General features: G+C 58.3%; 45 protein-coding genes and 1 pseudogene (2 of these 46 only partly in view). 29 read left to right on the forward strand and 17 right to left on the reverse strand.

What is annotated here, in order from left to right; translation table 11 throughout:
- The 10 genes from kdsA to rpoS form a co-directional block, all read left to right on the forward strand.
- Positions 1–424 carry the 3' portion of a 3-deoxy-8-phosphooctulonate synthase gene (gene kdsA, locus ACH6CX_RS15845; protein ID WP_233005753.1) on the forward strand. 422 nt of this gene lie to the left of the window's left edge, so 424 of the gene's 846 nt are visible here — the last part of the coding sequence; its start codon lies off the left edge, out of view; the stop codon is at positions 422–424.
- Between the two features lie 84 nt (positions 425–508).
- A complete protein-coding gene (eno, locus tag ACH6CX_RS15850) occupies positions 509–1795 on the forward strand; it encodes a phosphopyruvate hydratase (protein WP_233005752.1) in 1287 nt (428 codons plus the stop codon).
- A gap of 118 nt (positions 1796–1913) precedes the next feature.
- Positions 1914–2204, forward strand: coding sequence for a septum formation initiator family protein (locus ACH6CX_RS15855; protein WP_233005751.1), 291 nt, complete (start codon positions 1914–1916; stop codon positions 2202–2204).
- Positions 2201–2920: a 2-C-methyl-D-erythritol 4-phosphate cytidylyltransferase gene (ispD, locus tag ACH6CX_RS15860; protein WP_233005750.1), complete on the forward strand. Its 720-nt coding sequence runs from the start codon at positions 2201–2203 to the stop codon at positions 2918–2920. Before ACH6CX_RS15855 ends, ispD begins: the two co-directional genes overlap by 4 nt.
- A gap of 55 nt (positions 2921–2975) precedes the next feature.
- On the forward strand, positions 2976–3455 hold the full coding sequence (gene ispF / locus ACH6CX_RS15865; RefSeq protein ID WP_233006668.1) for a 2-C-methyl-D-erythritol 2,4-cyclodiphosphate synthase: 480 nt from the start codon (positions 2976–2978) through the stop codon (positions 3453–3455).
- Complete coding sequence (gene truD / locus ACH6CX_RS15870; RefSeq protein WP_237064303.1) at positions 3448–4416, forward strand: tRNA pseudouridine(13) synthase TruD; 969 nt, start codon at positions 3448–3450, stop codon at positions 4414–4416. Before ispF ends, truD begins: the two co-directional genes overlap by 8 nt.
- An 80-nt stretch (positions 4417–4496) precedes the next feature.
- Positions 4497–5168, forward strand: coding sequence for a protein-L-isoaspartate(D-aspartate) O-methyltransferase (locus ACH6CX_RS15875; RefSeq protein ID WP_233005748.1), 672 nt, complete (start codon positions 4497–4499; stop codon positions 5166–5168).
- Complete coding sequence (locus ACH6CX_RS15880) at positions 5168–6112, forward strand: DUF368 domain-containing protein (protein ID WP_237064299.1); 945 nt, start codon at positions 5168–5170, stop codon at positions 6110–6112. Before ACH6CX_RS15875 ends, ACH6CX_RS15880 begins: the two co-directional genes overlap by 1 nt.
- A gap of 224 nt (positions 6113–6336) precedes the next feature.
- Positions 6337–7173 carry a peptidoglycan DD-metalloendopeptidase family protein gene (locus ACH6CX_RS15885; RefSeq protein ID WP_233005746.1) on the forward strand — a complete coding sequence of 279 codons (837 nt, stop codon included), beginning with the start codon at positions 6337–6339 and terminating at the stop codon, positions 7171–7173.
- 238 nt (positions 7174–7411) lie between these two features.
- A complete protein-coding gene (gene rpoS, locus ACH6CX_RS15890; RefSeq protein ID WP_233005745.1) occupies positions 7412–8470 on the forward strand; it encodes an RNA polymerase sigma factor RpoS in 1059 nt (352 codons plus the stop codon).
- A gap of 93 nt (positions 8471–8563) precedes the next feature.
- Here rpoS and ACH6CX_RS15895 read toward each other — a convergent pair whose 3' ends face one another.
- From ACH6CX_RS15895 to ACH6CX_RS15905, 3 genes are all read right to left on the reverse strand, one after another.
- The gene (locus tag ACH6CX_RS15895) at positions 8564–8890 is read right to left on the reverse strand and encodes a YdbL family protein (protein WP_233005744.1); all 327 of its coding nucleotides are present in this window, start codon (positions 8888–8890) and stop codon (positions 8564–8566) included.
- Between the two features lie 11 nt (positions 8891–8901).
- A complete protein-coding gene (locus ACH6CX_RS15900) occupies positions 8902–9096 on the reverse strand; it encodes a YnbE family lipoprotein (protein ID WP_237064297.1) in 195 nt (64 codons plus the stop codon).
- 89 nt (positions 9097–9185) lie between these two features.
- Complete coding sequence (locus tag ACH6CX_RS15905) at positions 9186–12212, reverse strand: YdbH domain-containing protein (RefSeq protein WP_396675871.1); 3027 nt, start codon at positions 12210–12212, stop codon at positions 9186–9188.
- 259 nt (positions 12213–12471) lie between these two features.
- Here ACH6CX_RS15905 and pepN point away from each other — a divergent pair, with 259 nt between their 5' ends.
- Positions 12472–15141 carry an aminopeptidase N gene (gene pepN / locus ACH6CX_RS15910; RefSeq protein WP_233005742.1) on the forward strand — a complete coding sequence of 890 codons (2670 nt, stop codon included), beginning with the start codon at positions 12472–12474 and terminating at the stop codon, positions 15139–15141.
- A gap of 50 nt (positions 15142–15191) precedes the next feature.
- On the opposite strand, the gene ACH6CX_RS15915 is transcribed toward pepN, so the two are convergent.
- Together ACH6CX_RS15915 and ACH6CX_RS15920 are read right to left on the reverse strand one after the other, a co-directional pair.
- On the reverse strand, positions 15192–15740 hold the full coding sequence (locus ACH6CX_RS15915; protein ID WP_233005741.1) for a histidine phosphatase family protein: 549 nt from the start codon (positions 15738–15740) through the stop codon (positions 15192–15194).
- A gap of 54 nt (positions 15741–15794) precedes the next feature.
- Positions 15795–17369 (reverse strand): carboxylesterase/lipase family protein, encoded by a 1575-nt coding sequence (locus ACH6CX_RS15920; RefSeq protein WP_396675874.1) that lies wholly within the window; start codon positions 17367–17369, stop codon positions 15795–15797.
- 263 nt (positions 17370–17632) lie between these two features.
- Between ACH6CX_RS15920 and ACH6CX_RS15925 the strand changes: the two genes are divergently transcribed.
- The 8 genes from ACH6CX_RS15925 to ACH6CX_RS15960 all read left to right on the forward strand — a co-directional run bounded on the left by ACH6CX_RS15925 (position 17633) and on the right by ACH6CX_RS15960 (position 31843).
- Positions 17633–20779: a BapA prefix-like domain-containing protein gene (locus ACH6CX_RS15925; protein WP_396675876.1), complete on the forward strand. Its 3147-nt coding sequence runs from the start codon at positions 17633–17635 to the stop codon at positions 20777–20779.
- Between the two features lie 347 nt (positions 20780–21126).
- Positions 21127–22353: a TolC family outer membrane protein gene (locus ACH6CX_RS15930; protein ID WP_233005738.1), complete on the forward strand. Its 1227-nt coding sequence runs from the start codon at positions 21127–21129 to the stop codon at positions 22351–22353.
- Positions 22350–24545 (forward strand): type I secretion system permease/ATPase, encoded by a 2196-nt coding sequence (locus ACH6CX_RS15935; RefSeq protein WP_233005737.1) that lies wholly within the window; start codon positions 22350–22352, stop codon positions 24543–24545. Before ACH6CX_RS15930 ends, ACH6CX_RS15935 begins: the two co-directional genes overlap by 4 nt.
- Positions 24545–25807 carry an HlyD family type I secretion periplasmic adaptor subunit gene (locus ACH6CX_RS15940; protein WP_233005736.1) on the forward strand — a complete coding sequence of 421 codons (1263 nt, stop codon included), beginning with the start codon at positions 24545–24547 and terminating at the stop codon, positions 25805–25807. The genes ACH6CX_RS15935 and ACH6CX_RS15940 overlap by 1 nt, the downstream gene beginning before the upstream one ends.
- A gap of 53 nt (positions 25808–25860) precedes the next feature.
- A complete protein-coding gene (locus ACH6CX_RS15945; protein WP_233005735.1) occupies positions 25861–26769 on the forward strand; it encodes a transglutaminase family protein in 909 nt (302 codons plus the stop codon).
- Between the two features lie 18 nt (positions 26770–26787).
- On the forward strand, positions 26788–28761 hold the full coding sequence (locus tag ACH6CX_RS15950; RefSeq protein ID WP_237064291.1) for an acylphosphatase: 1974 nt from the start codon (positions 26788–26790) through the stop codon (positions 28759–28761).
- A 392-nt stretch (positions 28762–29153) separates the two neighbouring features.
- Entirely contained in the window at positions 29154–31133 is a 1980-nt protein-coding gene (locus tag ACH6CX_RS15955; RefSeq protein WP_237064289.1) for an acylphosphatase, read from the forward strand.
- Positions 31134–31162: 29 nt separating this feature from the next.
- The gene (locus ACH6CX_RS15960; RefSeq protein WP_237064287.1) at positions 31163–31843 is read left to right on the forward strand and encodes a TIGR02466 family protein; all 681 of its coding nucleotides are present in this window, start codon (positions 31163–31165) and stop codon (positions 31841–31843) included.
- 31 nt (positions 31844–31874) lie between these two features.
- Here the strand turns inward: ACH6CX_RS15960 and ACH6CX_RS15965 are convergent, their stop codons facing one another.
- Positions 31875–36629, reverse strand: coding sequence for a CapA family protein (locus ACH6CX_RS15965; RefSeq protein WP_396675880.1), 4755 nt, complete (start codon positions 36627–36629; stop codon positions 31875–31877).
- Between the two features lie 703 nt (positions 36630–37332).
- Between ACH6CX_RS15965 and ACH6CX_RS15970 the strand changes: the two genes are divergently transcribed.
- Positions 37333–38589: an MFS transporter gene (locus tag ACH6CX_RS15970; protein ID WP_237064282.1), complete on the forward strand. Its 1257-nt coding sequence runs from the start codon at positions 37333–37335 to the stop codon at positions 38587–38589.
- A gap of 90 nt (positions 38590–38679) precedes the next feature.
- On the opposite strand, the gene ACH6CX_RS15975 is transcribed toward ACH6CX_RS15970, so the two are convergent.
- Both ACH6CX_RS15975 and ACH6CX_RS15980 read right to left on the reverse strand, forming a co-directional pair.
- A complete protein-coding gene (locus ACH6CX_RS15975; RefSeq protein WP_237064280.1) occupies positions 38680–40710 on the reverse strand; it encodes an NADPH-dependent 2,4-dienoyl-CoA reductase in 2031 nt (676 codons plus the stop codon).
- Positions 40711–40919: 209 nt separating this feature from the next.
- On the reverse strand, positions 40920–41813 hold the full coding sequence (locus ACH6CX_RS15980; RefSeq protein ID WP_237064278.1) for a LysR family transcriptional regulator: 894 nt from the start codon (positions 41811–41813) through the stop codon (positions 40920–40922).
- Positions 41814–41938: 125 nt separating this feature from the next.
- On the opposite strand from ACH6CX_RS15980, the gene ACH6CX_RS15985 reads away from it, so the two are divergent.
- The 8 genes from ACH6CX_RS15985 (at position 41939) to ACH6CX_RS16020 (ending at position 49103) form a co-directional block, all read left to right on the forward strand.
- Positions 41939–42610, forward strand: a complete 672-nt coding sequence (locus ACH6CX_RS15985) for a histidine phosphatase family protein (protein ID WP_233005727.1) — start codon at positions 41939–41941, stop codon at positions 42608–42610.
- Between the two features lie 40 nt (positions 42611–42650).
- The gene (locus ACH6CX_RS15990) at positions 42651–43865 is read left to right on the forward strand and encodes an acyl-CoA dehydrogenase family protein (protein ID WP_237064276.1); all 1215 of its coding nucleotides are present in this window, start codon (positions 42651–42653) and stop codon (positions 43863–43865) included.
- 61 nt (positions 43866–43926) lie between these two features.
- Positions 43927–44985 (forward strand): phosphotransferase, encoded by a 1059-nt coding sequence (locus tag ACH6CX_RS15995; RefSeq protein ID WP_233005725.1) that lies wholly within the window; start codon positions 43927–43929, stop codon positions 44983–44985.
- 24 nt (positions 44986–45009) lie between these two features.
- Entirely contained in the window at positions 45010–45786 is a 777-nt protein-coding gene (locus tag ACH6CX_RS16000) for an SDR family oxidoreductase (RefSeq protein WP_233005724.1), read from the forward strand.
- A gap of 1 nt (position 45787) precedes the next feature.
- Positions 45788–46573: an SDR family NAD(P)-dependent oxidoreductase gene (locus tag ACH6CX_RS16005; RefSeq protein ID WP_233005723.1), complete on the forward strand. Its 786-nt coding sequence runs from the start codon at positions 45788–45790 to the stop codon at positions 46571–46573.
- 73 nt (positions 46574–46646) lie between these two features.
- Complete coding sequence (locus ACH6CX_RS16010; RefSeq protein WP_233005722.1) at positions 46647–47111, forward strand: MaoC family dehydratase; 465 nt, start codon at positions 46647–46649, stop codon at positions 47109–47111.
- A gap of 14 nt (positions 47112–47125) precedes the next feature.
- Positions 47126–48049: an SDR family NAD(P)-dependent oxidoreductase gene (locus tag ACH6CX_RS16015; RefSeq protein WP_237064274.1), complete on the forward strand. Its 924-nt coding sequence runs from the start codon at positions 47126–47128 to the stop codon at positions 48047–48049.
- Between the two features lie 76 nt (positions 48050–48125).
- Complete coding sequence (locus ACH6CX_RS16020; protein WP_233005720.1) at positions 48126–49103, forward strand: NADPH:quinone oxidoreductase family protein; 978 nt, start codon at positions 48126–48128, stop codon at positions 49101–49103.
- A 43-nt stretch (positions 49104–49146) separates the two neighbouring features.
- Here the strand turns inward: ACH6CX_RS16020 and ACH6CX_RS16025 are convergent, their stop codons facing one another.
- From ACH6CX_RS16025 to dinB, 4 genes are all read right to left on the reverse strand, one after another.
- A complete protein-coding gene (locus tag ACH6CX_RS16025) occupies positions 49147–49593 on the reverse strand; it encodes a hypothetical protein (RefSeq protein ID WP_233005719.1) in 447 nt (148 codons plus the stop codon).
- Entirely contained in the window at positions 49590–50126 is a 537-nt protein-coding gene (locus tag ACH6CX_RS16030; RefSeq protein WP_233005718.1) for an RNA polymerase sigma factor, read from the reverse strand. The genes ACH6CX_RS16025 and ACH6CX_RS16030 overlap by 4 nt, the downstream gene beginning before the upstream one ends.
- A gap of 90 nt (positions 50127–50216) precedes the next feature.
- Complete coding sequence (locus ACH6CX_RS16035; protein ID WP_233005717.1) at positions 50217–50513, reverse strand: DUF6116 family protein; 297 nt, start codon at positions 50511–50513, stop codon at positions 50217–50219.
- A gap of 121 nt (positions 50514–50634) precedes the next feature.
- Positions 50635–51723: a DNA polymerase IV gene (dinB, locus tag ACH6CX_RS16040; protein WP_233005716.1), complete on the reverse strand. Its 1089-nt coding sequence runs from the start codon at positions 51721–51723 to the stop codon at positions 50635–50637.
- Positions 51724–51809: 86 nt separating this feature from the next.
- Between dinB and ACH6CX_RS16045 the strand changes: the two genes are divergently transcribed.
- On the forward strand, positions 51810–52334 hold the full coding sequence (locus ACH6CX_RS16045; RefSeq protein ID WP_233005715.1) for a peroxidase-related enzyme: 525 nt from the start codon (positions 51810–51812) through the stop codon (positions 52332–52334).
- A gap of 105 nt (positions 52335–52439) precedes the next feature.
- Here the strand turns inward: ACH6CX_RS16045 and ACH6CX_RS16050 are convergent, their stop codons facing one another.
- From ACH6CX_RS16050 to mutS, 5 genes and pseudogenes are all read right to left on the reverse strand, one after another.
- On the reverse strand, positions 52440–54515 hold the full coding sequence (locus tag ACH6CX_RS16050; protein WP_237064270.1) for a hypothetical protein: 2076 nt from the start codon (positions 54513–54515) through the stop codon (positions 52440–52442).
- A gap of 51 nt (positions 54516–54566) precedes the next feature.
- Positions 54567–54878 (reverse strand): annotated as a pseudogene (locus ACH6CX_RS16055) (hypothetical protein); the annotation flags it as partial.
- A gap of 413 nt (positions 54879–55291) precedes the next feature.
- Entirely contained in the window at positions 55292–55459 is a 168-nt protein-coding gene (locus ACH6CX_RS16060; RefSeq protein WP_233005713.1) for a DUF1328 family protein, read from the reverse strand.
- Positions 55460–55722: 263 nt separating this feature from the next.
- Positions 55723–56046 (reverse strand): ferredoxin FdxA, encoded by a 324-nt coding sequence (gene fdxA, locus ACH6CX_RS16065; RefSeq protein ID WP_233005712.1) that lies wholly within the window; start codon positions 56044–56046, stop codon positions 55723–55725.
- Positions 56047–56169: 123 nt separating this feature from the next.
- Positions 56170–57671, reverse strand: partial view of a DNA mismatch repair protein MutS gene (mutS, locus tag ACH6CX_RS16070; RefSeq protein ID WP_237064268.1) — the 3' portion only. Its footprint extends 1141 nt past the window's final position; the window shows 1502 of its 2643 coding nt (coding positions 1142–2643); its start codon lies off the right edge, out of view; it ends in the stop codon at positions 56170–56172.

Here is a 57671-nt window from a genome sequence, read left to right on the forward strand (position 1 = left end):
GAGCCCGCCGCAGGTTAAAAACGTGGTGGAAAAATTTGCCGAGGCAGGTAACGAAAAAGTCATCCTGTGTGAGCGCGGTGCCTGCTTCGGATACGACAACCTGGTGGTGGATATGCTGGGTTTCCGTACCATGATCGATGCTTCCGGCGGCGCACCATTGATTTTTGACGTGACCCATGCGCTGCAGATGCGGGATCCGTCCGGGGCTGCGTCCGGTGGCCGTCGTGCGCAGGTAACCGAGCTGGGACGTGCCGGCCTGGCGGTGGGTATCGCCGGCCTGTTCCTGGAAGCGCACCCGAATCCGGACAAGGCCCTCTGTGACGGGCCGAGTGCCCTGCCGCTGGAAAAGCTGGAGCCTTTCCTGGCCCAGATGAAAGCAGTGGACGACCTGGTGAAGGGCTTCGAGCCGCTGGATACCAAGTAGCGCCGGAACAGAACAAACAGTTGGGGCGACTGCCCCTGTGAGCAAACAGATTCAATTCAATAACTTTCAACATGGAGCCTGTTAATGAGCAAGATCGTTGCTGTCAAAGCCTTTGAAGTGCTGGATTCCCGTGGTAACCCCACCGTCGAGGCGGACGTTGTCCTGGAGGACGGTTCCGTCGGTTCCGCCTGTGCACCCTCCGGTGCATCCACGGGCTCCCGCGAGGCGCTGGAGCTTCGCGACGGTGACAAGGGTCGCTACCTGGGCAAGGGTGTGCTGAAGGCGGTTGAAAACATCAACACAACGATCGCCGACCTGCTCAAGGGTATGGACGCCACCGACCAGCGTGCGCTGGACAAGGCAATGATCGATGCTGACGGCACCGAGAACAAATCCACGCTGGGCGCCAATGCAATCCTGGCGGTTTCCCTGGCGGCGGCCAAGGCCGCGGCGGCTTCCAAGAATGTTCCGCTTTACCAGCACATTGCGGAAGTTAACGGCACGGCCGGTGAATACACCATGCCGGTGCCGATGATGAATATCCTCAATGGCGGTGAACATGCCGACAACAATGTGGATATCCAGGAATTTATGATCCAGCCGGTTAAGGCTGCTTCCTTCTCTGAAGCCCTGCGCCAGGGCGCTGAGATTTTCCATTCCCTGAAGAAAGTGCTGTCCGCCCAGGGCCTCAATACTGCCGTCGGTGACGAGGGTGGTTTTGCCCCGAACCTGCCGTCCAACGAAGCGGCCCTGAAGGTAATTGCCGAAGCAGTGGACAAGGCCGGCTACAAGCTGGGTGAAGATATTACCCTGGCCCTGGACTGTGCCTCCTCCGAGTTTTACAAGGATGGCAAGTACGACCTGTCTGGTGAGGGCAAGCAGTTCGACAGCGCCGGTTTTGCCGATTACCTGGCGGACCTTTCCGCTAACTATCCCATCCTGTCCATCGAGGATGGCATGGATGAAGGCGACTGGGATGGCTGGAAGATCCTGACCGACAAGATCGGTGACAAGGTGCAGCTGGTAGGTGACGACCTGTTCGTTACCAACACCAAAATCCTGAAAGAGGGCATCGACAAGGGCGTGGGCAATTCCATCCTCATCAAGTTCAACCAGATTGGCTCCCTGAGCGAGACCCTGGACGCGATCAAGATGGCCAAGGATGCGGGTTACACCGCGGTTATCTCCCATCGCTCCGGCGAGACTGAAGACACCACCATCGCCGACCTGGCGGTGGCCACAGCTGCCGGCCAGATCAAGACCGGCTCCCTGTGCCGCTCCGACCGCGTGGCGAAGTACAACCGCCTGCTGCGTATCGAGGCAGAACTGGATGGCAAGGCCCCGTATCGCGGTCGCGCCGAATTTAAATAAGATCCGGCGCATGAAAGGGAGAGCCCGGCGTTCGCCCTGATCGATGGTTTGCACCGGGTGGGGCGGGCTGGAGGTTCGCCCCTGCTGGTATCGATTATTGAAACTGCGTAGATTCTCTATGAAATGGCTGCTGGCTTTCCTCCTCGTCACCCTGCTTGTCATGCAGTATCGCCTGTGGGTGGGCGAGGGCAGTCTGGCGGAAGTTTCACGTCTCCAGCGCCAGCTGGATGAGCAACGACAGAAGAACGCGGCGCTGTTGCGTGAAAACCGACAGTTGTTGCGTGAGGTGCGCAGTGTCAAGGAAGGCACCGAGGGCGTGGAAGCCAAGGCGCGTTACGACCTCGGCCTGATCAAGGAGGGAGAAACACTGTTTATCTTTCTCGAGCCGGGGGAGGGCAAGAACCAGTGATCTCCGACTTCTGGGTAGTAGTTCCCGCTGCGGGCGCAGGCCGGCGCATGGGTGCTGACCGGCCCAAGCAATACCTGCCGCTGCTGGGCAGGCCGCTTCTTTCCCTTACATTGCGCAACATCCTGACCTGGCCGGGGCTGGCCGGGGTTGTGGTGGCAGTGTCCGACGATGACCCCTACTACGAGCATATCCCCGAATCCTTGGATCCCCGCGTTCACCGGGTGACCGGCGGTGCGGAGCGCGCACATTCCGTGCTCGAGGGGCTCAACTTCCTGGCCGGCAGGGTCGCGCCGGAAACCCAGGTGCTGGTACACGATGCGGCCCGCCCCTGTATCTCCCTGGATGATATCCATGCGCTGCTCGATGATGAGGGTGAGCCGATGGCACTGCTGGCGCAGAAGGCCAGTGACACCCTGAAGCTGGGCGTGTCGGAGGGGGACTGCGAGCGGGTGGCCGAGACCCTGGACCGGACGCATATCTGGCAGGCGCAGACACCCCAGCGCGCACCACTGGGAGAATTGCAGCGCTGCCTGCGCAGGGGCCTGGAGCGGGGCGAGGGGATTACCGACGAGGCCAGCGCGCTGGAGCTGGAGGGCCATCGCCCCCGCCTGGTGGAGGGCCGCAGGGACAATATCAAGGTAACGTTGCCCGCGGATATCCCGCTGGTCGAGGCGGTCCTGCGGTTGCGTTATGCAGCGACGGAAACCAGTCGTTGAGCAAACTGCCGGGTTGGTTTCGGGTAAGCAACAGAGAGAAGAATCGCGAGTGAGTATTCGAATTGGCCAGGGCTTCGACGTACATGCCTTCGGAGAAGGGGACCATGTCATTCTTGGCGGTGTCAGGATTCCCCATAGCCGCGGGCTTGTTGCCCACAGCGATGGTGATGTATTGCTCCATGCGCTGGCCGATGCTCTCCTGGGGGCGCTGGCCCTGGGGGATATTGGCCATCACTTTCCCGATACCGACAGTCGGTTTGCCGGCGCGGACAGTCGCGAGCTGCTGCGACACGTGGTTGGGGAACTACACCAGCGCGGTTACCGGCTGGGCAATGCCGATTGCACCCTGATAGCCCAGAAACCGAAAATGGCACCCCATATCGCGGAGATGCGGGCCAATATTGCCGCTGACTGCGCTGTCGGCACCGCCGACGTGAGCGTAAAGGCGACTACCAGTGAGCGCCTGGGTTTTACCGGTCGGGGTGAGGGCATCGCCGCCATGGCCTCGGTGCTACTGGAGCGCGCACATGACTGAGCAGTGGGACCTGGATTGGCCGCGCGCACTGGGCGGCCCGGTGATCCACGCCGAATTCCGGCGCGAACCCGCGGACTTTGTCGTGGAGGAGCTGGCTGCCCCGACCCTCGCCGAGTCGGGTGAGCACGTCTACCTGCAGGTTCGCAAGCGTGGCGCCAACACCGGCTGGGTTGCGCAGCAGCTTGCGCGGGTGGCCGGCGTGGCACCCCGGGACGTGAGCTACTTCGGTCTCAAGGATCGCCATGCGGTTACCACGCAGTGGTTCAGCGTCTGGCTGGCACAGAAACCCGAACCCGACTGGAGCGGTGTGGTCAATGAAGAGATTGAGCTGCTCCAGCACGGACGCGGCGCGCGCAAATTGCGTCGCGGCGAGCACGCGGGCAACCGCTTCCGGATCCGGCTGCGTGATGTGCGTGGCGATCGCGATGCAGCGGACAGGCTGATCGGTCGTCTCGCTGCCGGGGTCCCGAATTATTTTGGCGAGCAGCGCTTCGGGCGCGAGGGCGGCAACCTGTCTCTGGCACGGCGGCTGGCAGAGGAGGGCGGGCGCAGTCGCAAGAGTGAGCGGGCTTTTGCCATGTCGGCGGCCCGCAGCTGGCTTTTTAACCAGGTGGTGGCGCGTCGGGTGCGTGAGGACAGCTGGCGGCAGTTGATGGACGGGGAGCCCGAGAGTATCCCCACCGGCCCCCTGTGGGGGCGCGGCAGGAATCCGGCCGGCGCTGATCTGGCCGAGCTCGAGGCTGCTGCGATCGAACCCTGGCAGTCCTGGTGCGACTGGCTGGAGCACTGTGGCCTGAAGCAGGAACGGCGGCCCCTGGTGCTGGTTCCGGAGGGACTGCAGCACGAGTGGCTGGGGGACGACCTGGAGTTAACGTTTGCACTGCCGGTCGGTGCTTTCGCCACCGCGGTTCTGCGGGAGCTGGCAGAACTGGCCAACGTTGCGGATGCCGCCATAAAATAGACGACAACAAAGAATCATAACCGGCGACAGGCCGGCACGCCGACGGGCCCCGGGGCCCGTCGCCAGTTGAAAGGGACACTATGGACCGCTTGAAACGCGAAGGGCTGGGGATGACGTCCCAGCGCACCCGCAATCGCCTGATACAGCGCCTGCGGGAAGGGGGAATCCAGAACGACGACGTGCTGGAGGTGATGGCATCCACCCCGCGTCACCTGTTTCTCGATGAGGCCCTTGCCATCAGGGCTTACGAGGATACCTCGCTCCCCATCGGCTACGGCCAGACTATCTCCCAACCCTACATTGTCGCGCGCATGACAGAGTTGCTGTTGAGCCGGGCAAAATCCCTGCACCGGGTGCTCGAAGTCGGTACCGGTTCCGGTTACCAGACAGCTATTCTCGCCCGGCTGGTGGACCAGCTGTATTCCGTGGAACGTATTGCGCCCCTGCTGGGGCAGGCACGCCGCCGGTTGCGGGAGCTGGATATTTACAATGTGGAGACACGGGTAAGCACTGAGGGTTTCGGCTGGCCCGAGAAAGGTCCCTACGATGCGATCCTAACAGCTGCCGCCCCGTCCACCGTGCCAATGGAACTGAAAGAGCAACTGGCGCCGGATGGGGTGCTGGTGATCCCGGTAGGTACCGAGCGCCAGTTCCTGACCCTGGTGACCAGGCGTGAGGATAGCGACCGGTTTGAGGTGGAGCGGCTGGAGCCGGTCCGCTTCGTGCCGCTGTTATCGGGAGTCATCCGCTGATGCCGGGCCAGTCACTGAAGAGCCGCTACTGGGGCGTGGTACTGCGGGGCATGGGTATGGGCGCCGCGGATGTAGTGCCAGGTGTTTCCGGTGGCACCATTGCGTTTATCACCGGCATTTACGGCGAACTTCTCGACAGCCTGAGCCGGATCGGCCCGCACTGCCTGACAGTGCTCAGGCGCCATGGCCCGTTGGTGGCCTGGCAGTACATCAATGGCAACTTCCTGCTGGCACTGTTCTGCGGCGTACTGCTGAGTGTCTTCAGCCTTGCCGGCTTGATCGGCTACCTGCTGGATCACTACCCGATTGTTGTCTGGGCTTTCTTTTTCGGCCTGATCCTCGCTTCCACGGTCCCTATCATGCGCCAGGTGCCACGCTGGAGCTGGTCGGTGGTGGTCTGCCTGGCGCTGGGTATACTGCTGGCGGTGGGCGTGAGCGAGCTCCGCCCCGGGCAGGTGTCTGCAACCCCCCTGAACCTGTTCCTCTCCGGAGCGCTGGCAATCTGCGCCATGATACTGCCCGGTATATCGGGTTCCTTTATCCTGCTGCTGATCGGGATCTACCCGCGGGTACTTGAGGCTGTGCATGAATTACAGGTCGCAAGCCTGTTGTATTTCGCCGCCGGTGCGGTAACCGGACTGATGTTGTTCAGCCGGCTGTTATCCTGGTTGATGCATCATTTCCCGGCCCGCACACTGGCATTTCTCGCTGGTGTTCTGATGGGAAGCCTGAAAATCGTCTGGCCCTGGAAGCTCCCGGACGAGGCGGTGGCGACGGGGGACAAGTTGACCCCGCTGTTGTCCAACGCGCTGCCCGGGCGTTTTGCGGGGGAAACCGGCGCCGAGCCTCTGGTGTTGCAGGCCATGGTGGCGGCCCTGGTCGCGGTCCTGCTGGTACTGGCAGTGGACCATTTGGGCAAGGCAGTGGATTCGACGCACAAATAAGGGGCGGAAAAAGGCACTTTATTTGGCTGTGACCTGTTTCAGGTCGGACAGGCAGCGTTTTCTATGGGTTTCGGGCACAATTTCGGGACATTTTTTTATACACTTTTTCCATAAATGTCCCGGGTTGATGTAAAAAGAGAATAATGGAATGTCACTTGATTCAACATTTTAAACACTGCGAGTGGCGCGACAATGGTTGTGATTTTGGTCACAAATTTCATTGTGTGTTTAAAATATTAACCTTAGTCATGCTGGCGGCAGTAATACCCGGCTGTGCCAGTCCTGCGGCTCCGACCAGCTCCCTGGCCCAGCCCCCCAGTATCCGCATCGGCCACCACATCGTGAGCAAGGGCGAGACACTCTATTCCATCGCCTGGCGCTATGGCCGTGATTACCGGGAGCTGGCAGCGCTGAACGGGATCAGTGCTCCCTACAGTATTTATCCCGGCCAACGACTCAAGCTGCAGGGCAAGCCAGTGCAAACGGTGTCCCGCCCGCAGTCGCGCACCCGGCCCCGTCCACAGCCGCACCCGCAACCCCGGCCGGAGCCCAGGGATCTGTCGAAGCCCGTGGTCACTACCATTGCCAGCGCCCCGGTCAGCAAGGCGGAACAGGAAAAGCCTAAGGCGCCAGTTCGCTCAAAATCCTTGACACCCAAGCCGGTTAAAAAACCGGCGGCGACGCGGACTGCCGGACAGATCCGCTGGCAGTGGCCTGTCCGGGGCAAGCTGATCAGTCGATTTACTTCCGGGGATCCCCTGCGCAAGGGAGTTGATATTGCCGGGGAAAAGGGGGACTCTGTCCATGCAGCAGCCGATGGCACTGTGATCTACGCGGGAAGTGCGCTGAGAGGTTACGGCAACCTGCTGATCGTCAAGCACAGCGAGGAGTTCCTCAGTGCTTATGCCCACAATCACAAGCTTCTTGTGAAAGAGGGCAGCGCGGTGAGAGCGGGGCAGAGGATCGCGGAACTGGGTTCAAGTGGTACCAGCCGCAACAAGCTCCACTTTGAGATCCGTCGCAACGGTCAGCCTGTTGACCCCATGACCTACCTGCCATAGCCCAACTGGACCGAAGGCTCTGCAAATAAAAATGGATTTTTGTTTGTACCACTTGAGGTAGTCACCGGAGTAGTGACGGCTGCAAGGTCGGCATCGAGATGGTCCTTCCTTGTAAGCGTACCCGCGCCCTCCCCAGCGGTCGTCCCGACCCGGTGACTGTCGCGCCGAAAGTAATCGGGCCCCGGCTCCGCTTGCTCCAGGTGCGGCTGATAATGGCATAGTACAAGGAGTTGGGGAAATGGATGCACAACGGCAACACCAGTCTGTGACTGGCGACGCAGATCTTCCTCCAGAGTTGGCAGCAGATCAGTCAGGCCAGAAAGTTCAAGATAAATCTTCCACAGAAGCGAAACCGAAAAGCGGGCGCCGTCCCGCAAAAAAAACGGCAAAAAAGAGTTCTGAACCTACCCCCCTCAAGCCTCGAGCGCGCAGGACTGAAACCGATACCCACCTGCAGAAAAATCTCGATGCGACACAGCTTTACCTGAATGAAATTGGCTTTTCCCCGCTGCTGACGGCGGAAGAGGAAGTGTATTATGCGCGCAAGGCCCTCCGCGGTGATGCCGCAGCGCGCAAGCGAATGATCGAGAGTAACCTGCGACTTGTGGTCAAGATAGCAAGGCGCTATGTCAGTCGCGGGCTGGCCCTCCTGGACCTGATCGAAGAGGGCAACCTGGGCCTGATCCGCGCAGTGGAAAAATTCGACCCTGAGCGGGGTTTCCGCTTCTCCACTTACGCCACCTGGTGGATCCGCCAGACTATCGAGCGGGCGATCATGAACCAGACCCGCACCATCCGCCTGCCGATCCATGTGGTCAAGGAGCTCAATGTGTACCTGCGTGCTTCGCGGGAACTGGCTCAGAAGCTCGACCACGAACCCTCGGCTGAAGAAATAGCCACGCTGCTGGAAAAACCGGTTGAGGATGTGGAGCGCATGCTCGGCCTGAATGAGCGGGTTACCTCGGTGGATACACCCATCGGCCCGTCTTCGGAGAAGACGCTGGTCGACACCATTCCCGACCAGCACGAATCGGATCCGGCCGAGTTACTTCAGGACACCGACCTGTTCGATAGTATCAACCGCTGGTTGGGTGAGCTCCCGGACAAGCAATGCGAAGTGGTTTCCCGTCGGTTCGGCTTGCGCGGTTATGAGGCCAGCACCCTGGAAGAGGTGGGTCGTGAGATCGGCCTCACGCGAGAGCGTGTACGGCAGATCCAGGTCGACGCCCTCAAGCGCTTGCGGGAAGTGATGGAAAAGCAGGGGCTGGATGGTATGTCCCTATTCGGCAATCTCTGAACTGAAAGCCGCCCGGCCGGCAGCAATGTCACCGGATCGAGAGCCCGCATCACGGCAACGGATGCGGGCTTTTTTATGTGTGGGCAGGCCGGATTACTTCTGTACCCAGCGGCCGCGGTTATCCTGGTAATAAGCTCCCGGGGGCAGGCGTGCCTCCAGTTTTTCGGCAGCGCGGGCGGCCACCTGGGCAATGGAAATGCCATTGCGCTTGGCAATCGCCGCGTATTCCCGCTTGCGCTTGGCATTGACCTCGTCGACCAGCTTTTCCAGTTCTGCAGAACTCTGGTCCACCACGGCGATATAACCGCTGTTTGCTTCGCCCACCAGCCCCTGGCTGCGGGCGGCGTCCAGCGTAATGGCGACGGCAGGTAGCGCCACCGCGAAAGCCAGGACCATCAGGATGTGCTTCAGTGTTTTCATCATAGGGCTCCTCAGAAAATACCTTCTTCGTCCTCGAACAGGTTTTCCAGCTCCCGGTCCACCTTGACGCGGATCTCGTGCTCGATCTTCACGTTCAGGTTGACGGTAATTGGCTCGCTGGGCGCCTGTACTGCGACGGTCGGCGTACAGCCGGCTGCAATCAGGGCGGCCGCGAACAGCATGGGTAGCAGTCGGCGGTGGGTCATCTGGCACTCCTCGGGTTGATCGCCATGATAGTTTATGGGTGCTAGCTTAACGCAAACTGAACCTGAATCGCCTGCCTTTTCCGCTCCGGTCAATTGGCGCCGATCTGTTTTTCCAGCGCATCGGCCAGGTCGCGGCTGGCCTGCAGGGATCGGAGCATAGCCGGGATATTGTTTTCCAGGTTGAGGTTGATGATGAGGTCGCGGTCCTTGTCCACGGAGGCACTGCGCCCCACCAGTTTCAGCTGCATCTGCATATCGCCACTGGGAGGATACTCGAGCGTGCCACTCAGCGACCGGTAGTCGTAATCCTCCAGCGCCCCGGCGAGCATTTTTAATTGCGGGTTACTGGACAGCATTTCCGGGGAGAAGGCGCCATAGTAGCGAAGGCGGCCACCAGGCGGGCGGGCCTTAACGGTGCCGCGCTCAACCGTGATGCCGCCGGCATCTGTAACCAGGGGAATGGTCGTGTCCAGTACGCCGCTGGCGGCGAAGTTACCGGCCTCCATTTCGTTGCTCAGTGCCTTGAGGGACAGGCCGGTTATGGACACCTGGCTGCGCCGTGCCTTTCCGTCCAGGTTCCAGGTGATGGAATCCGATTGGACATTGCCCTCCAGCAATTCCGCGTTGAATCCGTTCAACACCAGGTCATTGTCTGCTTCCAGCGACAGGGCAAAGCGGACGTTCTCGATCGGCACACCCACGTCGATACTCTCGACAGCGATGTCCTGGGGCTCCGGCGTAGCCCACTGGCCGTCCTCTCGTTGCAGGGCAATATTTCCGGTAATTCCCACCGCGAAGGACTTGTCGTAGACAGCGGCGATATCACTGAGCTGGGCAGACAGGGTATCGGAGTCGCCGGCCGGCCAGGACAGCCTGCCCTGTACCACCATTTGGCCGGAGACCAGCTCCACGGGTAGGCCTGACACCACATTGCTCAGTGGCCGGTTCTTACTGAACTCCGCATCCGGGAGGGAAAACGTGGCCGAACCGCCATCGCTTGCCAGGTTGTGCATCCACTCCCCGTTGGCGGCGACATGCCCCAGCCTGGCCCGGGTATCACCCCGCAGGACCCGGTCGCGAAGAGAGAAGTGGCCCCGGGCTTCGGAAAATACCTGGTACTGGTCGTTGAATTTCGCGCTCCAGTCATCGGTGCTGTAATCACTCGACAACTGCAGCTTGTCCGGCTGGTACACGAAATCCAGCTGTTTTAGCGCAAGCGAGCCGCCACCTTCCATTTTCCCGGCGCGAAGCCAGGGCAGGGTCACCAGCAGCGCACCGCTGCAGCGGAAAACCTGTTGCGAGTCCCGCATACACGAAAACTTGCCGGACTTCACTGTGGCATTTTCAGCTTCCACTTCGCCGGCCTGCAGTGCGCCAGCGTTAAGCTGTAACTGGCTGCTGTCCAGCTTGCCACGGCCATTTTCCAGGGAGAGAGCTCCCTGCACGGAAAAGCGGCTGTCTTTGATGGACCCGCCGTCCTCACCAGGCAGGTGTATTTCCGGAGCTTCTGCTACCAGTGAAAGTGTGCAGTGCGTAGCCGTATCGAGCTGGCATGCCAGTGACTCCGCTGTTGCCGAGAATCGCCGGGTACCGGAACCATCAGTCAGCGCCATGCTGACGGCCTCGCCGTTCACCGCCATAGGTCCGGGCCAGTGGTCAGCGCTGAACGAAACAGCTTTTGCAAGGTTCAGCGAAATTACGCCCCGTTCCATAGCCAGTGCCGTAAAAACCTGTTGCAGGCTTTCCGGGGTGGTGTCGGTGCGGGAAATTTCTGCTGCTGGCTGGCTGTCCGGCTGGAGCTGCAGATGCAGGTTGGTGATACCACCTGCACCTGCCACCTGCCCGACCGGAGGCAGGGTTGCAGAGGCCTCGAACGGCAATTGCCCGCGTAACTGCCGGATGCCCATCTCCTGCAGCCGGGTAATTAGATCATGGTCGGTGGCCCCCAGCAGGGATGTCGCGGTGGTGAGATCCAGGGAGCCGCTGGCCGAGAGCTGGCTGGCGCCGGCCGTGCTGTGGGCCTGGAGGTTGCCGGATAACAGCTCGTCACCGGAATCGCCGATTGGCGTCAGGCGCACATTGGCAGATCCTGCTGCCTGTTTAACCTGGAGCGGTTGGAGGGTGGTGATGTCCAGCCGGATCGGCTCTTCGGTTGCCAGGGCCATCGCCAGCGGCAGCGGCTTTTGCATCCGGTCCAGGCGGGCTGTTACCTCAATCGTGTCGATCAGCACCAGGATATTCCCGTACTGTTCCAGTGCCACAAGGTTGTCCGGGATATTGCCGCTGAGGCGTGCCTGCATCTCCCCTCGCGGGTCGCCACTGGCCAGGGCAAGGTAGGCCGGACCGAGCTTCTGGGTAAGGGGGGCTGGCAGGGACAGGGCGGTGATGGCGCGCTCCAGGCTCTCCAGGTCGATTGCCAGGGTTAATTCAGTACGCCACTGAGTGGGTGTCGTGTCTGTAAGCGTGGGGCTCGGGTCCGGCGCCAGTGTCCCGCTGAGAGCAACAGCCCGTGAACCCTGCGCGTCGCCCAGGGAGGCCTCCAGCTGCAGAGGTGTTGTCTGTGGGCGCCCCGGATCCAGGTTTGCCATTACCAGCTGGCCGGTCACCCCCTCGCCGGTAATCCGCAGCCTGACCCGCTGATCATCCCCGGTCCGATCAAGCTGTATGCGAAGGGGGTGGTCCGGCGCCCCTGCGGGGACCAGGTGCCGGACGTCCAGGCTGAGTGGCAAGGCCCGCCGCACGATAGCCAGTAGGTCACTGAGGCGGATGTTTTCCGCCAGATTACGGGGCGCAGCAGACCTGGGCGCATTCCCCAGCCTCATGGACTCGACGGCGATCTCGCTGCGCGCGGCCCCCCGCCACAGCTGCCATGGGTGGGACACGGTAATGCCCCGCAGTTCCACCGGTGTGCCACCGGACAGCGTCAGTGATACTTGGTCGATGGCCAGGGTGGCGGGGGAAAGCTGCAGGCCCTCTATGTGGTTGATCCGGGTGTCACCGGCAAGCCAGCTGGCCACCGCGGTTGCCAGCCGGTCCCGTTCGACCCACGCCCAGGCCAGCGCCACTGCCAGCAGGCAACAGATCACTAGCGGCAATGTCAGGCGAGTCCTGGGCACATTCGACCTCTGGTTACAGACGCAGCACAAAGTTGCTGGAAGTTGCCGATGCCGCGCACCGGCAGGTGACAGTGTAACTGTCCGTGAAGGAAATAATAATGCGTGCGGCGCCACAGGGGTTGCCCGGCGACGCCGTCACCCGCCGCTGCAGGGCGACTGGCACCCCCGGGGCGGCGGAGGTTATAGTCTCGGCCTGATACCTGCCGCTCCGCCGCGTGCGGCGACCTGAAGTACCTCTGCAAGTCAAGGGAAGCACTCCATGAAAGATGCCCAGCCGCGCACTGTTTACCTCCGCGACTACCGTGTGCCCGATTACCTGGTGGACGAGACCCGTTTGCACTTCGAACTGCAGCCCCGGGGTACCCTGGTGCGGTCCCGGCTGTCTGTTCGCCGGAACCCGGAAGCCGTAACCCGGGAGATGGGGATGCAGGGAACAGTGGCTCAGGGCGGAGCCCTGCCACCGCTGGAGCTGGAGGGCGTTGAGCTGGAGCTGCTGTCGCTCGCCATTGACGGCGAACCCGTCACCTCAGACCGGTACCGGGCCTCGCCCGAGGGACTGTCGGTTGATATCGACCGTCCGGAGTTCGTGGTGGAGATCAGTAACCGCATCAACCCCGAGGACAATACCTCCCTGGAAGGGCTGTATCTCTCCAATGGCATGTACTGCACCCAGTGTGAGGCGGAGGGCTTCCGCAAAATCACCTATTATCCGGACCGTCCCGATGTTATGTCGCGATTCACCACCACAATCGTGGCGTCGCGCGATTACCCGGTGCTGCTCTCCAATGGCAATGAAGTCGAGCGGGGGATGCTGGAAGATGGCCGGCACTTTGTCACCTGGGAGGACCCGTTCGCGAAGCCGTCCTACCTCTTTGCCCTGGTAGCGGGCGACCTGCAACATGTTGAGGACACCTTTACCACTGCCAGCGGCCGTAAAGTCAAGCTGCAGATCTTTACCGAGGCGAAGAATATCGGCAAGTGCGACCACGCCATGCGCTCGCTCAAGAAGGCTATGCGCTGGGATGAAGAGGTCTACGGACGTGAATATGACCTGGACATTTTCATGGTCGTGGCGGTGGACCACTTCAACATGGGGGCGATGGAAAACAAGGGCCTCAATATTTTCAATTCCGCATGTGTTTTGGCGAGCCCGGAAACCGCTACCGACGCCGCCTTCCAGCGCATTGAATCGATCGTTGCCCACGAGTATTTCCACAACTGGTCCGGCAACCGGGTAACCTGTCGTGACTGGTTCCAGCTGAGCCTGAAGGAAGGTTTTACGGTATTCCGCGATGCGGAATTTTCAGCCGACATGAACTCCCGCGCGGTGAAGCGGATCGAGGATGTTTCCATGCTGCGTACGGCCCAGTTCGCCGAGGACGATGGGCCCATGGCGCATCCGGTGCGGCCGGATTCCTATATGGAGATCTCCAATTTCTACACCCTGACCGTCTATGAAAAAGGCGCTGAGGTCGTGCGCATGATCCATACCCTGCTGGGGCCGGATGCTTTCCGTCGTGGCAGCGATCTGTACTTTGAACGTCACGACGGCCAGGCGGTGACATGCGAGGACTTTGTCCGGGCCATGGAGGATGCCAATGGCGTCGACCTGCAGCAGTTCCGTCGCTGGTACAGCCAGGGTGGGACGCCGGTGCTGGAGGTCTCTGATGCTTACGATCCCGGCACAGGTGATTATGCCCTGACGGTACGCCAGTCCTGCCCCGCCACACCTGGCCAGCCGAACAAGAAACCGTTCCATATTCCATTGAAAGTGGCCCTGCTTGACGGCGAGGGTAACGATATGCCCCTGGACCAGGCTGGCAACTCCGAACTGGTGCTGCAGGTCAGTGAGGCTGAACAGACCTTCCGCTTCAGTGGCCTGGCAGAAAAGCCTTTGCCGTCTTTGCTGCGCGGGTTCTCTGCACCGGTAAAACTCCGTTACGGCTACACCGCGGAGCAATTACTGTTCCTGATGCGTTGTGAATCGGATGAGTTCAACCGCTGGGACGCGGGCCAGCGCCTTGCTTTTTCTGCGCTGGAGTCACTGCAGGAAGATTATCGTGCCGGGCGTGAGATGGAGCTCTCTCCGGAGCTGGTATCGGCTTATCGCAGTGTGTTGGAGAACCGGGAGCTGGATCCTGCGCTGGTGGCAGAGATGCTGTCCCTGCCCAGCGCACAGGTCCTGGCGGAGCAGGCAGAGGAGATTGATGCCGAGGCCATTATTGTCGCCCGGGAATTTACCGAGGTTGCATTGGGAGACGCCCTGCACCAGGAACTGCTGGCAACCTATCACGCATTTACCCGGCAGGGACCTTACCGCCCGGAAGCGGAGGACATTGCCGCGCGGCGGCTGAAGAATACCTGCCTCGCCTTCCTGGCTGCCACTGGCAAGGCCGAATACCTGGCGCTGGCCCAGGACCAGTTTGAGGGCGCCGGTAATATGACCGACAGCGCGGCGGCCCTGGCGGCCCTCGTCAATCGCGGATCTGATGAGCAGATGAATGAGGCGCTGGAGAGTTTCTACCAGCGGTGGCAGGAGGATACCCAGGTAGTGGAGTTGTGGTTCGCGCTGCAGAGCAGCAGTGCGAGGTATGGCACCCTGGAGAATGTCGAGGAGCTCATGCAACATCCTGCATTTGAGTTCAAAAACCCCAACAAGGTGCGTTCGGTGTTAGGCGGTTTTGCCAATCGAAATTTCACCCAGTTCCACAAGGCTGACGGCAGTGGCTTTGCATTCCTTGCCGACCAGGTCATTGCCATGGACAAGCTCAACCCGCAGATCTCTGCCCGGTTGGTGACGCCGCTGACCCGCTGGAAAAAATATCGTAAGGATATTGGCAGCCAGATGCATACGGCCCTCAAGTCAGTGATGGAAAGTGGCCAATTGTCAGCGGACCTCTACGAGGTGGTCAGCAAGAGCCTGGCCTGAGGCGGAACGGAATGAACCGGGGCTGTGAGAGAGGCCCCGGCCCGAGTTGCTCACAGCATCCGACTGTCCCGTTCACGACCCAGCCGCACCAGTTCCAGCCGGCCATTGGCAGCTACGAGCTCGGTAACCGATGTGTAATCAGGACGGAACTGGCAGATTTCGGGCGCATCGCGGGTGTATGCGACCACTGAATTGATGACCATGAAGTGGCAGAACACCGCGGTGTCCCGGTCGAGGCCCTGCAGGTAGCTGATAATCTCCTCGCGCCAGTGCAGCTGGTGCTGTTCCAGCTGTTGCCACTTTGCATCGAGCAGTGAGCGGATCCAGGGGCCACGCTCGGCCAGCGGCAGGTCGCGGGGAGAGGGGATTTCATTGACCGCCGGTTCAATAACGATGTCCCGTTCCAACCTGCGGGCCAGTGGTTCAGCGGTCTGCCGGGCGCGACTTTTGGGACTGCTGACCAGTGCCATGGCTGGATCCCAGTCCATGGCCCCCGCCAGCTCCGCAGCCTGGCGGTGTCCCAATTCTGTCAGCGCCGGGTCCCTTACTCCGGCGACCTTGGCGGCTTCCCCGTGCCTTATCAGCAGAATCCTTGTCACTGTACTCCCCCTTGCTACTGCATGATTGCCGGCGGCACCTGAAGACCGGGCTGGTCAGAGGTAGCGCCCGATCAGGTCGTCACCGATATCCTGCCATATCTGCGTCAGGGTTTCCCGGTCGAGGGCATGGCCCGCCGGGTGATATCCCAGGCGCCGGCTGTAACCCTCCTCGAAAGCGGGCCAGTCGGGGCCGGGGCTGCCGCTTTCCGCGAAGCTTAGCCAGGCTTCGCGGACAACACGGCTGAGCGCGTCGGCGTTCTGCTCACCACCGTAAAGTTCGCGCAGGCTGTCCTCCCCGTGGGTGCCGAATACATACCCCAGCTCCGCTGCGTGGCAGGCTCCCAGCAAGGGCTGCGCCGCCAGTGGCTGGGCAAAGTGGTAGTGATAACGCCGGCCACCGTGTGCGTCCAGCAGCCGCAGCCCCGGCAAGGTGAATACCATATCGGTCAGCATCAGGTTCCAGGTACGGCTCCATTCCGGCCAGGGGCTGCCTGTCAACGAGCGGGCGCGGCCGTGGTAGTGGTCCAGCAGGGCATTCAGTTCCGCTTCCGGCAGTAACCACTCGAGATGCCGGAAAACCTGGTTCCGGTCGAGAGTGAAACTGGCTGGGTTGGTGACACTGAACAGGTTCCATTCCTCGACATTACTGCCCACCAGCAGGGGAATTTCTGTGGCGTGGCCCTGGCGTAAGGCGTCCATGGGCGATATCGATATCAACTCTCCGTCCAGGACCGGTTTGAATGGCAATTGGCCCCATTCCCGCTCAATACGCGGGTTTGCCAGAATATCCTTTTGGGCTCGCAACAGGTCCGTGGTGCTGGCCTGCGCAGGAGATATGCCGCCGTTGCCACGCAGCACCTCCACAAATGCCTCACCCAGCGAATTTGCTCGTGCGCGGGTCTGGAAGACAGAAGGGCTGCCGCTCTGGATTACTGCCCGCTGGAACAGCCCTTTAGCTGAAGGGATGGCCATCAGCGCGGCGATACTCATGGCGCCGGCGGACTCACCGAACAGTGTCATATTGTCGGCATCGCCGCCGAATGCGGCGATGTTGTGCTTTACCCAACGGATGGCGGCTAGTTGGTCCAGTAGGCCCTCGTTGCCGGTGGCATCGACATCGCAGAATTCTGCCAGGCGCAGAAAGCCAAGTGCGCCCAGACGGTAATTCAGTGTCACCACAATGGCACGGCCACTACCTGCCAGGTGGCAGCCGTCATATATCCGCTGGCAGCCGGACCCCATATAGAAGGAGCCGCCGTGGATCCAGATCATCACGGGAAGCTTGCTATTCGCTGATGCCGGCGGGGCAAAGATATTCAGGTAGAGGCAGTCCTCGCTTTCCGGCAACTCCCCATTCGGCCCGCGAATTTCCATCAATACTGAAGGATTCTGTGCCGAGGGCATTCCAAAACTGAACGCTTTCAGCGGCGATTTCCACCTGGGAATTGGTTCCGGTGGTTGCCATCTCAGGTTGCCAACTGGAGGGCGGGCATAGGGGATGCCAAGGAAGCGTCTCACGCCAGTGGTTTCGTAAATCTTTCCCAGAATGGGCCCCGCTGGCGCATCGATTATTGGCGTGTCCCTTAAACCGCCAATCACGGTTCCGCGGGGGTGCTGCTCCGCTGTCATCAAATTTTCCCTCTTCCCTGATTGCCCCGCCATACGGGCTCTTCCGAGTATAGCCGGCGCCTGAATTGCTCTTGAAATGTGACGGCGTACTGTCCATAAACAAAGGACTGCTCAAAATTTATTCGAGTTGGGTGGTTTTTGGGCGATTTGATTTTTCAGGGATTAGGCACCCGCCAGGACTGATAAAACAGCTAAATGCAGCAGGGCGTCACTCCGCTGTTCGTGTGGAAGGGATTCACGATGGTAAGTAGTCAGGTGACAGCATGATTGGAAAAATTTACGACAGGGAAACCGGGTCGGTCAGGGAGGCGCCACTCAATGATCTGGCGCTATCTTCGATTGGGATTGTCAGCCTGCCATTTGGCGCTGACGAGATTGTTTCATACGCCAGGGACGGCAGTGACCTGATCATTATCCTGGAGTCGGGTGAGCAGGTCGTTATCGCCAACTTCTACCAGGTCGATGAAGATGGTGAGCAGAGCCATCTGGTGCTGGAAGGTGGTGAAGAGCCGGTGATGTTGGCCATGCTCGGCGGATCCGGATATCCGATTGCCGCCGCAGCAGCACCGGCAGCTGCAACTGCGGGTGTCAGTTCCTGGCTGATCCCCGGCCTGGTGGGGCTCGGCGCGATCGCCATAGCCCTGGACGATGATGACGGCCGTGACGGTTTCAGCCAAACCGGTAATCTCACCCCGTCCGGCAGGCCCATCCCTCCATTCAGCCCTCCTGGCCCCCCACCGGATAGTGATGCTGATGCCGACTCTGATGCGGATGCTGATGCCGACACGGATGCCGATGCGGATGCTGACGCGGACACAGATGCCGACGCGGATGCCGATGCGGATGCCGATGCCGATGCGGATGCGGATGCGGATGCGGATGCGGATGCGGATGCGGATGCCGATGCGGATGCGGATGCGGATGCGGACGCGGATGCCGACGCCGATGCGGATGCCGATGCCGATGCGGATGCCGATGCCGATGCGGATGCCGATGCGGATGCGGATGCTGATGCCGACGCCGACGCCGACGCCGACGCCGACGCCGACGCGGATGCGGATGCGGATGCTGATGCAGATGCCGACGCGGATGCGGATGCCGATGCGGATGCCGATGCGGATGCTGATGCCGACGCCGATGCCGACGCCGACGCCGACGCCGACGCCGATGCGGATGCCGATGCCGATGCGGATGCCGATGCTGATGCCGACGCCGACGCCGACGCCGACGCCGACGCCGACGCCGACGCGGATGCGGATGCCGATGCCGACGCGGATGCCGATGCGGATGCCGATGCGGATGCTGATGCCGACGCCGACGCCGACGCCGACGCCGACGCCGACGCGGATGCCGATGCGGATGCCGACGCGGATGCCGATGCGGATGCCGATGCGGATGCTGATGCCGACGCCGACGCGGATGCCGACGCCGACGCCGACGCCGACGCCGACGCCGACGCCGATGCCGATGCCGACGCCGATGCCGATGCCGACGCCGACGCTGATGCGGATGCGGATGCGGATGCGGATGCAGATGCCGACGCGGATGCCGATGCCGATGCCGATGCCGATGCCGATGCGGATGCCGACGCGGATGCCGACGCCGACGCCGATGCGGATGCGGATGCCGATGCTGATGCCGACGCGGATGCCGATGCCGACGCGGATGCCGATGCCGATTGCGATATCAACGTCAACATAGATATCGACATCGATTGCGACTGCGATGCCGACGCGGATTCAGACGCAGATGCGGACGCAGACTCTGATGCTGACGGCTACCGAGGCCTTGGAAACCTGGGCGAATTCTGTGACCCAGACTGTGACATTAAAGATGTCGATGTAGACGTTGATATTGAGAAGGACGGCTGTGACATCAATGTCAATATCGATATAGATATCGAGTGTGACGCAGACGCTGATTCGGATGCCGACGCGGACGCGGACGCGGACGCGGATGCGGATGCGGATGCGGATGCTGATGCCGACGCCGACGCCGACGCCGACGCCGACGCCGACGCCGACGGAGATGCGGACGGTGATGCCGACGGGGATGCCGACGGGGATGCCGACGGGGATGCCGACGGAGACGCCGATGGTGACGCCGACGGGGATGCCGATGGTGACGCCGACGGAGACGCCGATGGTGATGCCGACGGGGATGCCGACGGAGATGCCGACGGAGATGCCGACGGGGATGCCGACGGAGACGCCGATGGTGATGCCGATGGTGATGCCGACGGGGACGCCGATGGTGACGCCGACGGAGACGCCGATGGTGATGCCGACGGGGATGCCGACGGGGATGCCGATGGTGATGCCGATGGTGATGCCGATGGTGATGCCGACGGTGACGCCGACGGAGACGCCGACGGAGACGCCGATGGTGATGCCGATGGTGATGCCGATGGTGATGCCGATGGTGACGCCGACGGAGACGCCGACGGAGACGCCGATGGTGATGCCGACGGAGACGCCGATGGTGATGCCGATGGTGATGCCGACGGAGACGCCGATGGTGATGCCGACGGTGACGCCGACGGAGACGCCGACGGAGACGCCGATGGTGATGCCGATGGTGATGCCGATGGTGACGCCGACGGAGACGCCGACGGAGACGCCGATGGTGATGCCGACGGGGATGCCGACGGAGATGCCGACGGAGATGCCGATGGTGACGCCGACGGTGATGCCGATGGTGACGCCGACGGGGATGCCGACGGGGACGCCGACGGGGACGCCGACGGAGACGCCGATGGTGATGCCGATGGTGATGCCGATGGTGATGCCGATGGTGATGCCGATGGTGATGCCGACGGTGACGCCGACGGGGACGCCGACGGAGACGCCGATGGTGATGCCGATGGTGATGCCGATGGTGATGCCGACGGGGACGCCGATGGTGACGCCGACGGAGACGCCGATGGTGATGCCGACGGGGATGCCGATGGTGATGCCGATGGTGATGCCGATGGTGATGCCGACGGTGATGCCGACGGGGATGCCGACGGTGATGCCGACGGTGATGCCGACGGAGACGCCGACGGAGACGCCGATGGTGACGCCGATGGCGACCAGGACATTGAAGTAAGTCTCAGCGACGTCATCCCCATGGGGGACGATGAGGCTGCGATGAGCAGTGATCCTGGAGAGTCAAGCGAGAGTGGATCCGGAATGTCGCCTGACGATGAGATGGGATCCGGTCTTGACCTCGATGACCTCGTCAGCGACAGCGAATCCGGGGGAGACTCGCTCTTCTCGGGCGCTGATACCGATGATGACACTGCGGAAGGATCTGCTTCCTCGGGTAGTGGAGGTGGTCTCCAGGATGGAATGGATACCACGATGCATGCCCAGGACACTGATCCCATGCAGGACATGTGGCAACAGAACGGAGCAGACGACGTCTGATCCCAAGGAGGCTTAGCAACTGAGAAACACCGGGCCTACAGGCCCGGTGTTTCTTTTTTCGACTAGAATATTGGAAGGAAAAAATTCAACTAGTGGTCCCGGGTATAAAATGTCCGTACCGGATATCGCTAACGCCAGAGCAAGTGAATATAGTGGATTCAATGCAGCGACTATGGATAGTCACGCTGGCATCTCTCACCACCATGTGGGTGCAGCAAGCTCAATCCCAGTCCGGGGCTGACCCGGCTGACCGACCCGCCCGAATAAGTGAATCGGCTGTCCAGCAGGAAGTAGCCACTCCTCCGTCTGTGATCAGTCACTCCCAATACGCACCGCAACAATTGAGTATGACTGATGCAGTGCACCAGGCCATCGACTGGCATCCGGCCATTGCGGAGAGCGTGGGAGAACTATACCGGCGACAGGAAGGCATACGTGTCGCCCGTTCGGGATATTTCCCGCAGCTGAGTGCGGGCGTGGTGGCAGGCCAGGACAGTGAGAATGACGGCGATGGCAATGGCCACGCCTTACAGCTGTACGTCTCACAAGTGATTTATGACTTCGGCAAGATCTCCAGCGGTGTGGACCTGGCAAAAGCCGAAGTGAGTCGCTCCAGGGCAGAAGTACTCCAGGCAATTGACCAGGTTGCCCGGGATACTGCAAGCGCAGCGGTGGAAGTCCAGCGATACCAGGCTCTTCTGGAAATAGCAGACGAACAGATAGCCGGGGTATCGTCAATAGCCTCATTGGTGCGAATGCGAAGTGAGCGGGGCGCCAGCTCTCGTTCAGATGTTTTGCAGGCTCAGTCGCGTATTGAAGCCGCACGTGCATCGAAGCAGCAGGTCAGCGCTGACCTGGCCCGCTGGCGTAGTACACTGCAGAATCTCGTCAACGCCGGCGCACCTGTGCGAGTCACGATGGGCACGCCAGAAACCGTCAGGAATGCCTGTGAGGGTCCACCCGGAGAGGTGCTTGCGTCACCGAGAGTCCTGATCGCGGAGGCGTCACGTGCGGAGGCAATGGCCCGGCTTCAGGAATCCAAAGCTGACGTCTGGCCCACTCTATCCCTTGACGCGAGCTATAACCGCTACCTGGACCAGACTTATGTCGATACCAATGTACTCGACGAGAATGAGTCTGCGGTGTTCCTCAATCTTTCCATGCCCATATATCAAGGTGGGCGGCTGTCTGCAAGTAAAGAATCAGCATCCTATGCATTGAGCTCAGCTGACGCGGCAAAGGATGCTGCCCGTGAGTCTGTCACCCGGGAGTACCGGGCCGCACAGGCTCAGGCCAATGGGCTAGGACGCAGCCTGGGGATACTGGATGCGCGTGAGGATGCAATCAGCGAGACCAGGGATCTCTATAGAAAGCAGTACTCTTCTCTTGGAACCCGAACCTTACTTGAGCTACTAAATTCAGAGGAAGAGCTGCAGCAGGCGCGCCGGGATCGTGTTGAGACCCGCTTCGATCTCAAAGCGCTTGAGATCGAATGCCTCTATAACACGGGTGATATTCGCAGGGCGTTTGGGATTGAAGGGCGAGCGGTTCAGGGAGTGGAGGTGTTGCCTTGAACAACGAGACCATCCTGGAGCAGGGCCAGGCGGAGACTGGCGCTACCAATGCGGAGATGGACTATCAACCATGGCTGGAAGCCATTGTCGCCGTATCACGTCATTACCGGCTGGATTTTTCTGAGGAAAACATCCGGATAGCTTCTGACTGGGGGGTGGCAGAAAGTGTCGAGCTCGTCTTGAGGCAGATGGCACGGCAAGCAGGCCTTACAATCAAGTTTTCCCAGTTTGGTCAGTTCGAGCTTACTCCCTGGCGCTTGCCGGTCGTTGTCCAGCTGGTTGGTGGCCAGGTTGGCGTTATCGAGACAATGGGGAAAAACGGGAAACTGGGCATTCTATGGAGTGGTGACCAGGGGCTTGAAAGCAGCGTTAATATCAAAGAAATCGCCGAAAAAATCCGTCATCTGGTAATACTTCGTCCGCGGAAGACAATCAGTGATATTCGTGTCGACGATTATATCAAGCCGGACAACCGACACTGGTTCCGGAAAATCATATTGCGCGACCTGAGGCCCTATGGTCACGTAATGCTGGCGACTACGGTAGCCAATACGCTTACCTTGTCCGGGATACTCTTTGCCAAGCAGGTATATGACAGGGTTATCCCGGCAGAATCCATGTCGACCTTATATGTGCTCTTCAGCGGGGTACTTCTAGCGATCGTCTTTGATTTTACCATGCGCGTAATGCGGGTAAGAATTACCGATCTGCTTGGTAAGCGGGCTGACATTCGGATATCCGATCAGGTATTCGGCCATGCGGTGAGGTTGAGGAATTCTGCTAAACCAAAGTCGACGGGCACATTTATTTCCCAGCTCCGTGAACTGGAGCGTGTACGAGATATGGTCACATCGACAACAATTCTGGCTATCGCGGATATGCCATTCTTTTTCCTTTTCCTGTTAGTGCTCTGGGTCATTGCAGGTCCCCTTGTCCTGATTCCCCTGCTCGCCATGCTCCTGCTTGTGATACCGGGGGTTCTCGTCCAGAAGAAGCTTGCCAGGTTATCGGGAGAAGCAATGCGGGAATCCTCGCTGAGAAATGGCATGCTCGTCGAAACTGTACAGGGAATGGAGGATATAAAAACTCTCCAGGCAGAACATCGGTTCCAGCGTCAATGGAATCACTTCAATGCGGTAACGGCCGACTCGAACCTGAAACTACGCTACCTGACCAGTAAACTGGTTACCTGGACTCACAATGTACAGTCCTCCGTCTTTGCGCTGACTGTACTTTTCGGGGCATCCATGGTTATGAGTGGTGAAATGACCACGGGTGCACTTGTTGCTGCCTCGATACTCAGTTCGAGAATGATGTCCCCAATGGCTAATATCACCCAGGTACTGAGCCGGTGGCAAATGGCTAAGTATGCTCTTGAAGGTATCGACAACATAATGAACCTACCCGTCGATCAGCCAGAGGGGAGCAAGCGAGTGCATAAAGCTTCTATCCGCGGTGACTATGATTTCCGTAATGCGGAATTCAAGTACGATCCCGGGGATAATGAACCGGCCCTTTTTGTATCGTCACTTCATATTAACCCTGGTGAAAAAATTGCTGTACTCGGAAAGAATGGCGCTGGTAAGTCGACACTGCTACAGGCGTTATCGGGTATGCTCGAGGCAAGTTCGGGCACCGCAAATCTTGACGGGGTGGAAATAGCTCATATAGATCCCGCCGATGTCAGGCGGGACGTGGGACTTCTGGCACAGGGCTCCGGGCTTTTCCATGGCACTTTACGGGAAAACCTTACACTGGGTGCCCCCAATGCAACTGACGATGAAATTATATGGGCCCTGAAGATGTCGGGGGCCATGGATACAGTAAGGAACATGCCCAAAGGGATGGACCATATGGTCCTGGAAGGTGGTGCAGGACTTTCTGGGGGGCAAAAACAGGCTCTCCTGTTGTCGAGGCTCCTGATCCGGCAGCCTTCGGTCCTGCTTCTGGACGAGCCCACGGCATCACTGGATGAGGCCGCTGAGCGGCGTTTTATTGATAACCTTTCGCGCTGGTCTAACAAGCGAACTCTGGTCCTGGCAACCCACAGGTCCAGTACGCTCAAGTTGGTGGATCGAATCCTGGTCATCGATCGGGGAAGGATAGTGATGGACGGGCCCAAAGATGAAGTGATGGAAAGACTCTCCAAACCTGACCGACAGGGTGAGAAGAATCGTGAGCAGGTAACGTGATGGACAGGGAAGAGAAGAGCCAGTGGCTGTCGCGTAACGCCGGTGAAAATGCCCGTGTCAAATCCATTCCACTCCTGGATGCCGACTACCAGGCCGGTGAGAACCAGTATGATGAGCACGATGAGTCAACCCTGGTTAATTCGACTCGGGTGGTCTGGGTATTCTTCCTCCTGATCGCTGCATTGATTGGCTGGTCATACTTTGCAACGGTAGATGAAGTATCGTCCGGCATTGGTAAGGTGGTCCCGACCTCCCGTGAACAGGTGATCCAATCCCTCGAGGGTGGAATCCTTGCGGATCTCAAGGTAAGTGAGGGAGATATTGTCGAGCGGGGACAAGTCCTGGCCCAGCTTGATCCTACCAAAGTACGCTCTAACGTCGAGGAAAGTTCTGCGCGCTATCGTGCAGCGATCGCTAGCGTGGCGCGTCTTACAGCAGAAGTCAATGGAACCAAGCTGGAGTTTCCGGAGGAACTTGATACCTATGATGAACTGAAGGCGAAGGAAAAGAAGCTCTTTAATACGAGAAAAAAAGGGCTTGAAGAATCGCTTCGTGGTGTCAGGGAATCATTGGATTTGGTTGAAAAGGAGCTTTCCATAACGCGTTCCCTGGTCAGTTCAGGTGCGGCGAGCAATGTCGAGGTTTTACGCCTTAGCCGGCAGAAGTCTGAACTGCAACTCAAAATGCGGGAAATCCGCTCGGAATATATGGTCCGGGCGCGTGAGGAACTTGCGACAGTTAGCGCCGAGGCCGAAGCGCTTTCCTCAGTGATCGAGGGTAGGTCTGACTCGCTTACCAGATTGACCCTGAGGTCGCCAGTTCGTGGAATTGTCAAGAATATTGAAGTTACTACTATTGGCGGTGTGCTGCCGCCAAATGGCCGCCTGATGGAGATCGTGCCTCTCGATGACAAGCTTTTGATTGAAGCGCGTATTTCTCCTCGTGATATTGCATTTATACATCCGGGACAGTCGGCCAAGGTAAAGATCACGGCATACGATTACTCTATTTATGGCGGTCTGGAGGGAAAGGTGACGACGATTTCACCCGATACAATCCAGGACGAAATAAACAGGAATGAATATTATTACCGTGTCTATATCCTCACTCAATCTGATGCCCTGATCAATCAAGACGGTAATCGATTCCCGATTGTGCCGGGTATGGTTGCTTCAGTTGATGTCAAGACTGGCTCCAAGACAATTTTTGACTACCTGGTTAAACCCATAAATAAGGCAAGTGAGGCTCTACGGGAGCGCTAAACAGTCAAGTTGGCAGAGTTATACAGGGGGCCATTTTGCAGGAGCGTAGCTTGATGGATATGAAGTTCTTCATCCTGGCAGGTGTATTCCTCCTGTTGATGTGGTTTGTGGTTAATGCGTCCTGGGGGCAGCCCCGTAAGGTGACGCTTACGGCTGAAGTTGTGGTCGATAATCGTTCTGACATCGATATCCGGGGTTACACGCATCGCATTTCCGTCCCGCTAAGGGATCATATGCAACAACGGCTATTGGACATCCGCTATGACTATCCAGAGCAGTTGAAGCGTAAGCATCATAAACTAGGCAATGGTGAATATGTTGAAATGGAATGGGACATCCCCGCAGGTTCACGGTCCGTTCGAACGGTTCAGTTTGACCTGGAAATCACCAGTTACGATTTTCACAAGATCGCTCCGACTCAGGAAGCAACGCCACCTGATGAGTATCTTAAGCCCAGAAAATATATTGAGTCCGATGCCGAACCTATTCGTAAACTTGCCACACATATCCGAAGGGCGTTTGACTCTGATGAGGATCGACTGAGGGCCGCATACCTGACTCCCCAGCAGCTACTCGAGTACGATGTGCAGTCGACCAAGGGCGCGCTCTACGCAGTCAATGAAGGGGAAGGGGATTGCACTGAGTATGCTGCCTTGTTCGTTGCCCTCGCACGGGCGATGGGATATCCAGCCCGGACAACTTCTGAATTCCTTATGACATCAAAACGTGAATTCAATCAGCCAAACCACCACGCTGCCGAGGTCTATATCGGGGGGCGTTGGATACCGGTAGATCCAAACCTTGCCCTGGATTCACGTTTTGGTTACGGCTTTGGTGTGGGTGGCAAGGAAAAGATTGTGCTCAACCGGGATTTTACCTGGGTCTGGTCAAACCTTTGGCCACGGGAGCTGAGGGGGAAAAGAGACCAGGTTGATGTAGATATTCACTGGAGCGTAAAGTAATCGTTCGAGGATGCCAAGATGTTTGATCATGTCCCTGCAGGTGCCGATGAGTTGTTTAAGACTGAAAATGACTTTTCAGGATCACCGTTTATCGAGAGAGAAGGTGATATCGCAACTGCACTGATCAGTGCGGAAGCGGAACGACAGAATTTTGAGGTAAGGCGCTATAAGAAGTTGGTCTATGATGTATTGCACAAAAATAACCGGGTCACTTTTCTCCAGAATAGCCCTGAAAATTCAGCTGTTTATAGCTACTGCGCCAGGCAGAAGGATGTCGCCAAGGAGATAATGGCGCGAAAGGGAGTGCCGGTTCCGTCGGGTGAGGTATTTGATGAGCCAGAGGCTGCATGGAACTACATCGAGTCCTGTAATACCAGCATGGTTCTGAAGCCGCTGGACCGTGCTTACGGATCAGGGGTAACCACTAATGTCCATTCCAGGGAGCATTTCCTCGAAGCTTGGGACTATGCCAGGCAATACGGCAGGGAGGTCTTGGTTGAGAGATGCATAAAAGGGTATGACCTTCGTGTGGTTGTCGTAGGCGGAAAGGCGGTAGCTGCCCTGTCAAGGATTCCAGCACATGTTATCGGTGATGGAAAGAGCACGATACAGCAACTGGTTGACCGCAAGAACCTCCAGCGAGAGAAAAACCCTTCCCTGCAGATTGACCTGATCACCCGATTTGATCTCCTGAAGCACAACGGGCGTTCCATGGAGGACGTTCCCGAGAAAGGTGAGTACGTGCAGTTGACGAGTGTTGCAAACACATCGGCCGGAGGGGACGCAGTACAGTTGCTGCACCTGGTTCCGCAGGAAGTTGTTGAGGTGGCGGAAAAGGCTGCTCGCTGCTTTCCGGGCCTGAACCAGACCGGTGTTGATCTGATGGTCGATGATCGGGGAGAAAAGGTGCAGTGCCATGTAATCGAGATAAACTCGAATCCCGGGATCTGTGATGCTGTATTCCCAAGTTATGGCAGTCCGGTAAATGTGCCTGGCGAGCTCCTGCGTCATGCTTTTTCCGGGAATCGCATTGAAAAATCGAATGCAGCCGAAGTAATTATCGCGCCCGCAGTGCCTTATGTTTTCGCACCGCGGTTACGTGTTGCCGCCACCGGCGAGAGCGAGCAGGCAGCATATATCAAACAAGCCGCAATTGCAGCGCAGCTCAGAGTTTCCCATATATCCCCCAGTGTCTTCGAGGTATCAGATCGTAGCGATTCGGTAATGTTTTACCAGGGCATGCCTGACAGGACCAATATCATTTCAAGGAAGGTATCCAGGGACAGGAAATGGCTCCAGGAGATCCTGGCGGAAGCGGGGCTGAACAGGACCGGAGATACACTGGAACTGTGCCAGTACCGGCTGATCGTAATTGATGGCAAGGTTGTAGCTGGTATTGATGGCGGCGCTTATTCCAGTGACGGAAAAGGTGCGGGAAATTACGCTGATCAGCGTAGGGATATCACTGAGCTGATCCACCCTGACTTTGCCAAGGCGGCATTGGAATCAGTTAAGGCGGTCTTTAACCCATATTTTGCTGGCGTGGACGTGCTTGCGGAGGATATTGAAGTATCTCCAGATGAGCAATCCTGGCGGGTTTCAGATGTGATGTGTAATCCTAACTTCATCCTGCATCACTATCCGTCTGAAGGTGTTGGTCGTGACGTTGCGGGGGCTTTGCTCCGGTCACTTTTTCCTGGTGCAGATTGGCAGCTGTCTTCGGACCGCTGTGTCTATGTCGTGGTGCGGGGCAGGGTTCAGGGCGTGGGGTATCGTGACTGGGTCCAGAGAGAAGCAGTGCGACATGGTGTTGCGGGGTGGGTAAGAAACCTTCCCCACGGTGACGTCGAGATGTTTTTCAAGGGGCCCCACAGTGGCGTCGGTAGCTTACTGACATTGTGTGAGCAGGGCCCCACTCGAGCCAGAGTGTCGGAAGTTTCTGTACGTGAGCACATCCCAACTGAACAGAGGGCATTTCTGGTTTATCGATAAATCTGTACAGGCAGCACGCTACTACGGTGCTTCCCTGGTTAGCTCCATGTAACCGGGGACCTTCAATCTTTCATAAGCACCTATGTATAATTTTTGGTCGATCTTCGCCTGTATGCTTAGCTGTGTTATTTTTCAGTAGCTGAGCTGTAAGTATAGGTATGTGCCAGTGACCAGGCCCAGGTAATGGTTGGGAAATTCGTGTCTCATGTCTCTTCTTTCGTGTTTCCATATTTATTGGCATATGGATCACGAACCATCACTAATCGATCAATGTAGATACACTAGAATTCGATTCTAAGGATCCTGGATCTATCGACTTTAGATGTTGTACATGGTGGTTAGGGGTCGAATTGAATACCTGTGAGTGGTTACCGTACTTGAGGATGACGTAGATGTCCGTACAAATACCCGAGGCCGCCGACAAGCTATTTTTAGTTGAAAATGACTATGAGAGTTCCCCTTTTCACCAGAGGGATGGCAATATTTCGATATCGTTGATCAGTTCAGAGGCAGAGCGCCTGGGGTTCAAAGTCAATATCTACAAGAAGATGATCTTTGACGTCACTAGCCATGGGCGAAGAGTTGGGTTTTTACAGAACAGTCCCGAAAACTCTGCTGTGTATACTCATTGTGCAAAGAATAAGAGCCTTGCGAAACGCATTCTCGATCGAGGTGGGGTCAAGGTGCCAGAAGGCCGGGAATTTGAGGATAGAGATCTGGCTCTCCGGTATTTCGAGTCCTGCAAGTGGCCAGTCGTAACAAAGCCCTTGAATAAATCTCATGGTACTGGTGTCACTACCGCGATAGATTCACGAGAACAGTTTTTAAGTGCCTGGGATTACGCCAGACGGTTTTCACGTACAGTTATTGTGGAGCGTTACCTGCGGGGTTACGATCTCCGCGTTGTAGTTATTGGAGGGAGGGCTGTATCTGCCTACGCCCGATTGCCGGCTAGTGTTATCGGCGATGGGGAAAGTACAATTCTTGAGCTGGTGGAAAGAAAGAACCAGCAGAGAGTGAAAAATCCATCTGCTGGAATATCTCCGATCAGGCGTTTTGATTTCCTGGATAGAAATGGACGATCAGTCGATGATGTGCCGAAAGCCGGAGAGTATGTTCAATTAGCCAGTGTGGCAAATATCTCTGCCGGAGGTGATGCAGTCCAGATTATTGATTATCTTGATAGCGGTGTCCTGGAGATTGCATTAAAGGCCGCAGCTTGCTTCCCTGGCCTGGCTCAGGTCGGCGTTGATCTCATCGTTGATGAGAGTCAGGACGTGGTGACCGCTGAGGTGATAGAAATAAACGGGAATCCCTCAGTTTCCAGCTCGGTATTTCCCAGTTACGGGCGCCCAGTTAATCTACCGGAAGAGTTGCTGAATTTTGCTTTTGGTAACTTGCATGTCAATGGCAGTGCCCGGGAAGATCCACTTGTGGCAGCAAGACCCTACGCTATTGGCGAAGAGTTCCGGAAATTTGCTACTGGAACACATCCCCAGAGAGACCTGGTTACCCAGGCTGCCTGCGCAATAAATCTTCGTGTAGAGAGAATCGACGATCTGGTAACCGAAGTATCTGACGGGCATGTTTCCGTAATATTCTATAAGGGGATTCCAGACCGGACCAGTGCGGTCTCGCTTAAGATTAGTCGAGATCGTAACTGGGTAAAGGAAATAGTAAATGAAGCAGGTCTGAGGAGTGAAAGGACGCCATCCCGATTAGTGGTCCTTTGTCAGTACCGAATTTTGGTTATTGACGGCCGTGTCGTCGCCTGTACCTTTGGTGGGCCCCATCATGGTAACGATGGTGAACCTTGTAGATACGAGGAATTTAGCCGAGACGTAACCCACCTGCTTCATCCCGGCTTCATCGATATTGCCTGTTGTTCTGTGGAGGCGGTATTCAGCCCTTATCTTGCCGGAGTCGATGTGCTCGCCTCGGATATCTCTGTCTCACCAGAAGAGCAGGCGTGGGTTGTCGACGGCATTTTTTGCAATCCAAGCCTGGCATTACATCACTTTCCTTCCCAGGGTGTCGGGCGTGATGTTGCAGGTTCTTTGATTCACTCACTTTTCCCGGATGTGGCCTCGACATCTGTTGCCTCGCGCTGTGTGCATGCAGTGATATGTGGTGATGTCCAAGGGGTGGGCTACCGAAAGTGGTTGAAACGCCAGGCTTTATTGCACGGTGTGGCTGGCTGGGTGCGTAATCTTAATCAAGGAGATGTCGAAATGTTACTGGAGGGCAGCCCTGTAGCCATTGAGTCCATGGTTAACCTGGCCAGGAGCGGTCATCCGCGGGCCAGGGTGTCAGACATTCAGCTAGAGGATTACCCATCACTCAGGCAGTTCAATTTTACCATGCAGAGTTAGTCTCTGTATCCTGTTTTATGTGAAGAGATATGGACATAATTAAATCAGCATTCGCGACGCCAATTCTCATAAAGGACTGGGAAAGTTCGCAATCGATTAATTCCAGGCTGATGCAGATTATTCTTGAAAAGGAAAGCACTTCACCAAAGGTACAAAGGTCGAATATAGGCAGTTGGGATTCTGGCAAGGACCTGCTCGAGTGGCCTTATGAGGAAGTTAAAGTCTTCAAGCAGAGAGTTATATCCTCTGTCCAGGAAATTACCAAGAGTGTCACGAAGGGAAGGTATGAACCCCGGCCTAATGATATGCTTGCTCATGCCTGGGCGAATGTTTCACGGGCTGAGAGCTATCGGAAAATACACAATCATGAGTCGTGTACCTGGTCGGGTGTCTATTATGTAAAATCCGATCTCGTGAAGGAAAGAAGCAAAGGCAGTGGTAATATAGAGTTTCTGGATCCTCGGATGTTATGTATTTCTACTGACCTGCCAGGTTGCAATTTTGGAGGCCTGAGTAAGGTCGTCCCCCGGGAAGGCAGGATGGTCCTGTTTCCCAACTGGCTGTATCACTATGTAAATCCGGTCGAGGATAATTCCCTCAGGATCTGCATTGCATTTAACGTCAAGTTGGAAACACAGGCGTCAAGGCGCAGGCTTGGTGGAATGCGGCCATTGGGGCTGGCTGAGCAAAGATCACAAGTGCAGGTGTGAGCTTTTCCTGCTATTTTACCCAGCCTCTTTTTCATGCTGGCGTAGTACTGGTGTCTGACATTTGCTCGAGCAGCCATGGGACAGAGCCAAAGTCTGAGTCACGTCTTGATCCCTTGAGCAAAAGAAGATCTGACTGCCGGACGAATTCCATCAGGTGACCCGCCAGTTCATCAGCTGTTGTAAAGTGTGGTCCAAGTATTGAGCCCGGTAAGACCTCGCGTAGATGCTTCATTTCCTCGCCATGTGTAATGACATGATCAACACCGCTCTCCAAGAGCGGTTTTGCCAGGCTTTGATGGAGTTCACGGGATTTATCCCCCAGGTGAACGATTCTGCCCAGTACAGCAACCTTGCGTCCCTGGCCTGTTATATTTGACTGGGCGAGTACAGAGAAAGCATTTAGCATCGAACTGACAGTAGCATTCCAGCTATCGTCAATAATGCTGATCTCCTTGCCTGCCAGTTTCATCCTGGTGCGGCTGAGGTGTGCGTCATCCAGCTCCAGGTTTTGAAGCTCTCCAGCCAGGCTGCGGAGATCCCTGCCCATGGCGTACAGTGCGCAAATAGCGGCAATGCTGTTCATCACCATCCCCTTGCTGGGTGCGGGTACCCGGTAATTCACAGTCTCATTCGGTGTTTCTATTGTTACCCAGCTTCCTTCATCATCGCCCTGGACATCCTTAATTTTCACCTCCGCATCAGGACCGGTTCCGAATATGACCAGCCTCCTGGAATGTTGCTGGGCTTTCGACTTAATGTACTCGAAGTGCTTGAGGTGATCACCAAATATAGCGATAGCTGGACCGGTCAATCCATCGAAAATGCGTGACTTCCAGCGTGCAGTATCTTTTGTAGAGCGCACATGGCTACGGGATTGTGAGATACCAATCTCAGTAACAATGGCTATGGTTGGCTTTATCAGTCGAGTTATTGGGCCTCTCTTCATCCACAGGGCACTCTGCGCAACTTCAATTACGGCTGCATCATCCTGAGTCGATAGGCTTGCCAGCATTGAAGGGGCCCCAACCCGAGAGTTGTAGTTGCCAAGACTTGTGAGCACTTTCTCCCTTCCACCAAGCATATGGCCGAGCATTCTCAGGGTAGTGGATTTCCCTGCGGTACCTGTAATGGCAATCACATCCTTGTCGTAGCGGGCCCTGGCGGCCAGGCCCAGTTCAACGATAGCCCTGATTGGATCATCAACCAGTAGCGTGGGAAATCCCCGGGGTAACCCTGGTATTGGCCTGGAAACGATCGCCCCGGCAAGTCGACCCGTCAGCTGGGACAGGCGCTTATGCATATCCCATATCTTCGTGACCGAGGAGCTCTGTTCATGATATGCCCGATCGTGGCTTGTGTGGGCAACAAACAGGGTCGGGCCCGTGACCTGTTCGATGAAGCTGATCCCTGACACCACGTTCTTTACAGCCCAGTCATCAGGAGGTGGCACCAGCCAGCTGCCGCCTGTGATGCGCTCTATCTGCTCGCCATCCCATGTTAATCCATGCTTATGATTCAGGAGGGAGCTGGGAAACTCGGTCTGGTAGACAGGCGCCTTACCACTTGGGGGGGAGGCCTTGCTGAAGTCCAGGTGTACCTGTAGCCCTTCCAGTGGGATAGGGGGTGTCCGGTCGCTTGTGTTTACCAGGCCTACGTGTAACTGCAGGTCCACACTCTGCAGGGTTCGCGAGCCCGGTGGCCTCAATCCATAGAAATCCCGGTAAATGCAGCCTTTCTTCCAGCGGCTCGTCGGTAGCTGCCAATCACAGGGATCGTGATCCATCGACTTCCCCCAGTAGGGCATCGAGGTCTGCTCGACCGGGACAGCTTGAAAGTCTATTCGGTGATCCTCATCAAGCTCAGTTTCGCAGGTCCAGAAAGACTCCACCCACAGCATTTGCCGATACTTGATCTCTCGAGGCCAGATGCGAATCCCAACCAGCTTCAGTGGTCCTATGGATTGTGGTGTAACACGGGCGTCCTCCGGCACCGAGGATACCTGCCATTCATCCCTGGTGATTTCGGTGGCGGCTTGCAGGGGGGCCAGCCGGTAAGTGGTAGTGGCCGCTACGGGAATATGTGGCGCTACTTCTCGCTCTGGCGGTGACAGGCCCAGTGTCGCAGTACCATTTTCTGTCAGGACGAAAGCTGTGCCCAGCGGTGCAGAAAGGCGGGCATACCGCCTGCAAGCATCGATGGCTTTACCATCTTTCAGTTGCCGGCTGAAGCCAAAACCAGAGCCGACTGGGACAAACGTTATGCGTTCGACCCCCCGGTGGCTAATTGCCAACCTGAACACACCGCTGTCCGCGAGTGAGTTTCGGATCGAGTCGAACAGGAGGTCGCCCGCGTCATGTATGATCGGCCTGCCTCGGTAAATCTCTGTTCCCTGAAGGACATGTGCGCTGGCTCCGAGCACTGCGTCGGCACCGGCGTCAATAATCGCGTGCCCCGTCAGGAGTTCTGCTTTACCTGGAGCCCGCTCCCGGTTTGGACCCCAATGTACGGCGACCAGCACCACTTCTGCCAGTTGGCGCGCGGCGCGGATTCGCGGCTCTAGAACGCTGGTCCAGGCACCCGGTTCTCCCAGTGGAAGATAGGCGCTCCCGGGCCTGTTTACCGTAGCCGCAAACTCTTCCTGTGTGGCATCCAGGGAAAAAATTGCCACATTCAGCTGTCCCGCGCGGCGAATCACGGGTGCCAGGGCCTGGTCGAGATTGCGGCCTGAGCCGGCATGGGCAATGCCTACCCTGTCTAGCCACTCACACTGCTCCACCAACGCATCAGTGCCGTAGTCGCCGCTGTGGTTGTTTGCGGTGGCCACTACATCCACTCTGGACTCCACCAGCAGGCGCAGCATCTCGGGCCTGGCGCGGTAATAATAGGGAGATAATTCGCCTTTCTGTGTCCCCTGTTCACCACAGGTCGCAACCACACATTCAAGGTTGATAACGGTCAGGTCTGCATTTCTCAGAGCTGGTATACGTCCGAGCACAGCTTTTCGACCCAGCTCTGCTGTGCGATAGTGCTGGCGCCGGGACAGGTTTACATCTCCGCCCCATGCTACGACCGGCCGCCCATCCGGGGGAGGTGCGGGCTTCAGGTCCTCTTCGATGGTGGCTTCTTGCCTCGCCTGGACTTTTCCTTTCCGCAGGTAATTGCGATAGGCGACATAACCGGACAGATAGTGCTCCACATCGTCAATACGAACACGGAATGCATGGTGCCTGATAAAGAAGCTGCCCAGGATCTTTGCCGGGTTCTTGTAGAACATGGCAAATTCTGGCCAGAAGTAGCCGTTGAGCAGGTAGTTTGCCCTTTTGTGCAGCGCGCGGTAGAACCATTCCAGGTCCAGCAGCTTCAGGAGGTGACGGTATTTGTCGTCTTGCGAGAGCCTCGTTACCATCTTCTGTGCCGCCATCATAAGTTCCAGCAGGGTCGGGAAGGTGGTGATACGGTTTTCGATAAAATCGAGGTAGCCCTCTACGTTCTGTATACCAAAGCGGTAGTATTTTTCCTCCGGCCGATAGAGGGTCAGTTCATTGACGCAATAACTTAACCAGTGGTCATGGGCCTGCCAGTGGTCGGCAGCGATAAAATATTCAAATGCCTTCTCGACCAGCTTCAGCCAACGCTCGTCGCCGGTCAGGCCGTAAAGCCGCATGAGCCCAAATGCCGCCTCGCCGTCATAATAGATGATGCGGAACTCTTCCTTGACTGATAACTCAGGGAACTGCAGAACATGCACGAACTTCCCTGACTCGCGGTCCTGCATGAACTCTATGCCCAGTGCCAACTGGTCCATTAGTTCACGGTACTGGTTGTTTCCTGTAAGCTCGCACCACTTAACATAAGCCAGCAGGCAGACGGCATTGCCTCCGAGCTTGACCTCGCCATCGGCCTCAACCAGGAAAGCTGCCTGTTCCCCGGATGGCAAGGCAGCACGCCTGATCAGCGTTTTCGAGAGGTAGTCAAGGGAGCGCTCTATCGCGGAGTGGAGATTCTTGTCACGGGTTACCTCCCAGGCCTCTGTCATGGCATACGTACTACTTGCGTGTCGAAGTGTGTTGTAGGTGCCGATTGGTTTGTCGAAGCATGCATGCCAGCCATATTCGAAACGGCCACTCTTCTTTACCTGGCCTGCCAGGTAGCTACTGCTGGTCTCGATCAGTCTGGTTGTGGTGGCTTCGTCCAGGTCGTCGATGATCCTTCTGCCGGCGTTTCTCCCGGGACCATAAAGGTACTCGGGCGCGCCGGATTCATCACAAAAGAGACCTTCCGTCCACAAGCGATATACTGTTTTTTCATCCGAAAAATCCGGTATGAGCTTGTTTCCATACCGCTTTCGACAGTACACATTGAAGTTCTTCTCATTGACGACGGCATGCCCAATCTGGTTTCCACCGTAGAGCATGGCGTTGCCATTCAGTTCCTGTTCGAGGAAAGCAAAACGAAATTCGTCATCCAGGGCGATGCCATAGCGGAAGTAAGATCGCTTGGTGGCACTGAGTATTTCCTTCAGCCCTGCCCAGCTCATCTTGTCGGCGCGGGTGACCCAATCCATGCGCAGCCAGCAGGGCTTGAGCTTGCCGGACCTGGTTGCCTTGCGTGCCTCGGCGGTAATAGCCTGCCATGTCTCCGTTATGCTTTCGCCTTTCACATGGCGGGTGACGGCCCGCTCTTTCCCGTCGCAAATCGAGACAAACAGTATGTAGGGGGCAGGGAGGTCTTCCAGTTTCCTCTCCACCATTGGTTTTGCTTTCAATAAGAGATCTGAGAGCGTCATTGTTCCTTCTCGCGTCCGTGAGAGATGCTGCTGACGAATTACGCGTCACGGGGTGGGGGGCCGGTTTGGTGATTGTTCAGTGCGGTACTCGGACCTGAGTCGGCAGTTTTTTCATCCCCGGTATCGCCTGGGTGGCACTATCTTTAGGCTTCGCCACGACTTCCCAGTATAGATGTCCCAGCGGACCCCGCCCCTTCGTGACGCGACTATGTCGGTACGACCGGACATGGCCGATTGGTCGATATGATCCCGTGCTGCGTGACGGTTGGGAGAGGTCGCTGGCTCGGGCTCCAGGTTTCAAGGCGGTGGCTGCCTGGCAGATCACCATTGGCGGGGGTTGCAAAACCCTCTGGCTCAGATAGTATTGCCGGATACCGTTTACAAGCTTTGATTACCCTGAAACATGTATAAGCAAATCACACCACAACAACCGATGCCGTGTACCGGCCTGCTACCGCAGGAACCGGTTGCATGCGCGCGTGCAGTTGAAGTGATTTCTGTGCGTATGACCCTGTGCACCTGTGCGGTGGTTACCACCATGTCTTAGAGCACCCGACAGAGCTTAGTGCGAAGGAAGGTGACAGGCCTTCCTCCCCAAAGAAACCCGGAAGGCTTCCCTTCCGGGTTTTTTTTTGCCGGTGGATGGGAGTGATCCACAGGAATTATTGATGGAACTGGAACGTGAAAATAGGGAGTAGTGGCCATGGATAAGCAGTGGTGGCAGAGAATGCACGGCTTTCCCCCCCTGGTCTGGATCATTCTGGTCGGCAGTTTTTTTGCCCGCGGGACCTACTTTATGGTGTGGCCTTTCCTGGCGATCATGCTATATGACCGCTTCGCGTTGGGTGCCGCTGAGATTGGCGTCATCCTGAGTGTAGCGGCAGTTGCTGCTGCACTGCTGGGCTTCTATGTAGGCACCCTGTCGGATCGCTATGGCCGCCGTAACCTGCTGCTGCTCGGTACAGGCCTCAATGGCCTTGCGTTTATACTTTTGGCCCGGGCAGGGGCGCTTCCGGTATTTATAGCGGCGATTTCCTTATGCTGTGTTGCACAGTCTATCTGGCAGTCGCCGTCAAGCGCGCTGATCGGTGACTTGCTGCCGGAGCAGGGCACGCGCGAGCTGGCGCTGCAGTTTCGTTATTTCCTGGTCAATGTAGGTGTCGCGTTCGGCCCCCTCGTCGGTGTCTGGGCTGGTCTTTCGGCACAGCAGTCGACTTTCGGGCTGACTGCGCTGAGTTACCTGGCTTTGACGGTGGCGATCGCCTGGGGCTTTGCGTTTACCAGCACCGGGAGAGCTGCAGGCAAGCGCCGGAACCCCGACGCCACGCTTTCGAGTACGATCGCAGTGCTGCGGAAAGACCGCTTGTTCCTGCTGGTAGTGCTGGCCAATGTTCTGACCTTTTTTATCTATGCGCACTTTGACTCCAGCCTGGTGCAGTACCTGAAAAGGAGCGGTGCGCCGGAAGTTGTCGAGCTGATCTCCAGCATGATCCTGGTCAATGCCCTGACCATTGTGCTCCTGCAGTTCCCACTGTTGCGGCTGTTGGGGCACTGGTCTGTGCACCAGCGCATTGTACTGGGCCTGGTGGTCCTGGCGGTCGGCCAGTTGTGGTTTGCGCTCAACCCGATGGGCTGGGTCGCAGGCTGGCTTGGGGCGAGCTTTGTGGTCAGCCTGGCTGAGACGGTCCTGTTCCCGACGATGAGTATCCAGATCGACCAGATGGCGCCCGCAGATCGCCGCGGCAGCTATTTCGGAGCGGCAGCTTTCTATGCGCTGGGCTGGTCGGCCGCACCATTGTTCGGTGGACTTGTCATTCAGTGGTGGGGTGGGTCGGTTCTGTACTGGATCTGTTTCGTGCTCTGCGGCGTTGTGCTGCTGATGTACAGGTTGTCAGCGCGCTGGCAAGTTCCTGCTCAAGCGGGAAAAGAAAAAGGCAGGGTCCTTGCCCTGGAGGGATGAAGGGGGCAGTAACACTGGAGCTGTTTCCCTGGGCCATGGACCCGGGGTAGCCGTGACGCCGGCGGCGTCACGGCTTTTGTGGGTCCGGTATCAGAGGCCGGCCGCGAGGCGCGACCCCTGGTCGATTGCACGCTTGGCATCAAGCTCGGCTGCCTCGTCGGCGCCGCCGATCAAGTGGGAGTTGATGCCCATTGCGGCCAGGGATTCGTGGAGCTCCCGTGCCGGCTCCTGTCCGGCGCAGATAATGATGTTATCCACCTCCAGTAGCCTGGTTTCCTCGCCCTCGCGGATATGCAGGCCCTGGTCGTCAATTTTCTCGTAGGTGACGCCGGGCAGCATTTCCACCTGGCGGTGCTTGAGGCTGGTGCGGTGGATCCAGCCGGTGGTCTTGCCCAGCCCCTTACCCACCTTGGAGGTCTTGCGTTGCAGCAGGTAGACCTTGCGCGGCGAGGCAACAGAGTCGGCGGGCTTGAGACCGGCACGATGGTCCAGGCGGATATCTACGCCCCACTCGGCAAAGAACTCATTCTTGTCACTGGCGATCAGCTCTCTGCTTTCATCAACTTCATGAGTCAGGTACTCAGCCACATCAAAGCCGATTCCACCGGCGCCGATAATTGCCACTTTTTCGCCTACGGGCTTGCGGTGTTTCAGTACGTCCAGGTAGCCGAGCACTTTTTCGCTCTCGACCCCGGGAATCGGCGGTGTGCGGGGGTTGATACCCGTAGCGATAATAACCTCATCGAAGTCCTTCAGGTCTGCTGCCGCTACACGTCGGTTCAGTTCCACCTGGACCCCGGTCAGTTCCAGTTTGCGGCCGAAGTAACGCAGGGTTTCCTCGAATTCCGCTTTGCCCGGAATGCGCTTGGCCACATTGAACTGGCCACCGATCCGGTTATCGGCCTCGAACAGGGTTACCTCGTGGCCCCGCTCCGCCGCAACAGTGGCGGCAGCAAGTCCGGCCGGGCCGGCACCCACGACCGCAACTTTTTTCGCGGTGTCCGTCGGCAGGTAATTGAGCTCGGTTTCGTGGCAGGCACGCGGGTTGACCAGGCAAGAAGTGAGCTTCATTTCGAAGGTGTGGTCGAGGCAGGCCTGGTTGCAGCCGATACAGGTATTGATCTCGTCGGCACGATCCTCCGCTGCCTTCTGCACGAATTCCGGATCCGCCAGGAATGGTCGCGCCATGGAAACCATATCGGCGTGGCCCTCGGCCAGCACCGATTCCGCCACCGCGGGCATATTGATCCGGTTGCTGGTAATGACCGGAACACTGAGGTGTTTCTTTACGCGTGCGGTGATTTCGGTGAACGCGGCCCGCGGGACACTGGTGGCGATAGTGGGCACGCGGGCCTCGTGCCAGCCGATACCGGTGTTGATGATGTTGGCACCGGCTTTCTCAACAGCCTGGCCCAGGGCTACCACCTCCTCGAAAGTGCTGCCATCCTCTACCAGGTCCAGCATCGACAGGCGGTAGATGATTATGAAGTCCTCACCCACGGCCTCACGGATTCGGCGCACGATTTCCAGTGGTAACCGGATACGGTTCTCGAAGCTGCCGCCCCAGCGGTCGGTCCGCTTGTTGGTGCGGGAGACGATAAACTGGTTGATGAAGTAGCCTTCCGAGCCCATGACTTCAACACCGTCGTAGCCGGCCTCGCGGGCGAGGGTGGCACAGCGCACATAGTCATCGATCTGGCCCTCGATCTCCTCGTCGCTCAGCTCGCGCGGGGTAAAGGGATTGATCGGCGCCTGGACCGCCGAGGGCGCTACCAGGTTGGGATTATAGGCGTAACGGCCAGTGTGCAGGATCTGCATGCAGATCTTGCCACCTTCATTATGTACAGCGGAGGTGATTGCCTGGTGTTGCTGGGCCTCTTCAGCAGTGGTCATCTTCGCCGCACCCTGGAACACGCAGCCCTCTTCATTGGGGCCGATACCGCCGGTGACGATAAGGCCGACACCACCGCGGGCGCGTTCGGCATAGAAGGCGGCGAGCCGGTCGAAACCTCCCGGGTGCTCTTCCAGGTTGGTGTGCATGGAGCCCATCAGCACCCGGTTCTTCAGTTGCGTGAAGCCCAGGTCCAGGGGGGCGAGCAGGTGAGGGTAGGTCTGTGACATGGCAAATCTCTCTCTTTACTCTTCTTCTGGCCAAACCAGTTGGTGACCGAATCGTCGAACGTTGTTCTGGGGCTCTGTCGGCCGGATTTGCCTCGCAGAATAGCAGCGGCCCCCGGGCCGGGCAGTGACCATATCGGCCGAAATCTTTGGCCGGATTGGGGGCGGGGTGCTGTCTTGATTGGGCCCGGAGGGTGCCGGACCGGGAGGGATCAGGTCTGGAAAAGCTCCATCAGCTCCCCGCGCAGCCAGATGCTGGCGGGATCCTCATGCTGGTTTTTGTGCCAGAGCAGATGCCAGTCCAGCTGGGGTACCTGGAATGGCAGTTCGAACAGGCGCACCGGGTACTGGTTGGCGAGGATCGCTGGAACTGTCAGGGCCAGGTCGGTGCGCATGACCACTGCCGGTGCCACCCGGTAATGCTGCACCCGCAGGCGGATATCGCGCCGGCGCCCCAGCTTGTTCAGGGCAATGTCCACCAGCCCGGGGCCGCTGCGCCGGCTGGAAACGTGGACGTGCTCCAGCTGCAGGTACTGCTCCAGTGTCAGGCCGTCTTGTTCCGCCAGTGGGTGGTCGCTGCGTAACATGCACAGGTAGCGGTCGTTACTGAGGCGCTGCTGGTGCAGCTGTGGCGCGGAAACCAGCGGAATGTCCAGCCCGAAATCCAGGGTGTTGGCCGCAAGCTCTTTCACCAGCTGGTCCCGCGGCACATAGAAGGACTCCACTGAGATGCCCGGGGCCCTTTCCTGCAGGCGCTCCAGCAGACGCGGTAGCAGGAGGGTTTCGGCCATGTCATTCATGGACAGCCGCAGTGTCTTGCTGGCGGTAGCGGGATCGAACTGGGCCTGCTGGTTGAGGCTGCCCCCCAGAAGAGCCAGCGCCTGGTGGACCTGGGGCATGATGCGCTCGGTCAAGGGTGTGGGGTTCATGCCACTTGGCGTGCGGGTGAACAAGGGGTCATCCAGGCTGCGGCGGAGCCGGGCCAGGGCATTACTGACGGCGGGCTGGGTAATATGCAGTTGCTCTGCGGCCCGGGTCAGGTTGCGCTGGCTGTAGATGGCGTCCAGCACCAGGAAGAGATTCATATCCATCTGTTTGAGTTGCATGGTGCGCCCTGCTGTTGCCCGCTGCTGTAATCACGGCCGTGAATGGCTGGATATTCGCACAATAAACTTTAATGATTCAACTGGCAGCGTTAGGGTGAAATCCTGGTTGACAGGGGAGAAGCAGATTGGCCGAGTTCTTTACCGTGCGCCACGGGCAGGCTTCGTTTGGCGCCGCTGACTACGACAAGCTTTCCGAGCTGGGCTGGCGCCAGGCGCGCTGGCTGGGCGAACACTGGATGGAGCAGGAGGCGGGCTTCGACCGGATATTGTGCGGGGACCTGAGACGCCACCGGGAAACCGCCAGCGGGATCTGCGAAGGAGCTGGGCTGGACCATGCCCGCGTCGAGCTGTTGCCCCAACTGAACGAGTTCGATTTCCAGTCAGTAATGCGCACCTATGGGGAGCTGGATCCCGCGGCGATACCCGATCGCGGCGCCGGGCGGAGCGATTACTACCGCTTCCTGAAAAAGGCCATGGGTGCCTGGATTCGCGATGAGATCGCTCCGGGGGAGAGCTGGGCTGCATTTGAACAGCGCATCGGTGAAGCCCTGGCCGTCCTGTCGGACAGTCCCCGCGGTAGCCGCACGCTGGTGGTGAGTTCCGGAGGTGCCATTGCGATGATGGTGCGGTCGGTGATGGCGGCCGGGCCCGAGGCGGTCATCAAGCTGAATATGCAGATCCGCAATACGGCGATCAGCCACTTTTTCTCCAGTCCCGGTGATATCAGCCTGCACAGTTTCAACCATATCCCCCATCTCGAACGCCACGACCGGCGGGAATTCATAACTTACAGCTGACCACTTCCGGGTCGGCCCCGAACAGGTAAGGAAATCGATCATGCACTTCGAATATTCCGACAGGGTCCAATCTCTTCTCGAGCGCCTGCGTGCGTTTATGCTCTGCCATGTGTATCCGAGCGAACAGGCTTTCCTGGAGCAGCTGCAGGCGAACCGCTGGGGTGAGCCGCCGGTGATGGAGCAACTCAAGGCCCGGGCGCGGAAAGAGGAACTATGGAACCTGTTCCTGCCGGACCGCAGGTTTGGTGCAGGCCTTACCAACCTGGAATATGCGCCGCTCGCCGAGGAAATGGGCAGGGTGCTGTTCGCTTCCGAGGTATTCAACTGCAGCGCCCCGGATACCGGCAACATGGAAGTATTGGCGCAATACGGCAACCCGGAGCAACAGGCGCGGTGGTTGCAACCTTTGCTAGATGGCGAGATTCGCTCTGCTTTTGCCATGACCGAGCCGGCCGTGGCTTCATCGGACGCGACCAATATCGAAACCTCGATCGTGCGCGATGGCGACGACTACGTCATCAATGGGCACAAGTTCTATATCAGTGGCCTGATGAACAAGCGCTGCAAGATCATGATCGTGATGGGGAAGACAGACCCGGACAACCCGAACCGGCACCAGCAGCAGTCGCAGATCCTGGTGCCCACCGACACCCCGGGAGTCCGGATTGTGCGGCCAATGACGGTCTTCGGATATGACGATGCGCCCGAGGGGCATGCGGAAGTCGTGTTCGAGAATGTGCGGGTGCCGGCAGCGAACCTGATCCTGGGTGAGGGGCGGGGATTTGAAATTGCCCAGGGGCGCCTGGGCCCGGGCCGTATCCATCACTGTATGCGCCTGATCGGCCTGGCGCAGCGGGCGCTGGAGATGATGTCGCAGCGCGCTGAGCAGCGCGTGGTGTTTGGCCGGCCGATGAGCAAACAGGGGTCGGTGCGGGAGGATATTGCGCGCTCAGCCTGCGAAATCGAGCAAGCGCGGTTGCTCACCCTGAAAGCGGCGGACCAGATGGACCGTCACGGCAACAAGGCGGCCAGGGACCTGATTGCCATGATCAAGATTGTTGCCCCACAGATGGCCTGCAATGTAATCGACCGGGCGATCCAGATCCATGGAGCCGCGGGCCTGGGGCAGGACCTGGTGCTGGCCCACGCTTATGCTTATGCCCGCACAATCCGGCTGGCCGATGGGCCAGACCAGGTACATATGATGCAGCTGGGCCGCAACCTGGCCGCCCGCTACGGTGCCCTTGTGAAGTAAACCCAACAAACCTGAAAAAAAGAGATAAAGGGTGGCGCGACAGCGCCCCGGGGAGGTTGAGATGACAGAGAGCAATACCCTGGAAGAGCAGTCCGGTATCGACCAGTTACCCCTGGAGGCCCTGGGACAATACCTGGCTGACCAGCTCCCGGGCTTTTCTGGTCCGATCAGGGCGACCAAATTTTCCGGAGGCCAGTCGAATCCCACATTCAGGCTGGAATCGCCGTCCGGGACCTATGTCCTGCGGCGCCAGCCGCCGGGCAAGCTCCTCAAGTCCGCCCATGCGGTGGACCGCGAATTCCGGGTCTTGCGCGCACTGGCAGACACGGCGGTACCGGTGCCGCAAGTCCTGCACCTGTGTGAGGACCGCGAACTGATTGGCTCCATGTTTTACATCATGGAGTATTGTGAAGGGCGCATCTTCTGGGATGCGGCGCTGCCGGAAGTGGATAACGACCAGCGCTCGGGTATTTACGAGGAGATGAACCGGGTACTGGCCGCCATGCACAGTGTAGACATCGAGGCAGTGGGGCTGGCGGATTACGGCAAGCCCGGGAACTATTATCAGAGGCAGTTTGATCGTTGGAGCAGCCAGTACCGGGCATCGGAAATTGATCCGATTCCCGCGATGGACCAGTTGATCGAGTGGCTGGACGGGCACCTCCCCGGGGACGACGGCCGTGTAGCTCTGGTGCACGGTGATTACCGGCTCGACAATATTGTGTTCCATCCGGAGCGACCACAGGCCACTGCCGTGCTGGACTGGGAGCTGTCGACGCTGGGGCACCCGTTTGCGGACCTGGCATACCAGTGCATGCAGCTGCGCATGCCTGCCAGCGGCGAAAAAATGTCGGGACTGATGGGGGTGGATCGGCAGGCGCTCGGCATTCCCTCTGAGGCGGAGTATGTGGCCCGTTATTGCCAGCGAATGGGTATCGAGAAGATCGACAACTGGGCATTTTACCTTGCGTTCAGCTTTTTCCGCCTGGCTGCGATTATCCAGGGGGTGGCCAAGCGTGCGCAGCAGGGCAATGCGTCCAGCAAAAATGCCGCGCGGATGGGCGCCCTGGTGGACCCGGTGGCCCGGTTCGCGCTGGATGTGATTGAAAAAGAATACTGACAGGAAAAGTACGGAGAATCGATGATGTCCACGAACCTTTTTGACCTGAGCGGCAAAATAGCGCTGGTAACGGGCGCCAGCCGGGGTATTGGTGAGTCTATTGCAAAACTGCTGGCAGAGCAGGGCGCCCACGTCCTGGTTTCAAGCCGCAAAATGGAAGGTTGTAAGGCGGTGGCCGATGCCATCGTCGATGCCGGTGGCCAGGCGGAGGCGGTCCCCTGCCATATCGGCAATATGGAGGATATCCAGCGGGTGATTGGTGAGATCCGCCAGAAGTTCGGACGCCTCGATATCCTTGTTAATAACGCCGCGACCAACCCCTATTTTGGCCATATTCTCGATACCGACCTGGGCGCATTCCAGAAGACTGTCGATGTAAATATCCGCGGCTACTTCTTTATGTCAGTGGAGGCGGGCAAGCTGATGCGCGAGCAGGGTGGTGGGGTTATCGTGAATACCGCCTCGATCAATGCCCTGCAGCCCGGCGTGGGCCAGGGCATTTACTCCATTACCAAGGCGGCAGTAGTGAATATGACCAAAGCCTTTGCCAAGGAGTGTGCCCAGTTCAATATCCGCGTAAATGCCCTGTTGCCGGGACTGACCAAGACCAAGTTCGCCGGTGCCCTGTTCTCCCATGAGGATATTTACAAGACTGCCATCGGGCACATACCCATGCACCGCCATGCGGAGCCGGAGGAAATGGCTGGCACAGTATTGTACCTGGTCTCCGACGCCTCCAGTTATACCACAGGTGAGTGTGTGGTGGTCGATGGCGGCATGACGTCCTGTGGAGGGATCTGATATGAAACTGGACCCGATTCTGGATTTTTCCGGCCGTGTGGCGCTGGTGACCGGGGCTGCCAGCGGTTTCGGTGCCCTGCTTGCCCGTGAACTCGGTGCCCGGGGTGCGGGGCTGGTGCTGGGCGATATTAACGAAACCGTCCTGATGGCGCTGGCAGATGAGCTGGGCAGTACCGGGGTAGAGGTGCGGGCGCAGCGGTGTGACGTGTCTCGGGAAGCTGACTGCGCGGCACTGGTGGATGCGGCTGCGAAGGCGTTCGGGCGGCTGGATATCGCAGTCAATAATGCCGGTGTGGCGCCGCCGATGATGTCGGTGGAAAAGACCAGTGAAGAGGAAATGGATCGACAGTACAACATCAACCAGAAAGGGGTTTTCTTTGGCATGAAGCACCAGTTGCCGCTGATGAAAAAGCAGCAGTCGGGTACTGTGCTGAACGTCTCTTCCATGGCAGGGCTGGGCGGTGCGCCCAAGATCGCCTCTTACGCGGCGGCCAAGCATGCCGTTATTGGCCTGACGAAAACTGCGGCAATTGAAAATGCCAGCCATGGGATTCGTGTCAATGCCGTCTGCCCGTTCTTTACCCTGACGCCGATGGTGACGGATATCGAAACCCCGGATGGGGTGAGCGCGCAGGACTTCCAGGCATTCCTGGCGGCGGGCTGCCCGATGAAACGCCTTGCAGAGCCGGATGAGGTGGTCAGTGCCATGCTGATGTTGTTGTCCCCGAAGCTGACCTACGTTACCGGCCAGGCACTGGCGGTAGATGGGGGCGTATCCGCCTACTGAAATACAGACCGTTCAAGTCCGCCTGGCCGCGTTGAATGGTGAGTATGGGATCAACAGAGAAAAGGAGCGGCATATGCCAACAGCGATTCTCAGTGATGACCTGCAGCAGTTTATCGGCCACGAACCGGAGCCCACAGGCTGGATGACTATCGACCAGTCGCGTATCAACGCGTTCGCCGACTGCACCGGGGACCACCAGTTTATTCACGTGGATCCGGAAGCCGCCAGTAAAACCCCATTCGGTTCCACCATTGCCCATGGCTTCCTTACCCTGTCCCTGCTATCCCATTTTGCTGAGCAGCTGCAGATCGGCATCGACGGGATGAGGATGGCGGTTAACTACGGCCTGGACCGGGTGCGGTTTATCAACCCGGTCAGGGTAAACCAGCGCGTCCGGGTCCGGGCCCGGGTGATGGATATTGTCGAAAAGGCCCCGGGGCAGTTCCAGGTCAAGCTTGAGATGACCATGGAAATCCAGGGTGAGGAAAAGCCAGCCCTGATTGCCGAATGGTTGGTAATGCAGTTTACCGGAGACTAGCTGAGGAACATTCAATGACTATCCGATTTGATGGGCAGGTTGCGATCGTCACCGGGGCCGGCAATGGTCTTGGCCGGTCCCATGCGCTGGAACTGGCCCGCCGCGGCGCGCGTGTGCTGGTAAACGATCTCGGGGGTGCCCGGGACGGTAACGGTGCATCGATGAGCGCGGCGGAGCAGGTGGCTGAGGAGATCGTCGCGGCCGGCGGTGAGGCCATTGCAAGCGGTGCCAATGTTTGCGACTACGAGCAGGTAGAGGGAATGATCGCGGCCGCGGTCGAAAACTGGGGACGGGTCGATATCCTGGTGAACAATGCCGGGATCCTGCGGGACAAGTCATTTGCCAGGATGGCAATCGAGGACTTCCGCAAGGTAATCGATGTGCACCTGATGGGCTCGGTGCATTGCACTAAAGCGGCCTGGCCGCAGATGCGGGAGCAGAGTTATGGCCGGATCGTGATGACGACCTCGTCGTCCGGTCTATATGGCAATTTCGGGCAATCCAATTACGGAGCTGCGAAAACCGCCCTGGTCGGCCTGATGAATACGCTGTGCCTGGAAGGAGAGAAATACGGAATTCGCGTGAACTGCCTTTCCCCGACGGCCGCCACACGCATGACCGAGGACCTGATCCAGGACACGCGTGTACTGGACCTGATGACCCCAGAATCGGTAACCGCTGGCCTGGTCGCGCTGGTCGCCGGGGAAGCACCAAACCGCACGATCCTGTGTGCGGGAGCGGGCGGTTTCGCCCAGGCCCGGATCCTGGAGACCGAAGGTATTTACTTGCCGCCTGGTGAGCAGACCGGCGAGAACGTCCTCGCGGCCCTCGAGGAAATCGGGGATGAGACCGGGCAGCGGGAACTGGTCGGCGGCTTTAACCAGACCCTCAAGTTCGTACAGAAGGCCGCGGAAGCGCTCGAGGTTGACCTGGCGTGAGCTACCCGTATTACCGGGTGTAGAACGACACCGCCTGGTCGGTGTCTAAAATGATGAGTTGACGAGGTTTTGGCTGATGCGCGCACTGATATGCAATGAGTATGGACCGGTAGAAACGCTGGTGATTGAGGACCGCGAATCCCCTGTCCCCGGTGACACGGAGGTCAGGATCGATGTGCGGGCAGCGGGGCTCAACTTCCCGGATGTACTGGTCATCGCCGGGAAATACCAGGTAAAGCCGCCGTTGCCGTTTATCCCCGGTGGCGAATGCGCCGGTGTAGTGAGCGCCGTGGGAAATAAAGTCAAACGCTTCCGCGTCGGAGACAAAGTCATTGCCATGCCCGGCATGTCGGCGTTCGCGGAGCAGGTAAATGTCGACCAGAACCTGTTGGTACCGATGCCTGAAACCCTGAGTTTTGAGCAGGCGGCGGGTTTCTGTATTACCTATGCCACCTCCTACTATGCGCTGAAGCAGCGCGCTGCGCTGCAAGAGGGCGAAACCCTGGTGGTCCTGGGAGCCGCAGGGGGCGTTGGAGTGACGGCAATCCAGTTGGGTAAGGCGCTGGGAGCGCGTGTGATTGCCTGCGCCTCGAGCGCCCGCAAGCTCGAATTCTGCCGGGAGGCGGGAGCCGACGAGCTGGTTGATTACAGCCAGGAGGATCTGAAGGCGCGCATCAAGGAGCTGACCGGTGGCCGCGGTGCCGATGTGATCTTTGACCCGGTGGGAGGCGAATATACCGAACAGGCCTATCGCTCTATCGGTTGGTGTGGGCGCTACCTGGTAATCGGCTTTGCGTCCGGGGATATCCCCCACCTGCCCATGAACCTGCCTCTGCTCAAGGCTGGCGACATCATGGGCATATTCTGGGGCAGCTGGGCACAGCGGGATCCCTCTGCCAACCTGCAGAACTTTGCCGAGTTACTGCAGATGGTTGAGGAAGGGCGCCTGAACCCGATAACCACTGAGGTATTCAGCTTTGAGGAGTTCCGCGACGCATTTGCGGCAATTACCGAGCGCCGTGCCCGTGGTAAGGTGATCCTGAGCATTACCTGAGCGAGCACGGCTCCTGATTGACAGCCAGGGTGCCGGGCCGCTGTCAGGGCGTCGGCAGCAGACGGCAATGCCGGCGCGCTTTCCGGGCCAGGTCCGCGGGAAGACGGGCATCCAAAACTCCCCGTTGCTCTTTTCGCCACTGCTCACACAATGTCACGTAGTTACCCGCTCGCACCTCCCCGCGGAGAGCAAACCACTGGTCCCTCTCAACGGGCGTTGGTGCCTTTTGCTGCATCTGCCAGTTTTCCAGCGGATCTGTGCCGGTGCCAGTTGAGCCTCCGGGAGTCAATGCACCCAGGTACTGGGCCGGGTGAATCAAAAGTACCAGCACGGCTACAGCAGCGAAGCTGCCGGCGGCACCGGAGGCAAGACGGCTGTTACTGGGGGCCGGCTTGTACTGGCTGGCCTGCTGCAATATACGCTCATCCAGGTTCTCCGGCGAGGCCAGCTGGCTGGCCGCCTCCCGGTACTGGCTTTCCCAAACACTCATACAGTCACCTCCGCGATACGCCACGGCTGCCGCCGCGGTCCATGCAATATCTCCCGCAATTGTTCCTTGCCGTCATGGTAATGATCGCGACATTGTTTCAGCGAGATTCCCTCGATATCCGCAATTGTGGCCAGTGGCAGCTGGCACTCCATGTGTAGCAGGACAATATTCCGAAGCCGGCGGGGCAGTTGCTGGATGGCCTCCAATAAGGGGGCCCCGGGTGGCCCGGCCCTGGAGGTCGCCGGGCTGGTTTCCAGTGTTTCTTCCGGATGGCGGCGCAGCAATCGGTTGAGGCGGATAAATAGCCAGCTCCGCAACAGGCGCCCCTGTAAGGCGGGAGGATGCTCGAGCAGGCTGGTCCATAGCTCCTCGAGGACTCGACTGGCATAGTTGAAATTCATCTGTGCACAGTAACGATAGAGCGAGTCCTTGTACCGGGAGTACAGGTGCTGGAAGGCCCCGAGGTTGCGTGTCGAGTGATAAAACTCGAGCAGCGCCTCGTCGTTAAGGTGCTGGTAATGTTTGCGGGACAAGTTATCGCGCCTCCGTGCGCTTCCCAAATCCGCTCGTAAACAATTCGGTTGCGAGCATGGGCCGGCCGATCACTGGCGGCCGGAAACCGGTCATCTTTGCCCGTCGTCTTTTCGCTGTGAATGCTGTGCGAAAGAATGCTGACGTTTATCGCTGTTATCCCCGTCGGCGTTGCTGCGGGGTAAATCACTGCTTGTGGGTTTCCTGCGGCTGCCCAGGTAGAGAGCGGCCAGTCCCAGGAGGACCTCATCCACGAACGGCAGCAGGTCGGGGACAAACAGATCGACGATGAATACAGCGCAAATCCACTTGAATAACTGTGGGTGCCTGAGTCGACGGGCGTATGAAAGGAACCAGCCGACCAGGGCGCTCGGGAGCACTTTTTTCATGGCGTTCCCGCCTCCTGCCTCGGGTGAGTATAGTTGGCTGGCCGAAAAGCTTTGTTTTAGTAGACTCCGGCTACGCCAGATTTACTGACTGGTACGTGCCGACTGGTTTGGAGCCGCTGGTTCAGGCATTGGATACGTGGCGGTTACGGTATTTCAATGGTAGCGGCAGCTGTTCCGGCCCCATCTCGGCACGCAGATCCTTCAGTTTGACCCCCAGCCCCAGCAGCCGGATCGGTTCGGCACGCTTGTCCCAGCATTGCTGGAGGAGGTGCCGGAATTCAGTGGCACGCGCGTTCTGGCTGGAGCGTTCCTGAGTCATGGTGGAGAAGTCACTGTACTTGACCTTTACCCCGGCGCCGCTTATTTCGTAGCGTTCGCCCAGTTTTTCCAGCCGCTCGAGCAACCTTATATAGAGTTCAGACATCTCCTGCTGCCAGGCCTCCAGCGTGGGCAAGTCCTCACTGAAAGTACGCTCCACGCTCACACTCTTGCGGGAGCCATCGCTCCGTACCGGACGGTCATCAATACCCCGGCAGAGGTCGTGGAGACGGCTGCCAAACTTGCCAAACAGCTGGCTGAGCTCGACCCTGGTGAAATTGCGCAGGTCAGCGCAAGTCCGAATGCCGCGGCGATGCATCTTCTCTGCGGTGACCCGTCCCACGCCGTGGATCTTCTCCACAGGCAGGCGCAGCACAAACTCGTCGACCTGGTCCGGGGTAATGACCGTCAGGCCATTGGGTTTTTGCCAGTCACTGGCTATTTTGGCCAGGAATTTGTTGGGGGCGACGCCGGCCGAGATGGTGATGTTAAGGGAGGATTCCACCCGTCGGCGGATTTCGCGGGCGATCAGGGTCGCGCTGCCCTGGCAATGTTCGCTATCTGTGACGTCCAGATACGCTTCGTCCAGGGACAGCGGTTCCACAGCATCGCTGTAATCAGCGAAAATTTCCCGGATCTGGGCACTTACCTCCCGATATTTTTTCATATTACCGGGTACTACAATGAGGTCAGGGCACAGTTTTTTTGCCTGCGAACTGGGCATGGCAGATCGGACCCCGTAGCTCCGGGCCTCGTAATTGCAGGTCGAGATCACCCCGCGACGGTCACTGGCACCCCCTACGGCCAGCGGCCTCCCGCGCAGGTTGGGGTCGTCACGCATTTCTACCGAGGCGTAGAAGCAGTCGCAGTCGCAGTGGATGATCTTCCTCATGCTGGGATTATATACAGTGCTGTTGCCGGTCGGGAAGGCTGATTAGCACCCTGACTGGTAATTCACGGCGCTTTGGGAGAAGGATTATGAGTCGGATACCCCTGGTGCAGAGACCTGCCGATGAAGCGGTGGAGAAAGTCTTTGCCGAGATCGAGGATGAGCTTGGCTCTATCCCCAATATGTTCCGCGCCTACGCGCATCACCCTGAGCTGCTGCGGCTGAAATGGGAAAAGTTCAAGGTGTTGATGATGCATGGTTGCCTGTCAGTCAGGTTGAAGGAGAGTATTGCCCTGGTGGTGTCCGCGGACAACCGCAACGAATATGGCATAGCCAGGTACAGTGAGTTGCTGCAGGAGCGGGAGGTGGACCCAAAGGAAATCCTGCAAATCCGGCTTGACCCCGATCATGCGCACCTTTCCCCAAAGGAGCATGCACTGCTGGAACTCGCGCACCACGCCAACCAGACCCCATACGACCATGGGGAGAAGTATATTGATGCCGCCCGGCGGGAGGGGGCCAGCGATATGGAAATCGTCGAGGCTCTGGGTGTTATGGAGTTTATGACCGGTGCCAACCGGTTTCTGGAAGTGCTGGACGTTACCCTGGATTAACCTGGGCTAGTCGGCGAAAGGTTGGCCAAGGGGGGGAGTGGTCGAATGCTAGCTGGCAACAGGGGCGCCGCATGGCGCCCCTGCCTGTTTCTTGGATTGGTTGGCTTATTTGGAAACGGTGACCAGCTCACCGGATTCGAAATCAACCTGGACCATCTGATTGAACTTGGCCCCGAGTAGCTGTCCGCTCTCGGTTATGGCCAAATCCAGGATGCTGCGGTTGTCCACCAGGCCATAGCCGAAATATCGCCAGGGCATTGCTGAACAGCTGCCGGCTTCCAGGTCAAAGCGCAACAACTGATCGCCGGTAATCCACATCACCGGCCGGGCCGGGTCCATGGTGATACCCTGAATGCCTCCTATATTGATATCCATGGCATCCTGCCCGTTTGCGTCCAGGCAGCTGTCGAGAAGCAAAGTTAATTCGCCCGTTTCCGGCGAGTAGCTATGAATATCGCCATTGGCCTGCGATGCGATGTACAGGTTGCCCGAGGCGTTGTCCATGGCCACATCCACCGGGACATTGATGCTGCTGGAGGAATAGACGTTGGTAATCACCTTTGTAGCGAGGTCCACGGCCATAATTGCGTCGTTACCAGTTTCGGTTACGAGCAGCCGGTTCGAAGGAAGGTCCAGGGTGCTGCCGGTAAACTGGTAGGACGATCCGGCGCAATCGTTGGTGGAGGCAGTTGCCGGGGCGACAGGGGTAACTTGCCCGGTTTCAACGTCCACTTCAACTACGGCGTGATCGAACGTGGCGAACAAGCGGCCACCCTCCGGGTCGTAATCCAGGTCGCTGGCGATATGGTTGCAGTCGTGGTCGAAGTACGTGATGACATCTCTGTCGCCGGTTAGCAAGTCAACCGAGAACAGCACTGCCCTGGCATTGCCGCCGTCGTCTAGCAAGAACACCCGGCCGTTGGCCTCGTCAAGTTGCAGTGCGCGGGGGGCCAGCAGGTGTTTGCCGTTGCCCACGCCGTTTGAGGCAAACTCACTGCGAGTGCCGGTCTCAAGGTCGACAGAGAATATATAGTTGTAATCTGAATCGGAGACCAGGAGTCGGCTGTTTACCTCGTCCACCCCAATGGAGCTAACCTGGGCAACATTGAACTCAAGTTCGTCGGCTTCCAGTGACAGCACCTCTTGAGTTCCTTCAATCAGGTTGGCACGGGCAATTCCATCGTAACCGGCCATGTATGCCCATGTTTCGGTGCTGTCGAGGTCAATTCCTGCGAGGAGGAGGTTGAAGGCATCAGTTACAGCCTGGGAGTCTGCGCCGTCATAGTCGACCAGTTGCAGGCTGTCATCCCCGTTGTCATCGCCCCAGTGGCCGTTAAAAAGCAGCATTCCATTCTCAGCCAGCGCAAAATTATCTGACGCTACTTTTTTGCCGCTATCAGTGGTGCCGTCGACAACTGTGGCCATCGTAGAGCTGCCAAAGTCATAACGCAGGATCACGGACTTGTTCAGGGAATAATCTGAGGCAGAAAAGTAGGTCAGCAGAATGAAAAGGCCACTGTTGTCCGAAGAAACGTGGGTCTCACGTACGTTGGCGAAGGACCATTCGGCGGGGTCCAGCTGCAGGGGATAGCCGATCAGGAACTCTTGCTCTTTCGTATCCAGAGAGATGCCGGTGATTTCCAGCTGGTCGCTGAACAGGTTAGTGCAAATCATCTGGTCCCGGTCGGTGCGCAGTCCCAGCCCCTGGCAATATGGCTGGTCATTGAATTTCAGGGATTGGTAACTGTCATCGTCCAGCCCCATGATCACGATCTGGTCGTGCCAGGGCTGTCCTACCAGGCGGCGTCCTTCGGTATCCATTACAAACTGGATCGGCACGGCTCGCCTGATTACCTGTGCGCTGTCTGCAGACGACTCCACATTACCAGCTTCATCCTCGGTCTCCACCACAATAGTGGTATCTGCATTGTCGCTCAGCTCTATCGTCGCTTCCCACTCAACCTGGTCGCCGCCGGTGTCCGCGGTACCCGAGCCCACAGGTGAGCTCGAAGAGAGGGGAGAGGGATACGCAAATGCCTGCACAGCCGTTGATGAGAGGGTTGCCTCTACACCATTGACTCTTACTGCAGTGATCTTGTCAGAGTCACTTGCGACGCCCTTGACTGTCAGGGTATTCGCATCGCTGCGGGAAACTGTCCATGGGAACAGGATGGATGCCACAGGTGCGTCAGGATCAGATCCCCCCGAACCGGAGAAGCTGAATTCGGCATTGACTTGGCAAGCACTGGTGATAGGGCCGGTTGTATAAGCCAAGCCATCCAGGCTGCCACCGCAGCCCGTGACAGAGCTGACTTCATAGCCAGTGTCCGGTTGCAGTGTAAAGGTTGTGGTTGCTCCAGTATCAACTTCGACGCTTGCAGGAGAGATACTTCCCCCCGTGCCGGCCTGCGCGGTTACCGTGTACTGCGTTGGGGTCTGGTCCGGCGGGTTGTCAGTCGATCCTCCCCCTCCACCGCCGCCCCCGCCGCAGGCTGAGACTGTAAAAGTAAATACGGAACAGCTTAGCCACTTTTTCCAGTTCATAGGTTTTGTCACTCTTTTTGTTGTGCTTGTGCCCGGGTATTTATCATTTCTGTAAATGTTTTGGTAGTACCAGATAGCCTAATTGCATGGCCCAGCCCCTGATCCCGATAGCTGGCTAGTCCGTGAGCGGAGCGGGTGGATCCCAGTCACTGCCACGGATAAATGGGCACTATCCCCGTGCCCGGGGTTTGCTTGTGAACGGGTGCATTCTTTGTTGCGGATCGGTTCAATTTTTGATCGGGCGCAGTTGGCAAAATGGATTTGGCAATGTGCCATGGAGGCATGTGGCAGGGGCGCGTGGAAGAGTATCCGGAGGATGGGAAGTTTATTTTTTTGACAAGGATTTTTCGGCGATATGGTCGAGTGAAACCCGGAAGTGTGGAGGGCCTGGGCTGGCCCTCCAGAACGCTCTATTACTTGGGGGGTCTCTTGCGGCCGAAGATCAGTGCCAGCACGAACAGCACCAGGAAGATAAAGAACAGGACCTTCGCCGCATCTGCAGCGACACCGGCCACGCCGCCGAATCCGAAGAAGGCGGCAATGATCGCAATCACGAAAAAAATAATTGCCCATCGCAACATAGTCAGTCTCCTCTGATACCGGGAGAAAATAAGCCAAGTGCACTGAGCCGGCCGCTGTCGATTGGGCACAGGCCATCGCGGATGGCTCATGGACAACAGTTATAGGCCCAGAATCGGGCGCTCACCAGCAATTTTGTTCCCGCCGGTGAAATTCAGGGGGGATAGGGTGGCGGATCAGGGGAGAGATAGGATGGCGGAAACAGAAACGGGCCGCCCCGGGCGACCCGTTTCACAATAAGGTGCTGTCTGCCTGAAAGGGGGAGTTAGCGCTCCAGGTGCTCAAGCTTGCCTTTCTTGCCGTCCCACTCTGCAGCATCAGGGAGAGGGTCCTTTTTCTCGGTGATGTTGGGCCATACCTCGGACAGTTCCGCGTTCAGCTCGATGAACTCCTGCTGGTCATCCGGCACCTCGTCCTCGGAGAAGATGGCGTTGGCCGGGCACTCCGGCTCGCACAGTGCGCAGTCAATACATTCGTCCGGGTGGATTACCAGGAAGTTGGGGCCTTCATAGAAGCAGTCCACCGGGCAGACTTCCACACAGTCGGTGTATTTGCACTTGATGCAGTTTTCCCCAATTACGAATGTCATGCTTGTCCCTCGATGATGCGTCAGTCTCCGGGAGCGCCAGCCCCGGGGTATTTCTGTGAGTTGCGGATTTTAGCAACAACTGGCGCGAATTATAGTGGCTTTTCAGTCGAATTGGTTGGGTGCTTATAACAAATTGCGCAGGGCGTATAGCTGTTCCAGTGCCTGGCGCGGAGTCATTTCATCCGGGTCCAGTTCCGCCAGGGCGTCCACTGCCGGGTGGCTGGGGGCGCCGAACAGCTCCGCCTGCAGCGGTGATGCCGCCTCCGGGGATACCGCCTCCGGGGATAACGCCTCCGGGGATAACGCTTCCGGGCCACCGGTCGCCGCTTCGGCTCCTGCCAGCTCTGGGCGCTCGCCGGATTCCAGCGCCTGCAGCCGCTGCCGCGCCTCCACCAGAACCTCTCCCGGGATACCCGCCAGTTTTGCCACCTGCAGGCCGTAGCTCTTGGATGCCGGCCCCTCCTGGATGCGGTGCAGGAAGACGATGCTGTCACCGTGCTCGGTGGCATTCAGGTGGATATTGGCCGCCTCGGGGCAGCGCGCGGGCAGGTCCGTCAGCTCGAAGTAGTGGGTGGCGAACAGGGTGAAGGCACGCACCCGGTCGGCCAGGAAGTGGGCGCAGGCCCAGGCCAGGGACAGGCCATCGTAGGTACTGGTGCCGCGGCCGATCTCGTCCATCAGCACCAGGCTGTTCTCGCTGGCATTGCGCAGGATGTTGGCGGTTTCGGTCATCTCCACCATAAAGGTAGAGCGGCCCCCGGCCAGGTCGTCGGCACTGCCGATGCGGGTAAAGATGCGGTCCAGCATGCCGATACGGGCGGAATCCGCCGGTACGAAACTGCCGCAGTGGGCCAGCAGGGCGATCAGCGCGGTCTGGCGCATGTAGGTGGACTTACCGCCCATGTTGGGTCCGGTAATTACCAGCATGCGGCGGTCGTCGCGCAGGTCGATATCGTTGGCCACGAAGGGCTCGTCCAGCACCTGCTCTACCACCGGGTGGCGGCCGGCACTGATATCCAGGCCCGGCTCGGCGCCGAGGGCAGGGCGGCACAGGCGCAGGTTGTCGGCACGCTCTGCCAGGCAGGCCAGCACGTCCAGTTGCGACACGCCGGCTGCTGCGGCCTGCAGTTCGGCCAGTGATTCGTTGAGCTTGACGATCAGCTCCTCGTACAGTGCTTTTTCCCTGGCCAGGGCGCGGCTCTTGGCCGACAGGGCCTTGTCCTCGAACTCCTTCAGCTCGGGCGTGATAAAGCGCTCGGCATTCTTGAGAGTCTGGCGGCGGATATATTCGGCCGGCGCCTTGTCGCTCTGGCCGCGGCTGATCTCGATAAAGTAACCGTGCACCCGGTTGTAGCCGACCTTGAGGGTGGGAATCCCGGTGCGCTCTTTTTCCCGCTGTTCCAGCTGCACCAGGAAGTCGCCGGCGTTTTCACTGATAGCGCGTAACTCGTCCAGCTCGCTGTCGTAGCCTTCGGCAATCACGCCGCCATCGCGGATCACCACCGGCGGGTTCTCGACGATGGCCCGCTCCAGCAATGTCACGGTCTCCGGCCATTCGCCGATCTCGCGTCCCAGTTCGCGCAACAGTGCCGTGTCCATCTCTGCCAGCTGACGCTGGATTTCCG

Origin of the sequence: Microbulbifer sp. JSM ZJ756 (assembly GCF_044383805.1) — a bacterium.
Taxonomy (GTDB): Bacteria; Pseudomonadota; Gammaproteobacteria; order Pseudomonadales; family Cellvibrionaceae; genus Microbulbifer; species Microbulbifer zhoushanensis.

Excerpts from the sequence above, each read along its gene's own strand:
- eno (WP_233005752.1), top strand. The coding sequence starts at position 509 with ATGAGCAAGATCGTTGCTGTCAAAGCCTTTGAAGTGCTGGATTCCCGT.
- ACH6CX_RS15855 (WP_233005751.1), top strand. The coding sequence starts at position 1,914 with ATGAAATGGCTGCTGGCTTTCCTCCTCGTCACCCTGCTTGTCATGCAG.
- truD (WP_237064303.1), top strand. The coding sequence starts at position 3,448 with ATGACTGAGCAGTGGGACCTGGATTGGCCGCGCGCACTGGGCGGCCCG.
- ACH6CX_RS15875 (WP_233005748.1), top strand. The coding sequence starts at position 4,497 with ATGGACCGCTTGAAACGCGAAGGGCTGGGGATGACGTCCCAGCGCACC.
- ACH6CX_RS15880 (WP_237064299.1), top strand. The coding sequence starts at position 5,168 with ATGCCGGGCCAGTCACTGAAGAGCCGCTACTGGGGCGTGGTACTGCGG.
- rpoS (WP_233005745.1), top strand. The coding sequence starts at position 7,412 with ATGGATGCACAACGGCAACACCAGTCTGTGACTGGCGACGCAGATCTT.
- ACH6CX_RS15895 (WP_233005744.1), bottom strand. The coding sequence starts at position 8,890 with ATGAAAACACTGAAGCACATCCTGATGGTCCTGGCTTTCGCGGTGGCG.
- ACH6CX_RS15900 (WP_237064297.1), bottom strand. The coding sequence starts at position 9,096 with ATGACCCACCGCCGACTGCTACCCATGCTGTTCGCGGCCGCCCTGATT.
- pepN (WP_233005742.1), top strand. The coding sequence starts at position 12,472 with ATGAAAGATGCCCAGCCGCGCACTGTTTACCTCCGCGACTACCGTGTG.
- ACH6CX_RS15920 (WP_396675874.1), bottom strand. The coding sequence starts at position 17,369 with ATGACAGCGGAGCAGCACCCCCGCGGAACCGTGATTGGCGGTTTAAGG.
- ACH6CX_RS15925 (WP_396675876.1), top strand. The coding sequence starts at position 17,633 with ATGATTGGAAAAATTTACGACAGGGAAACCGGGTCGGTCAGGGAGGCG.
- ACH6CX_RS15930 (WP_233005738.1), top strand. The coding sequence starts at position 21,127 with ATGACTGATGCAGTGCACCAGGCCATCGACTGGCATCCGGCCATTGCG.
- ACH6CX_RS15940 (WP_233005736.1), top strand. The coding sequence starts at position 24,545 with ATGGACAGGGAAGAGAAGAGCCAGTGGCTGTCGCGTAACGCCGGTGAA.
- ACH6CX_RS15945 (WP_233005735.1), top strand. The coding sequence starts at position 25,861 with ATGGATATGAAGTTCTTCATCCTGGCAGGTGTATTCCTCCTGTTGATG.
- ACH6CX_RS15950 (WP_237064291.1), top strand. The coding sequence starts at position 26,788 with ATGTTTGATCATGTCCCTGCAGGTGCCGATGAGTTGTTTAAGACTGAA.
- ACH6CX_RS15955 (WP_237064289.1), top strand. The coding sequence starts at position 29,154 with ATGTCCGTACAAATACCCGAGGCCGCCGACAAGCTATTTTTAGTTGAA.
- ACH6CX_RS15960 (WP_237064287.1), top strand. The coding sequence starts at position 31,163 with ATGGACATAATTAAATCAGCATTCGCGACGCCAATTCTCATAAAGGAC.
- ACH6CX_RS15965 (WP_396675880.1), bottom strand. The coding sequence starts at position 36,629 with ATGACGCTCTCAGATCTCTTATTGAAAGCAAAACCAATGGTGGAGAGG.
- ACH6CX_RS15970 (WP_237064282.1), top strand. The coding sequence starts at position 37,333 with ATGGATAAGCAGTGGTGGCAGAGAATGCACGGCTTTCCCCCCCTGGTC.
- ACH6CX_RS15975 (WP_237064280.1), bottom strand. The coding sequence starts at position 40,710 with ATGTCACAGACCTACCCTCACCTGCTCGCCCCCCTGGACCTGGGCTTC.
- ACH6CX_RS15980 (WP_237064278.1), bottom strand. The coding sequence starts at position 41,813 with ATGCAACTCAAACAGATGGATATGAATCTCTTCCTGGTGCTGGACGCC.
- ACH6CX_RS15990 (WP_237064276.1), top strand. The coding sequence starts at position 42,651 with ATGCACTTCGAATATTCCGACAGGGTCCAATCTCTTCTCGAGCGCCTG.
- ACH6CX_RS15995 (WP_233005725.1), top strand. The coding sequence starts at position 43,927 with ATGACAGAGAGCAATACCCTGGAAGAGCAGTCCGGTATCGACCAGTTA.
- ACH6CX_RS16000 (WP_233005724.1), top strand. The coding sequence starts at position 45,010 with ATGTCCACGAACCTTTTTGACCTGAGCGGCAAAATAGCGCTGGTAACG.
- ACH6CX_RS16005 (WP_233005723.1), top strand. The coding sequence starts at position 45,788 with ATGAAACTGGACCCGATTCTGGATTTTTCCGGCCGTGTGGCGCTGGTG.
- ACH6CX_RS16010 (WP_233005722.1), top strand. The coding sequence starts at position 46,647 with ATGCCAACAGCGATTCTCAGTGATGACCTGCAGCAGTTTATCGGCCAC.
- ACH6CX_RS16015 (WP_237064274.1), top strand. The coding sequence starts at position 47,126 with ATGACTATCCGATTTGATGGGCAGGTTGCGATCGTCACCGGGGCCGGC.
- ACH6CX_RS16020 (WP_233005720.1), top strand. The coding sequence starts at position 48,126 with ATGCGCGCACTGATATGCAATGAGTATGGACCGGTAGAAACGCTGGTG.
- ACH6CX_RS16025 (WP_233005719.1), bottom strand. The coding sequence starts at position 49,593 with ATGAGTGTTTGGGAAAGCCAGTACCGGGAGGCGGCCAGCCAGCTGGCC.
- ACH6CX_RS16035 (WP_233005717.1), bottom strand. The coding sequence starts at position 50,513 with ATGAAAAAAGTGCTCCCGAGCGCCCTGGTCGGCTGGTTCCTTTCATAC.
- dinB (WP_233005716.1), bottom strand. The coding sequence starts at position 51,723 with ATGAGGAAGATCATCCACTGCGACTGCGACTGCTTCTACGCCTCGGTA.
- ACH6CX_RS16045 (WP_233005715.1), top strand. The coding sequence starts at position 51,810 with ATGAGTCGGATACCCCTGGTGCAGAGACCTGCCGATGAAGCGGTGGAG.
- ACH6CX_RS16060 (WP_233005713.1), bottom strand. The coding sequence starts at position 55,459 with ATGTTGCGATGGGCAATTATTTTTTTCGTGATTGCGATCATTGCCGCC.
- fdxA (WP_233005712.1), bottom strand. The coding sequence starts at position 56,046 with ATGACATTCGTAATTGGGGAAAACTGCATCAAGTGCAAATACACCGAC.